Raw genomic sequence first — 57,671 nt, 5'->3', positions numbered from 1 at the left:
GAACCTTGGCGAGCGTCTGCGCCAGGCGTGCATGGGCTGGGAAGCGGCGGTGTTTACCGGCGCCCCGGACCTGGGCAAGCGCATGGGCATTCGTAGCCACAAACAGTACTCGTTCTGGAACGGCGCCTTGCCGTGCAAGCTGCTGCTGATCAAGGTCAACCCGGACCAGTTCGTCACCGGCGAGCGCCGCACCCCGGAACAGCGCCAGGCCGAACGTGAGCAGGCCGCCTACGACCAGGCCCCGACCGAGCCGCAAGAGCGCCAGTACAACAAGAACGGCAACCCGATCAAGCCCGCGCCGGCCCCGGCTCCGGTGGTTGAGCAGGCGCGCTTGAGCGAAGGCGGGCAGATGTTTGCCAACCGCCTGCAAAAGAACCTCAAACTGCTGGGCAAGTGGGCCAAGCGCGAGGGGGTCGATTGCTACCGCGTGTACGATGCCGATATGCCGGAATACTCCATGGCCATCGACCTGTACCACGACTGGGTGCACGTCCAGGAATACGTGGCGCCCAAATCCATCGACCCGGAGAAAGCCTCGGCGCGCATGTTCGATGCCCTGGCCGCGATTCCCCAGGCGTTGAACATCGACAAGAGCCGGGTGGTGGTCAAGCGCCGCGAGCGTCAGAGCGGCACCAAGCAGTACGAGCGCCAGAGCGCCCAGGGCAAGTTCACCGAGGTCAGCGAAGGCGGGGTGAAGCTGCTGGTCAACCTGACCGACTACCTGGACACCGGCCTGTTCCTCGACCACCGCCCGATGCGCATGCGCATCCAGAAAGAAGCCGCCGGCAAGCGCTTCCTCAACCTGTATTGCTACACCGCTACCGCCAGTGTGCACGCGGCCAAGGGCGGTGCGCGCAGCACCACCAGCGTCGATCTGTCGAAAACCTACCTGGACTGGGCACGGCGCAACCTGTCACTCAATGGCTTCTCCGACAAGAACCGCCTGGAGCAGGGGGATGTGATGGCATGGCTGGAAGCCAGCCGTGATGAGTTCGACCTGATCTTCATCGACCCGCCGACCTTCTCCAACTCCAAGCGCATGGAAGGTGTGTTCGACGTCCAGCGTGACCATGTGCAATTGCTCGACCTGGCCATGGCCCGCCTGGCACCGGGCGGGGTGCTTTACTTCTCCAACAACTTCCGCAAGTTCCAGTTGGAAGACAACCTGGGCGAGCGTTATGCCGTCGAGGACATCAGCGATAAAACCATCGACCCGGATTTTGCCCGTAACGCGAAAATCCACCGCGCCTGGAAAATCACCGCGCGTTGATCGGCCTTGAAGCCGCAGGCCTGGATTTTTCCGGGTTCGCGGCTTTTTTGCGCTGGTCAAAAGTGGACTCGATGGCTATAACTAACCTCTTAGCCAAAGTGGCGCCCCTGCACGCTGGTGTTGCGAGTTTTACCTATGCCGTTGCAAGCCGTCCGCCCGAAAATACTGGGATTTATCAGCGAACAGGCGTCGGCTTGGCTGGTGGCGTTGGTGGTTGTGCTGGTGGGTGTGGCGCTCACCGTCGTGCTGGCACTGGCCACGGCCGATCTGCATCGCCAGCAGGTCCGCCAGCGTTTTCAGCTATTGGTCAACGAACGCTATAGCCGCCTGGAAGAGCGTTTTGAAGACCAGGAACAGCGCCTGGGCAGCCTGCGTCGCTTTTTCGTCAACTCCCATGATGTGTCCCGCGAAGAGTTCGATGGGTTCGCCCAGCCGTTGCTGTTGCGCGCGCGCGCCTATGCCTGGGCGCCACGTATATTTCGCGATCAGCGCCAGGCGTTTGAACAACAGGTGTCACGTCAGCGCGGTACGCCTTTCGCCATTCGCGAGCTGAACGAGGCCGGGGCGCTGGTGCCGGCGGGGGAGCGTGACGAATATGTGCCGGTGATGTATAGCCAGACCCAAAGCCTGCTCGGCTCGCCCCTGGGGTTCGACCTGCTGGCCCAGCCACTGCGCCGCTCGACGATCGAGCGGGCGTACCGTTCCGGGACCATCGCCGTGTCCCAGCCCATGTCGCTGGTGGGGGTGGAGCCGGCGTATGCCATGGGGGTGTTGCTGGTAGCGCCCGTTATTCGACCGTTCACCGCGCAAATGCCCTACAACGAACCCTACGGTTTCGTCATGGCGGTGATCAGCATGCGCCAATTGATGGCCGATGGTTTGCCCAAGCCCGCGCGCGATAACCTGGTGATGCAGATTGTCGATACTTCCGATACCCAGCAGCGGGTGCTCTATGAGTCGGATAATGCCGTGGGCGATAGCAGCCTGGAGGCGATCCGCCGGCTGACCCTGGGCGATCATGTCTACGCCCTGAGCCTGCGCCCCAGCCAGGTCTTCACCCAGGCCAATCATTCCGCGTTCACCAGTATCCTGGTCATGGGCTGTTTGCTCAGCCTGTTGCTCAGCGCCTTGCTCTACGTACTGGTCAGCCAGCGTCAGCGGGCAGTGAGGCTGGTACAGCAGCGCACCAGGCAATTGCACCAGCGCGAGTATGAGTTGCGCGGTGCCCATGGTCAGTTGCGCAGTGTGCTGAATGCCGCGACCCAGGTGGCGATCATTGCCACGGACTTACGTGGCGTGATCAGCACCTTCAATGCGGGGGCCGAGCAAATGCTGGGGTACCAGGCTGACCAGGTGCTCGGTCACATGACCCTCGAAAGCCTACACCTGGCGCCCGAACTGGAAGCCCGTGCGGTGCAGTTGAGCCTGGCGCTGGGCAAACGGATTATGCCCGGCCAGGCGATGCTGGTGGAGGGCATCGACCGCCTGCATGAGGCCCGGGAGTGGACGTTGGTACGCAAGGACGGTAGCCAGTTGACCGTGAATATGCTGGCCACGGCCTTGCTTGACGATCATGGTTTGTGGGTCGGGCACCTGGCGATCTGCCTGGATGTCACCGAACAGAAACGCGCTTATGAGGCCCTGGCGGCGCGGGATCGCTTACTGAAAAAACTCAGTGCCCATGTACCGGGCGGGATCTTCCAGTTCACCCTCGAACCCAATGACAACTGGCGGTTTATCTACGCCAGCGACGGTATCCGCGATATCTACGAAATCGACCCGGGGTTGCTGCAACAGGATGCCAAGCAAGTCTTTGAGCGTATCCATCCCCAGGATGCTGAACGCATCCGCGCGTCCATCCGCCTGTCAGCGTTGCAATTGAGCCACTGGCGCGAAGAGTACCGGGTGCAACTGCCGGGGCGGGGCTTGCGTTGGATCCGTGGCGAGGCGACGCCGGAAGAGTTACCTGGCGGCGGTACGTTATGGCATGGCTATGTGTCGGATATCTCCGATCTCAAACGGGTGGAGGAAGAGCTGCGAGCACTGTCCATCACCGACTCGCTGACGGGGATCCATAATCGTCGCTACTTCCAGGACCGCTTGAAGGCCGAAATGAGCCGGGTCCGACGCACATCGGGGGCACTGGCGCTGATCATGCTGGATATCGATCACTTCAAGCGCATCAATGACCAGCATGGGCACGCGGTGGGGGATGGCGTGCTGCAGGAACTGTGTCGGCGTATCCGCCTGCGCGTGCGCCGCAGCGATGTGTTCTGTCGCCTGGGGGGCGAGGAGTTCATGGTGCTGTGTCCGAACACCGATGGCGTCCAGGCCTACAGCCTGGCGGTTGAATTGTGGGAAGTGCTGCGCAGTACGCCGATGGACGGCGTTGGGACGGTAACGGCCAGTTTCGGCGTGGCCAGTTGGCGGGTCGATGAGGGCGTGGATAGCTTGTTGCTGCGCGCGGACTCGGCGGTGTATGCGGCCAAGCAGGCGGGTCGGGATCGGGTCGAGGCGCAGCGGTTGCCTGCCTGAGCACTGTATGCCGAATGTGGGGGCAGGCTTGTGTGGGAGCGGGCTTGCCCGCGATGGCGGTGTATCAGGTGCCAAATGTGCTGACTGACCCACAGCTATCGCGGGCAAGCCCGCTCCCACACAAGCCCGCTCCCACATTGAGTCCGCATCTATAGGCCCGGTGCGGCCGCCGCCAGCTTCGGCTGGCGATACAGGTCCAGCAGCACCTGGTCCAGCACCGACGAGGCACCCCATGGCTTCGGATCGTTGAGGATCGCCACCACCGCCCAGGTATTGCCATTGTTGTCACGGCTGAAGCCGGCAATCGCGCGCACGGTGTTCAGGGTGCCGGTCTTGACGTGGGCTTCACCGCGCAGGGCCGTGGTTTTCAGGCGCTTGCGCATGGTGCCATCACTGCCGGCAATCGGCATCGAGCTGATGAACTCGGCCGCATACGGGCTTCTCCAGGCGGCCTGCAGCATGGTCGCCATTTCCCGGGCGCTTACCCGTTCGGCACGGGACAGGCCGGAACCGTTCTCCATCACCAGGTGCGGCGCGGTGATGCCCTTTTTCGCCAGCCACTGGCGTACCACGCGTTGCGCGGCCTTGGCATCGTCGCCGTCGGCATCGGTGCGGTATTGCGCGCCGAGGCTGAGGAACAGTTGCTGGGCCATGGTGTTGTTACTGTATTTGTTGATGTCGCGGATGATCTCGGCCAGGTCCGGGGAGAATGTCCGGGCCAGGACCTTGGCGGTTTTCGGCACCGGGGCCAGCACGTCGCGGCCCTGGATCGTGCCGCCCAACTCTTTCCAGATCGCACGCACGGCGCCTGCGGTGTAGGTGGCATGGTCGAGCAGCGACAGATACGTCTGCGAGCTGCAGCCATCGCCCAACTGGCCGCTGACGGTCACAGTGACACTGCCGTCGGCGGCGGTAACCGGGTTGTAGCGCACGTCCCCGGTGCACTGCTTGGCGTTGGTGGCCTTGACCTGATTGTCGATCTGAATGCTGGCAATCGGCGGTTCGACCGAGACCAACACCTTTCCTGAATCATTGCGGGTCACGAAGCGCAGGGCCTTGAGGTTGACCAGCAGGGCGTCCGGCTTGACCAGGAACGGCTTGTTGGCATCGTTGCCGTCGTCGTTGAATTCCGGTAATTGCGGCTGGATAAAGAAGCCACGGTCCAGCACCAGGTCGCCGGTGACTTGCTGTACGCCATTGGCGCGCAGGTCGCGCATCAGCAGCCAGAGTTTCTCCATGTTCAGCTTGGGATCGCCGCCGCCCTTGAGGTACAGGTTGCCCCGCAGGACGCCGCCACTGAGGGTGCCATCGGTATAGAACTCGGTTTTCCACTGATGGTTGGGGCCGAGCATTTCCAGGGCCGCGTAGGTGGTGACCAGCTTCATGGTCGACGCCGGGTTGACCGAGACGTCTGCATTGAACACCGTGGCGGTGCCGGGGCCATTGAGTGGGATCATCACCAGGGACAGCGCATTGTTTTGCAGTTTGGCTTTCTGCAGGGCTTCCTGGACTTTGGGGGGCAGGGTGGTATTGATCGGGGCGGCGGTGACAGAGAGGGCCAGGGGCAAAAGGAAACTGGCAAGTAATAATGGACGCAAGGATTTGATCATAAGAAGTAAGACCCTACTGCAGAGGAGGGTGAATGTGGCGGGGGCTATGTAAGAAAATCCCCCAGTGGTCATGAAAGTGTCGGCATTATGCCCAAGGTAGGGCGACTTGTGCTTCAACGATAGCTGCAAATGACGGATTTTTTTCGCGCTATGGTGCCACCCGTCTTGGATTGCCGGGCAATGATCGCCTTAAACTGGTAGAGTGCCGGCCGTTAATACTTAAGAGGATTGTTCCAATGGCGACTAACCGTTCCCGGCGTCTGCGCAAAAAACTGTGCGTTGATGAATTTCAAGTTTTGCTAATTAGCGAAAAATAGTTGGTTGGTTGTCAAAAATCCTTTCTCATCTGCGTCCGAATTCCTGCTCCTCTCATGCCGTATCCTCTGACGGCAATCACCAGCAAACCTCTCCCTTGCGCGATCCCTTGGCTTGACGCCACGAGATGGCCTTGAGATTTCTGTTCGCCCATAAAAAAACCACCTCGAAAGGTGGTCTTCGTAAGCCAGCAGTTATTCACTGCCGCTAAGCGCGATCACTTTGCAGCGTTGACCGGCTTTTCTGGGTACCAGGCGTCGAGCAGAGGGCTGACTTCAACCTTGGTCACTTCGCTACGGGCTTTGAGCCATGCTTCGACAGCTGCGCGTTGCTCTTCGGTAACCGAGCCGCGTTCTGCTTTGCAAACCAGGCCGAAATCTTCGCCGCCGACATAGTCCAGGCCATTGGCGTCCATGGCTTCGGTCAGGAAGTCATCGAGGAATGCATCGACTGCCTCATCATCCAGATCTTCCTTAAATTCCAGGTTCAGCTCAAAGCCCAATTCCTGAAACTCGTCCACACAAAGCTTTTTGCGAAGACGACGGGAGCGGTTAGTGGCCATCAAAAAATCCTCTAAGTAATTACGGCGCGCAGTCTATCAGCTAACCCGTTCAAATGCCTGCTTTGTCCGATCAGCCGAGGTGTCAAAGCGGCGTTCAGGCACGCAGACCTAGAGAACCTATGGCTTGGAGGGCCATTACCTCCCCAAGGCCCAGTCAATTTTGGTCACCGTTTTGCTTCGCCTCTCCAACGTCCACGGCAGCCGGGTTCTACATGTAGAAGCTGTAGCTGACCTGTGGCTTCTCTGAGCTGTCGATGTACTTCATGATGTCCCCGACCTTGTTGGCGCACTCCAGCGTGATCGGGAGGCGTCCATCGAGCTGAGTGTTATTCCAGTTCATCTTGGTCAGGCCGAGGATTTCCTTGCACAGGTCTTCCAGCGACGAATCGCTGTAGAACGCCTCGACCCGCAGGGGGCTTGGGATGTACATCCCCGGGTAGGTTTTGTAGAAATCCACGATCCCTTTCGTGTAGAGCACACCCTGAGTTTCCGAAAGGCTCAGCAGCGTCCCTCTGGTGGGCGGATAGTTCTTGTCACTGAACAGCCTAATGTCGGTTGATGTGATCGACACCAGGTCTTTCGTCCTGATGCCCTTGGCCTCCAGCACCTTGGAAAACCCGGCAACCTCGGTAGGCCGGAAGCGGCTGGACTTGTGGATCACAACGCGCGCGGGCTTTTGCATCAGCGCTTTTTCATATTCCGCCAGTGCGCTGTCTAGCAGCTCATAGGCCTGCGACTCATCCATATAAGGGCGTCTGTCGCGCTTATCCAGCGATACTGGTGCGCCTCGCAGAATGACGCCATGGCCGAACTCATCGAATACCTGAGCGAGGCTCGTGGAAACCGTCTCACCGTCACGGCTTTTATAGAATCCGATCCCGATATAACAGGTCTTGGGCTTGAATTTGTCCTCAACCAGGCGCCAAGGCACAGTCCTGTTGCCCTTGTAATACAGCGCGGTGCAGAAATTCCAGGCTTTGGTGGCTAGGTCTTGCTGATCGATCGAGGGTTTGACGGAAAGGATGGTCTTTTCTCGAACGAGCTGAAGAGGAAGACCTAGATGCATGCACCGCGCTTTCAGGAGCCGGCGGAAGTTGTGTTCCAGGTAGGCCTCTAGCGACTCGTTGTCTTTTTCCCCAGTGGCCTTCGTAAGTGAGTCAAAAATATCATTGGGCACTACGCAGACAATCACATCGATTGAGCGATTCTCGGATAGAAATCGGATCTGCTCATAGTACAATTCAACGCACTTGACTACTCGATCTTCCCGGGCAGTGATTTTCGAAATGTTATTTATTTCAGACTTCTGAAGCGTACGAGTGTACTGAGGGGAGGAAAGGATTTTCGTATAAAAACCGTGGTATTCGTCCACTCCGCCAAATCCCCTGAAGAGGTTAGGGAATTTTGTTTCCTCTTTGCCAACGATGCCACGCTTGCATTTGTCCAGCCATTCATCTAGTAAGTCGACGCCTTCACCCCGGCCAACGATGCCGATACGCAATTCGCTACGCCGTAGCTCATCACGTTTGTCGTATACACCTAAAGTTTCGATTCCAGTTCTTGGGCATATATGAGCGCCGCTTCCAAATTCCAGCATGGGCTCTTTGAGGATCTTAATCTTCATCGGCTAGTTCCTCTTCATAGTCGGCACCTACATATTCACCGTCTACTAGCTTTTCGTCACAAGTGAGCTCTAGTAACTCGCCAAAAAAACCGTAGCTTGCAGTATCAGTGCTAAGCGAGTCGTTCATCTCGATTGACTTGTTTCCATAATGACCGGGATAGTCAAAAGTCCCCGGCAAAGATACATTAGTCGACCGCAAGTAATAGGCCAGGAATCGAACTATGTTCCGTACGCTTTGGTTGAACTCAAGTCTTTTCTGCTTTGACAGTAAGTCCTCATGAAACCGGGACTTTCGACTTCCGTCATAGGTGTAGAGCCAGCTTGGAACTACCAGTGCAAACCACTGTTCGGCTACCTTAGTGAAGCTTAATTCGAAAGATAGATGAACGTGATGAGCGATACGCGTAGGCTCTTTTTTGGAAAGTATTTTTTCGTAAACCCGGCGGGTTGACTTCTTTTTACCTACCCAATCTTCTTTGCGACCTTCGTCGTCTGGATGAAAGGGCTTAAAAAAATAGAATTTATCCCGGCGATCGTACGCGACGTTGTGAGGTTTCAGAGTTTCTCGAACATAGCCAGTCAAAAGAAGCTTAAAAATATTGAGATTGTCGTCGATATCTGATTCTGAAAGATCTCGGGTCTCAAGTGCTTCGATGGTACCGATGTCGACTACGTGTCGTATGCCTGAGTTAGAAATGTCTTCGAATGTGAAAACTCGATTTTCAAAACATACCCAGTTATCGGTATCGGCTCCATTCAGCAGCAGGGCCATCTTGACAAGGCTCTGCTTGGAGCAATTATTTTTCTTAAAATTCAGGTGTTCACGGGCCTGTGCCAGCACTGATGCTTCGTTTATCTGCAACTCTGCAACGTATACCGTTTCAGGCGGGGTGACAGCGATTAAGTTTGAGGTCAGGGTGTGCGATTGGTGACCGTCGCTGGCGTTAAAGTCCAGGTAGGCATTGATGTCACCCAGAATCAGCTTGAAGTCGGTGAGTACCCGTTCCTGGGCGGGTAGCCGCAGCCCTGTTACCTTAGAGAGAATGTCACCAAGGTCAATGATGTGGGTCTTTGCTGAAAACTGAAAGCCGCCGTTGGTGATCTGGTCGATAGCGGCCTGACTATAGGAAGCTTGCTTGTTGGTCAGCATCAAAATGTACAGTTCATCGAACGTGTTGTAGAACTGCCTGCTGACGAAGTGGGTCAAGGTTTTCTTGATCTTATCCAGCGACGTGGTCGCCGTCACCTGAAACGCAACCCTATCGTGATCGTCGCCAAGGTCGATGCCTGGAAAATTCTTCTGCCTTCTGTTCAAGTTAATCAGGTTGGGAAGGTTGTAGGCTGCCTTCAGGATGGGAATCAGCGCATCCTCTAGGGACAGGTTGATATCGAGGCGGCCTTGCTTGGTCGAGAGGTCAACTTGGCTGATGATTCGGCTTACGACATCTCTTAACTCATTCTCAATCTCTAACTGTCTCACTGCTAGACACTTCCCTTCAAACCTAAGCGATAGTGGGGGTGCGACGAGAGCTGAGGACGCTGAGCCATCCCAGGCCGCAGAGGGTGGCATTGTACCACCATGGTTCACGCGTCGGATCAACCGGTTAGCCCGAGTGCCAGGAAGACGCCTGTAAAGCCCGTTGATCTTTCCCGCAACCTGCGGGGCTTTGAGAGGTGGAGAGGAGGGGAATATGTTGCCTGCCCGGCGACATGCTCGCCTACACGCGAATCATTGGTGCCAAGCTTCGATATGGGCTAGGCAGCGGTTCGTACATACGCCGGAGTGGTGTTGAGTTTTCGTGATGGTCGAATTCGACCGGTATCGCCTGGGGCGGTGGCGCCTTGACGATATTTTGATCCGAGCCGGTTACGTTGGCTTTGATTTTTGGCAATCTAAGGCGCTACTTCCCCCGCTTGACCTAAAGACGCCATGTTCCAGGGGAGGACTTATAAACAAGGATGCCCATAGATGCCCGCGTTGAAAGCCGAAGACTTCCGAGCCATGTCTCACAACCCTGGTGCTTCTGATCCAGAGTGGGTGACTCGGGCCGAAGACGCGATGAGGATGCTAGGGCAGCTGACCGCTCAAGATGAGGTCGTGCTTTATCTCAGTGGGCCGCAGGCTATCGTCCACAGCGTGCTAGCGCCCACCCGTAAGCTTACGCAAGCAAGAGTCAAAGGGCTCCAAAATGCTTCATTTCCGGAAGGGCAGGACACATGGAGTATTTGCCGGGAGATCAGCAGTGATGGTCGTGCAATCCGCCTAGAGCCTCCGCTGGGATCCTGGTCGAACGAGTTTCAAGGGGAGAAGCTGATCTTTCGCCGCGAGTTTAACGGGGTTGACCGGGACAGGGCCGCAATCGAACTCAGCCAGAAGCTGGTTCATAGCCTGGATTTGTACTTTGTGGCAGAGCGCAACAGCTACTGCAGGCTTGATGAGCACGGTGACATTGAAGACGTTATCCGCATCATTCAGCAGCCCCAGGGTAAAGATAATTTTCGTCTGGATTTGGTGACGATCCTGCGGGCTGAACTCGAAAAGTACATGGCAGTGACGAAGCAGAGCTTGGTGATGCGGTTCGATTTCACCAGGCTCGACACCGAGAATTTTTTAGGCTGGAACGGTGTGAAAACGCTGCACTCGGATAGCCCAGACCTCTACTACCATCACGGGCTCTGCCGCGTCGGTAGCTTCTGCAACGGCGTGATGGTGCTCCGGCCTAGTATCACGGTGGCGAGCCTGATTAAGCAGTGGGAAATGGAGGAAGACCGCGCTTCGCGCCGGTATGCAGACTTCAAAATCTACGATCGAAAAAACGGTCGGAATATAGAGACCTCTTGCGCCCCTGAGTGCCTGTCGAATTATTTCGAGGATAGCGAGCTCCCATGGGAGCTTTCGCCCGCGTTCTTTCGAGCGGAGGTGCTCCATTTGTACAAAGCCGACCCTGATAAGTATTCCCTAGAGGACAGGCATATCAGTTGCCGGGGCTCTTGGTACCTCAGGTCTTACGACCAGAACGAGGAGGGTCAGGTGCATGCCTACATCGGCGACTTGGCCAAGCTACCATTCACCGTTCAGCTCTACTGGCAGTCATTCAACGAATGGCCCAAAGGAGCTATATCGAAGCGCGCTCACCAAGCGGACATCAGGGGCTCTTGGGATCTGGATTACGAGGCAGTCGGCGCGTTGAAAAATGCGATCCGGGAACTGGATAGATCGGCCCCAGCATGGTGGAGTCCCAGAGGGGAGGAGCTTGAAGCAGCGGTTCATATCCCAGCCACGGATTCAACCAAGGAGTGGGCAGATGAAATCCTCGCGCTAGACCAGTATCTCGTGGAGGGTTTCCTAATTAAACCGTTGCGTGCGATAGCTGACGGCCTTGGTAAGCCAGTTCCCTCTAGCTGGGCATCACTGCGGGTGATCCAGGACATATTGTGCGGAGTGGGGAATTCCGAGACGCAAGCGAAGGCAATTGTGGTGCCCTTACAGAGGCTCCATGCTTTGAGGACAGAGGTCAGGGGGCATGCAACTGTGCAGAAAAAGCGTGCAGCGGAGTCGGAAGCCCGGACAAATCACGGATCCCTACGCAATCACTTCGTTTCTTTAGCCGGCGAGTGTGAGCGAGCTTTGGATACCATTCGGGTGGCATTGGGTGCGCTGTGACTTCTGTCTAGCTCTCTCTGGGCTCTCGGGGGCTGGTCAGGTCTCATGGCAAGTTCTATGCACGTTGGATAATGGCCAGACGCATGCGTTAGTTATAGGTCTGCATGGGTTACGATGCTCGGATGCCTGGCATGCCCAAGAAAAATTAGGACGCAAAAAAACCGGGCATGGATCAGCTAAGCCACAAGAACTTGGACAGACTTCACATCGGTTTCTGCCATCCGGACTTTACGTATCGGAATCTCGGCTCCTGAACCTTGGGGCCACCGAGATCTTCGCCCTCGATCCTGAATGACTTGGCCATGAGATCTCGTACTCCACCTAGGCGCTCCATGGCGGTGAGCTCCTTGGTTATGTCCTTCACGACGGTTGTGAAGGCTTTGGTCGAATTTGATTTCATGAACTCTGGTGTCGAGAGAGCGAAATCGCGGTCAGGTAGTGAAATCCCGAATAGGCTAGTGACTGAGCTTGCCGTTTTAATGAGAAAGCTGCCCTGAATGCCCTGAGTAGACCGCACACCGTAGCTACGTCTAAGGTCACCGCAAATCTTGTCGACGTCGTCCATGAGCTTCGTAATGCGCTTGTTGCCGCTCGCAATGCCCTGCTCGTCGAACGCGATGCGAATGGCTTTGAGCGTTTCACGCATGGTGACGAAGTGGCCTTCGTTGCGTAGCTGCCTGGCAGCCTCAATGGCATTGGAGACGCTACCAGAAGATTGAGTCAGCCACGCCGAGAACAATGGCAGATCCAGTGCGACAGTCTGGGTCGCTCCGTGCGATTGGATTTCTGAAATGCTTGTTCTTGTCTTGTCCGCGAGGTTAGCCAAGAGGCGGGCAGTGAAATCATGGCCAAAGGCGCCGACTTTTTTCATCCAGTGCATCTGATAAGCGTGCCTGATGGGGTGGATGAACGAGTCAGCCTTCAAGTGTTTGGCAGCAGTCGAGTAGTAAATAGATTTGTAGGCAAGCCAATTTAGGGAAGCGACGAACATCTCCAACTGCCTTGTAGGGCCACCGTAGTCGCCCCGGCTACTGTCTGAGAACTCTGACTTGTTGAACACGTGACCATCCGAGCTTACAAGCTTGACGTCCTTCGACCAGCGCCCGCGCGTTTCGCCTGCATCACTCAACTCTGCGAAGATAGCCGCACTCAAAGCGCTGTACTTGTTGTATTCGTCAGAGCCACGGTAGCCCAACATCCTCATGGTCAGGTAATACACGCTGGAGGCTTGATCCCAGGTGCACACCATGTTCATTTTCAACTGCTCCAAAAGGGCGCTGAAGTCGTCATCCACAAACTCTCCTCCCCGAATTTCTGGGCGGATCGATGCCGCTTCCTTTTGCGCGACCGCATCTACCTCCGCAAGACCAAATTCAGTAGGCGCCAAGAACCGAAGGTAAGGAAATTGCTGTTTCCGACTTTCTTTATGCTCAGGCTTGTAGTTGTCTATGCAAAGAAGATCATCGTAGAACAGGTTGCCTTGGAGAAAGTTCTCTAAAGCACATAGATCTCCGTTGATCGTATCGCTGGTCTTAACTGCTACCGCCCCGGTGGCGCGCTGGACGGCTGTGAGTGTGGCATTGTCGATCAGTGCGTACGTCATGGATTGGTAATCTTGTCTTGAGAAGGCCAGAAGAACATTCGTTGGGTCGGGAAGAGTAATTACGTAGCCACAGCCTTCACGGCTTTCTTTACGGAAAATTCCTGCTCGCTACCATCCCCGAACTTCACGACAAAGCCCTGTGTAGTGCCACCGTGGGCGCCAACCCCACGCGCTATATTGCGCGCGTAAAAGGCAACAGGATGTCCGGGGGTTGGCCAGTTGCTCGCTTTGCAATACCGGACGTACAGATCTTCGAGCAGATCGAATTCAGTGGAGCCTTGAATGTCTCCACCCTCAACGAGATTTTTGTCACGCATTGCATAAAAAAAGCGCTCCGCCTCCGTCTGGGATGAAAAAAGTTGACCTTTGATAACCAGTTGGTTTGGCATTGTCGTTTCGCTCAGTAGGGTTGGTCGGCAAACTCGTCAATCGTTGGAAGACCAGAATCTCAGCGCGCTTTACTGCACCGGTCGCGTCCATCGCCTTCAATCATTACATTTCTGCGACCGCCCACTGCATCAGGCCTTTCTCAAAGGTGGTGAGCTGAAGACTCTCCACCCGAGGAGAAAGCGACCGTAGTTTTGCCAGCAAGTCGTTCAGGTGCTCTGATGGCAAAATCAGGTGCTTGATCTGGGTTGAGACCTGAGTGGGAATTCCGTACTCGTCCAGTGCGGTGAGCAAGGGATCAAGGAACATGTTTTCCAGTTGCTCAGCGAAGAAGCTGAAATCTCCTGGCTCGTGCCCGTGTTTCTCCAGTACGTCGACCTGAATTTTGTGAATCGCCATGATGTCCCGAGGTAATTTGAAGCACACCATGTTCCGGATGAATTTCAGACGCAGGTTGATGGCTTCGCTCGCTGAGACGTCTTCCCGCCGGTTTTCAACCGCATCTCTGAGGTAGGCCGGCAAGTTTTTCTGGTTTCGAAGTTCGTTAATGTGCCACGCCAACTGCGAGCTGGATGAGATCAGGTAGTCCATTAGGTTCCTACCTTCCAAGCTGTAGACCAGCTCACACAGATAGTTCAACTGGTACGGCTCAGGGATGCCTTTCCAGCCTAACAATTCCTGGCTGTCAGCAAGGTCACGGATAATCGTCTGCGCTACCTCAACCTGCCGCTCGATAGGAATGTGGCGGTTTTCGATCAAGGTGGCGGGTGACAGCACTGGGTTCGCATACGCTTCCTGGAGACGCCCTCGTGAGATTTCCGTAAGGTATTCATTTTCCAGTTGCATCAACAGACCGATAGGTGAGGCCTCATCCTGGTGCCCGATCGGGTACTCGACCGTCAGTCCCTGCTCAATGGGCGGGGCTTCGAGCATGAACACCTTGCCGATGAAGTATTTGTTCATGCGGCCAGCGCGCCCGGAGATGTTTTTGTAAGTAAAGTAGTCGAGCGTCGACGTTTTAAGGCGACGGTCATAAATAATCACGTTCTCAGCCGACGTGTTCACGCCCTCGATCATCGTTGATGTGCAAATGATTCGCTTGATGACACCCTCGTTGAACAGCTTGACGATGTACTGCTGCAGCGCACGAGGCACCCCGCCATGGTGTATCCCGATGCCCAGGGCTATCGCCCTGGCAACGTTCCATTCCGGGTGGTAATGCTTGGAGATCCAGGCAGCGATTTCTTGCGTCTCCGGCACCGGGGCCAACCCGGCATCTTGGATCAAATACTCAGCGACTCTGTTTGCGCTTGCCGGCGCCTGACAGTAGATCAGGGTAGGGGACTCCAGCGTCCTGACCAGCTCCAGGAGCTTTTGTGTGCGCTGTTCAGAGCGCATGCCCAGATTGAAATTCTGGATATCGACCGCGACGGTGCTGTAGTCGGACGGGATGAAATGGTACTCGTAACCGTCCAACCCAGAGATCTTCTGAATGTGCGGCCCTAGCATGTAAAACTGTGCACCGGTCTTTGCGAGCTTGTGGAACGCCAAGCTTAGATCGACGGCGCGTGCGCTTCCATCCTTATCACTCGCCAAATCGATTTTGTAAAATTCGTCCAGGATGAAGAATCCCACATCTTCCAAGTCTGGGCGCTGGATGACCCGCTCCTGCGTCAGCAAGTACACGTTAGTGGCGTCTGGCACAGCTTCCTGGCTGGGATGCGTGATCAGGTTGAAGTCCCGGAAGCGCTTGACCAAGCGGCGTCGGGTTTCGTCGATTAACGCAATGGTGGGAACGATCACCACCACCTTTTTGAACCGTCGCTGGGCAAGTACCGCGTCAATGACCAGGCTCTTGCCGACACTGGTGGAGGCGCTCAGGACGACGTTTTGTCCCTGCATGATCAAGCTGAAGACGTGGGCCTGAAGGTGATGAAACACCATGCCAGGTTCCACACCCTCAACTCTGTGAGCCTCGTAAGCCAAGCGGTCAGATAGCGCCATGTTGTTCAGGTGAGGCGTGATGTAAGGAAAGAGCCCCACGGCTCGCACCATGTTGAGCAGGAGCGATTGCTCGACTGCGTCGAAAAGCGCGAACTTATCGAGCGCTCGGATCACCAGATCGCGTCCTTCCCACTCCGAGTTGCTTCTGTTGACGATGGCGTTGATGGCTAGCAGCACATCCACTGTCGAATCGCCTTCATCACTGAGGGTCGCCAGGCTGTTCTTGATCGTTTCGTATTTCATTGCCGCATCGTTCCTTGAGATCGCCGAATTCTGCTTGGCCAGTTCGGAAATACCCTCACCCTGTTGTGTTTTCAGCCGTACAGATCGTACACAGGCCTTAGCTCATACCTGCAGGTGTTCGAGTGTTTTGCAGCGGGCATTGAAAGCATTGGTCAGCTTGTCGATGCTTTCCATTGGCACGAGGAAGACCATGGCTTTCACTTGCTTGATGTTTTCTGGCAACTGCTTAGCGAAGGTGCTGAAGTGGGTCTCGATCTCTTTTCTGAGGTGGTTCACGTAATCCGCAAGCCAACCTGACGAGAGTGCGTGACTGTCGTAGGTCAACAGTATGGGAAAGCAGAGGACGTTCAACATGTCATCGACTGACGAGTTGCGGTGCAGGGCCTGATTGAAGGCGTCTGCTTTCGGTTGATGGTGAAGGGGTTCGCGCAGGTTGATAATGATCTCGCGTTCCGACGACAACACCGTCTCCGAAATGGTGGCGTCTAGGACGCAGCAGATCTGCGCCAACGTCGCATCCATGTTACCTGCCTGGATCAGGCGCGCGAGCCCGAGCCATAGCTGATCGTCCTGGCCAGGTATCTGAACGATATGAGCGTTGCCAAACTCGGAAAGCTTTCCTGCGGATTTGTAGAAGACCTTGCACGCGACAGGCTCGCTGTTTTGGCGGCTGCGCAGGATGGAGTGGAGGATCAGTTCAGCGATCAGCCTGTCGCGAGGCAGGTCGCTGTCGGCGAACGCATTGATGGATCGTGCCAGGATGGCTTCGGCATTGTGTGCGAGGATGTTCACGATCTCGCTCGCTTTGAGGGAAAATTCCGGGAGCCATTCGACTAGGTGCTTAGCAAAACCATCATGCCGCCACGCCTTCAGCGCATAGCGTACGTCAAAGCCGGAAAACGAGTGCAGCAGACCTTCTTCGGTGCTCGCATGAAACTCGACAAGGAAGGGATCAGGCCGCTTTTTGTAGGGTTTCGCTGTGGCCGTTGACTGGTCATCAGCTGCCTCTAATAGCTGCCTGAGGTGGGCCAGGGCCGGTTCCCGCAGAATGATCTTCGTCGATGCTGCCGTTTTGACGTTGGCTGTGGCAGCCTTGTCAGCCATCTCCAGGAATTCGTCGTAAATAGCCTGCATCTGGGTGTTGTTAGGACGGTTCCCGAAATCCTGAGCAAGCTTGGAAAGGGCCTTGATGTTGACAGCTTCCAGTGCCTCCACATCCCCGTAGACCTGCCAGACGCAGTTCTCCGCCCAATAGGAGAAATTCCGATTTTGTGGTGAGGTGAATGTCTTAAATTTCTTGAGCAGGGCCTTGCCTCGGGCTGTGGTGGTGTCAGGCAGATTCCTTTTATCCAGCTCCGTTTTAAAGCCGTCGAGAACCTTCGCTACGTCGCGCTTGGTCACAATGCGGAAGCGGGCAGGGCCAGGGCGCACATCGCAATTCAGCGATTTATGGAGCAAGGACGAGTTGGCTTTGGTGCCATCCAGCTTGGTCACCTCATCCACATTCCATTTGTGGTCAGCCTCTGTCGTCTTGACCTGGATGTACTCGTTGACGAGCTGCCCCGCGTACTGAAATACGGCCACGATATCGTCGGCGGTCTCGCACTCTACTTGGGAGTAACTGCTATCGCGCAGCATCTTGAAAATGAAGCTGACGGCTACATGGTCTTGATACTTGAAGCCTTGCCTCGCAGCGGGCCCACCTTTGTTGGATGGGCTAGTAATACGCACCATGACATCCCTGTATCGCGAGTAATTTCCAGAAATGGGCATCCGATTGATCAACCTACGTGACAAATACGGAGCCTACTGATAACGCAACGCTACCACTAATAGCAATTGGCCGGCTATCGGCAATATTGCGAAATCTGGCGATCGCCCGTACCGATTCAGCAGGAACCACTACGCTACATTGTTCGCCAGGAGGAGCGGGGCAGGATGCAAATTCGGTGATCTCTGGAGATCCCTATTGGACGCAAATCGAGGTCTGATGAAATCGACCTGTAAGCCAAGAAAAATGACTTGCTAGCCTAGATGGTTTACAGGTCATTTTTCTGGTTAACACCCTCTCCAGGCTGGGGTGTGGCAAGCCCAGAATCAAGGCGTCGTGATCAGCGAGTATCGCGCAAACAATGAACGATAGAATCCAATGAGCACCTCCTCGGCATTGGGCTGCTGAAGCTCCTGTACACCAAACCGGTAGACCTCATACCCCACCAGCCTCAGAGCCCTATCAGCTTCCATCATCTCAGCGTACAGCCTAGGGTTTGACCGCCCGTCTGTGTCGGAGTAGTGGTGTTTGCCATCAATCTCGATGACAACCCGAACCCCGCCCGGAAGCAGAAGAAGGAAGTCCATGCGTGACCTCAGCAAGGCCTCCTTGCCGCGTCGTGACACCGTCTGGGGATCCCAATGAAACCAGACCTCAGGCAGCAAAACGGGAAGTTCGGGGATTGCTGTCGTAAAGGCTTTGAAGAAGCTGGTGAAGGCGAGTGCTTGAGGGGGCGAAGACTTTGGTAGGCAACCCTTCAGGCGTTGATACAGGCGATTTTTGGCCTGGTCTTCATCTATGCCATAGGTCTGGGCATACCAAGCCTGCAGGTCGCGCCACAGGAGCCCGGAGCTCCCGATAGGACGGTCGTAGACCAACACTTCTTCAATCCCGGTCACGACCTCAATGTCGTTGTCCAAGGCGTTCCCCAGTCGCAGATCAGGCTTCGTGGTTGAGGCGAATATGAGGTTTTTGGGGGAGGACTGCTTGCTCGATCCTAAGTAGGCCAGGGTGGCTGTCAGAAACGCATCTTCTCCTACCCCCACGACAAGATGGACTCCACATGCTTTCAGCGTGTCGTTGACGATCTCGATGAATTTCCGCTGAGCAGGTTCGCTTGGCAATACCCGCGACGAAGCCAGATCTTCAACGAATCGGCCAAACCGCGCATGCGAGGATTGAAATGCACCGAGCTTGTCGAAGAGCGTCACCGCATTCCAATCGGAATGTTCGATGTAGTGACGGATAATTTCCTGGCGGAGTGTTGGAGTGGGTCGGAGTAAGTCCAGGAAGGAGATTGTGTCAATTCTCCAGTACTCGCTGAGCACCTGTTCAAACGCTGCCCTGTCAATGTATAGATCAATGGTGTTGAGCTTTTCCGCCAGCTCTCGACGGTAGCGGCCAGGGATCAATGGTGCTGTCCCATCATCCCACACAAGCTCTTGAAGCTGGTCTCGCTCATGAATCTCGAAGCTAAGTAGCTCTAGAGCTCTCTGAGCGGCAGCCACCATTTGAGTATCAGCAGCAATTTCTAAGGCTTTCTCAAGATGCCGCTTCTTGGAGTCGTATTCCGTGCAATCATCCAGACCAAGCCGGAAGAGCAATTCAGGGATCTGTGTGTCCGTGTAGTGATTTTTTTGATTGCCGAGGAGCTGGCTGAAAATTTCTCTCAGGCTGGTGAGGTTTCGCTGAGTTCGAGGCATGCGCTGGCGTTGACTCCGATGTTGTTGAGTTGATGCTACCACCGCCAAGCGGGGCATAGAGCAAGTCAGCATGTCACCTGCAGCGTTCTCATGGTCGGGAGGCCTAGTGGGTGGTCGGAGCGGGAATGATTATCCTACAAACTACGCTAAAGCTTAGTTTTGGGTCGGTAGTGGCCCGGAAATAAAAACTAAAATTTAGTTTATCTTTTAGAATGCATAGACCTATCGGCGACCTCATTGATAGAGTAGTTTATCGATTAAAACTGAAGAGTCGGGATTTCGAAAGTTCGAACGCGCTAAAATTAGCGAGAAGTTTGGCGCTGGCGAAGTGGGGTGGATGATAGTTGGCTATTCTCGCGGTAAACAGCGATAACTCAAAGGAAAACTGGTTCAGAATGGGCATTGAATTCAAAGAGGGCCTGCATCCTTCTGTAGGCGTGGCCCTTGTTACGTGCGCGTTAGCGTAGATTTTGGTAGCGAGAGATTAAATTACCACCTGCAGCTTTCGATAGCTTTGCTACGTTGCGCACATATGACTGACTTTTAGTCGCAATGTAGGCTGCGCCATTCTGCAAATATTCGACTCACGGTTTGCAGTATTGCGGAGAACTGATGTTGATCTATTTTTTCATTGGCGCCGTGCGCTATACGGTTCCGCTTGAACATGAAATCGAGCAGGAGGTCCAAGTCATTTACTGATATTTCTCCTTGCGAATACATATGTTTTAGGAGAGATGAGGGCGGAAGTCTTTCTACTGGAATTCTCTGGTCAATAGCTCGTTTCCGAAGGGCAGCTTCAAATATGCTCCAGATGTATAAGGTGGCGGGTTCAATGAGTCCTTCTCTGATTAGCGTGTCTACTTGTGACAGCTTGCTCTGAAGCTCTGCCCAAGTGGGTAAATCATACTCCGCAGTAGGAGCTTTTGAGGTATCAACGTCCTCAAGCGTTACAAGCAAAAACCTCCAGCCGTCATGCTTTGAGATTTCTTGAGCAATGGATTGGAACTTGTCAATCGAGATGCGCGACGCCCTTGTTTTGACTTCGATAATTAAATTTAGGTCGCCCTTTGTAACTAGCAGATCAGGTCTGTAGCCGCCTAGGTCAAAAGGGATTGCCTCCGCAGTTGGTTCTTTCACTACTAAAAAACCTTGTTGCGAGTAGTCATTGATCAGTGACTCTATCTTTTTTTCGTGTAAAATTTGGTTTGAAATATTCATAGATAGCTCCGAAGATCCTGTGCGTCACTAACCCTAACATAAACACATTCACTGCCCGCGATTACTCCGCTTTGAAGAAGTGGGGGCAGGCTTGTCACGTCAATAGGCTCTTGAAGAGAGCGGCGATGGCTGTCGACATCGGACACCAAGAAGTCATCTTCAAAAACAAGCCCGACGAGGGCATCTTGAATGGGCTTAATGATATTGTCTATATCGGCTGGGGAGTCGTCGCTTAGATAGACAATGGTAAATCGAAGGGAGGGTGAAGATACTGGTGGTTCCTCGCATCTCCAATGCTTGGCCGCTTCCCCTCGTACAAAAGCCTTCCATGCCTGGAGATTGGGCCTGTTTTTTGTTTGGTGGGACACTGGTCGTTGAGGAATTAGGAATTCAAAGGTTTGCATAGGCGCTTCGATATGGTGTCCAGTTATGGCAGATTTTTACTATAACTTAACATTGGTGGTAGGTGTTTAGTGTTTGATGGGCGATATATTTTTAGTGTAGTCCATAATCACGCATCATCCCATGTCCATTGAAATCCAGTATCGACATCATAGATGTACGGTCATTGTCAGGCCGCCTTGGCGCTCGCAATCTCCGCTTCGCCAGCCATTCCGAGATGGACAAGTATTGGTAGAAATATTCCGTGAAATGCATGTGGATCGTACCCATGTATTTACAGTCAGAAGCATTTGGGATTTTCCAAGCTGTCATTTTATTTAGAGAGTTGCTCAAAAACCCAGTTGATTTGGGGGCGATGGAAGATTATCCCGTCGTTTAGGGGAAAGTTTTCTGCCAGGCGTGGATCCGCAGTGAAATCCCATGCCCTAAGGGTTTCAGAGCACAGTACCCCAAATTCGGTTACAGAGCGCAGGGCTAAGAGCCAAGAAATTTCGTCGCGAGTGAAGCCTGCAAGTGGGAATTCACGAGCGGCATCTCGATGAATCGACCATTCAGCTTGAGCGGACACGAATAGCCACCCCCGCAGCGCATCTGGATCGGATTTGCTGACCACACTGGACATGTGATCAAAGGAGTTTTTTACTCGTAGGGCTAACCATCCAACGGATGCTAGCAGGTCGGCCTTCTGTTTTTTTAGCCGCGCCCGTTCGAGGTGATAAGGGATTAACCATGCCGCGATGATCGCAGCTATCGATCCCACCGCCTGCACCCAGGCTGGGGCATTTGGGCTGCTCCAGGGAACGTACAAGAGCAGGCCCCCGGCTAGCAGTAAAACAGGCGTAAGTAGATAAACCTTCAGGACGGCAGGGTTACTCGATTTGATCACAAACTCCCTTTGCAGCATCTAAACACCTACAGATAGTCATGCAGAGTGGCATGATGCCACTCGGACGCCCTTTCGGTGAAACACTTCTGAGTGTCATAAGCCCGCCCATGGTGAATTTGACGGTGCGCCTGAACTGTCGCCCCAATGACGGAACCAGCTTGATTGGACAGGGTGTCCAACTGGCGGGTACCCATTAGGGGCAAAAAGAGTTTCAAATGGGTACCGCCACCCCGGATGCGGAACGGTAGGCTTGGGACACGTTAACCAATAGGACTCACCGAGTGCACACACCTTCCGAAGCCGTACTCCAATGCGAAAGCCTTCTGCGCACCATGATGGAGGATCTTGAAGCCAGGCATATCTGGCCGAATGTGCGCGGTATCATTGCTGGCATGCTCAAGCGGCGCATCGAGCTTGCAGATGTATACGAAGACGTTCATGCCGCACTGGCCAAAACTCCCAGGGCCTTGTATGGATTCTGGGACGCTTTCGTTCACGCCGCTGATGGGTGGAATCCAGAAAAGAACCGAGCCGCCAGGCAAGCGCGTGATCAACTGGTTGGGATCAATACTCGGATCAGTGAGCTCGCTGACCAGATGGCAGCATTGCTCGACCGGCGCGATGAGCTTCATAACCATTCGGGGTTCAGCTCGGGTACGAAGTACCACATCATGGATATCGTGCACGAAGCGTCAGAGCACAATTATCAGTACGAGAGCTACGTGAAAGATGAGCTGGAGCGGCTGCAGAACCAGTACGACTTGAAGTACTGGCCGAAATTGGCTGAGGTCGTTCAGGCCATCGGTGACGATGCCGCAAGGGCAGAGGTTACCGCTTATGATGAGGTCACTGCGGTTGCGACGGAAAGCCGCAAATCCGGTCGTTCCGACTTCGTAAAAGCGCTTCTAGCCCACATTGACGACAACAAAGTGAGGGCTTGCGGTTTTATACCCAACAACTTTGCGCTCTCCGACAGCGCCTTGGCGTCACTCGTGAACTGCGGGTTGGACTTGAACGTAGATGAGCTCGTCGATGCAGATTTCATCAAGCGATTCCGTCAACGCCAAAGGCAGGCACAAAGGGCTTGATTGTAATGGAGTGAAGTCGTTAAGCGTCTCCGATCTCCTAGATACCTCCATTTAAGCCTGAATATGAAGCTTCGGAGGCGTCTAAGAAACCAGAGACCTTTAAGAGCCTACGAGCCTAATTACACAAAGCCATTGGGATCCTTCAGGAACTCTTCGGCGATGTGCAAAGCGCTAATGTGCTGTGCGTGGACGATGGGATTGTCGCATGAGCAATCGGTGATCTGTGATTCCCGTGTCCAAACTCCGCTGGCTTGCCTTCGATATGTCCAGCCCGTGGTGAAGCCGGCGCCGTTCAGTCGGAGTCCAGGGTGTTTGACCGTCAACTCACAAACCTCAAATAGGTCACGCCCACGGGGTATGACGCCGACACCTTTCTGGTAGAGCGTCAGATGATCGAGGGTTGGATGCTTGATCAACGTGTCGGCTTCGAATGCTACCGTGCCTTTCTCGTTAATTAGCTTCTCGATCGCAGGGAAGCGGAGGGGCTTGCTCGGGTCGGCTGACCCATAGAGCACCATGTCGGGGATCTCGACGACGATTCCACCGTGAGGGTTACCATCAATCGAATCCTGGTTATCCAGAATTTTTGCACCACGATAGAACGCGGTTTGCGCACCTGCGATTTTCACAAAGCTCGGATGGTATTCTGGGAGCTCCAGTGCTCGCTTGAATGCAGGCAGACCTTTCAGTGCTGCCTCGGACTTGATCTCCTCCCAAGGCAGGCCCAGCAATGATTTCAAGACCGGATCTTCAGCGGGGGAGGGGAAGAGGGCACTCGTGTCAGTCAAGCCGCGCGTGGCAGCGTATTCCTGGAGAATGTCGCTAGGAACGGTGATTTGGGCGAGAAAGCAATGTTGCGGTATTGGATTTTGCAGAGGGCCCAGAAGCCAGGCTGACTGAGCCACGGTGCGCGGTCTGTAACCTTCAACGGTCAACGTAGCCAGGTCAACTAGGCCTATCGGATTCGCGGCCTGCTTGCACAGGACATATAGATGGCCTGTGCCGATCACAGGCACATAAGTCGCCATCCGTTTCTTGACCATCACTGCCTGCTCGTCACAGTCCTCGCAAAGCTCCAGCCTGGACGCTTCGGTGTATCTGTGACTCGCGAACCACGCGGCTACGGCTGGATTTGAGGTGCAATCCACGTAGGACGAACGCCAGCCGTAATGCTGAAGGAGTGCCTGCTGATAGGCAAAATCAGTTCGGTGTCTGCCGATATATGCATCCAACACGCTTTGAGAATAGCGGCACCATTTGAGCATTTCGCTCGGTATGCATCGGTTCCTATCGAAGGACGTGACGACGGAGGGGGCTCCAATCTCTCCGTAATGGGAGGTCTGGCCACGAAACAAAACATTCTCACCAAAACCCTCAATGAGCCGGTTTAACTCTTCGACGCTGTTCGCTGCATATTCCTGCAAGCTGCATCCCTCGCGATTGCGTTGATATTCGTGCCCCCTGTGATCTGCAGCTTATCCCGGAATCAGCAGTAGGGACATCTCGGGGACGGATCTGCTAAGGGTTCAGATCGGCACGATGATCGACTGCGGGCAACACACCTTTTTTCTTCGCCGCCGTGGGCCATCAGCCACTCATCTGGCACTGACCGTCGAAGCGGCTGATTACATCGCGTGCCGAGCAGTTCACGAAGGCTAAATCGCGGCATATCTGCGGACTAGAGGCTTTTCGCCATCAATATAGTGATAACCTCAGGCTTTTCGCCATGAAGACGTGCCTTGATGTCTGGCACTCTCCAGTATGCAGGGAGCCCTTAGCTAGTGGATTCACCAAAGAACGACTCCAATTCTCCGTCGCTCCAGCCTCGCGCCTCGGCAGAGCGTAAAACCCCGCCACCTGATAGCCATGCGATGCGTGCGAAAGGCCGTTTGGTCAGTGGTATCACCAACTTCCTCTTGGACGCCGTGCGTTTTGAACAACGCTCCGCCTGGAAAGCTGGACATCAGATCGGTGTAGCGGAGGGATTCGAATCGGGTCGAGAACATGGGCTGCAGCTCGGACAGGCACAAGGTAGAACTGAGGGACATCTGCAGGGCAAGACAGAGGGCTTGAAAGAGGGCTTTGCTGAAGGCCATAGCGTAGGCCTCGAAGAAGGTAAGCTGATCGTCGAGTTGCGCCCAGGGTTTGGTGAAGAGCCCGGTGCGCCGGCCACGAAAGAACCTGCCCTGTTCAAGGATTGGAGATTTGCCATTACGCCGGAGATGGAAGCCCAGATCCGCCGGGACGTTGCGCATTATCTGCCTGGCCAACCTCCGTCAGATGACCAATGGAAGATGATTCTGTCGACGACCCCAACCACTGCGGTCGTTGCGGGGGCAGGGTCTGGTAAATCGACAACGATGGTGCTGAGGCTGATCGTTCTCTACCACTATTTGAAGATTGACTTGGCGAGTCTCACGGTCGTCACATTCACGAAGGAATCCAAGCTGGATTTCGCGAAGAAGGTGCGTGAAGTGTTTGACCTGTGGGGGTACGAGGTTAGCGAGAAGAAGTCGCTAGAAATCGTCCGCACGTTCCATTCGCGCATCCTCTCATTCGCTAAGAGCATTGAGGGCTTGGGCGAGGTAAAAGCGTTCGAGTTCTTGGACAAGGATCTCAGCGAAAGGGAGAAGGACGGGTCAGCGCTGAACATGAAGCTGGGCGAAATCCAGCTCGACCTGATGAAGGCCCTCTACCAAGATCTCTACGAAGGAGATGCAACCTTCCGTGGGTTGATCGGGCAGCTGTATCAGCGCTCGCTGCTCCTGGACGAGCTGGACAAGGAACATCCAGATGTCCAAGACCGCAAAGATTGGGCTTGGGCCATGGCGAAGAATGATGGAGCTTTGTGTTCGACGCTTGAAGGCCTCTGGAGCGCTGCCGGGCATTGGCCCATCGACGGCATTGTGCCGACGAACAAGAAAATCCGGTTACTTGGCAAAGACTTCCAGGTCAACGGGTACATCCCCGAGTACAAAACCTATGTGATCCTAGGGGTGGATGATTCAGAGCCGGACGAGCTCAAATTGGATATCCCCTACGGGTCGTATTTGCGCAAGCATGTTCGGGACAAACGGACGATTTTCCAGGCTTTCTGTAGCCGCCGAGTTATCTCCCTGAAAAGCTACGAGCAGGCGTCACAATCGGTCGACGCACTCTGTGGTCGCGCAATCGCATGTCCGGCATTTTTTTACAAGGTTCGAGGGGAAATTAGCTCTTCCCACATCATGGAGGCGTTCTACTCCACCGCTTCCTTTATTGAAAACCTGGGCCTGGATGCGGTCAGCGCGGTCAAAAAAATGAGCTTGTATCCCGATGATCCTGATGTCCCATTCTTCCATGCCTTGGGGATTTATTGGGCTGCATTCAATCAGCGGCTGCTGGAAATGAGTCCGCCCATCATGACGTTCAATAGCATGTTCGCGATGTTCAGCGAGCGAGGCTACAAGAATTTCCGGGCAGTGCCGGACAGCGTTCTGCGCCCCATGTCGACGCTACTTATCGACGAGTTTCAAGACGTGGGTGCAAACACCATCAGTTGGGTCAGGGCGACGTTCGGCGAGATTGAGCGGCGTGGTTTGAGCGTCAATACATTCGGTGCGCCTGCACATGCATCGCTGATGGCCGTCGGCGACGACTGGCAAAGCATATATGGGTGGCGAGGCAGCTCTCCGCGTTTCCTGATGGAGTTCGACAAGGAATTCAAATCTCCCGCCCACACTGAAGTGTTCATGCAAGAAAACCATCGTTCGCATCAAATGGTGGTGGACGCTGCTGAGTCGATCGTCAAGAAAACGCCAGGTTTTGAGAACAAACACGGTGTCGCGGTCAACAAATCTGTGATCGGCAACCAAGTCCCAGTGGCGGTAGGTGAGTTCGACGAAAAGCACCTTGTTGAAATGGTTGAGCATCATTACGAGGCCGGCCATACCATCCTGGTGCTTTTCCGCAAGCGCGCCACAGAAAAGGAAGCAGAGAAGGCCCTCTCGCAGGTTCTTCAGCGAGCGCGTGACGAAAAGCAGAAGAAAAGGATCAAGCTGTTGACCTATCACTCGTCGAAAGGCCTTCAAGCGGATGCCGTTTTTCTGCTCGGCGATTGCGAGGTCACGAATTCGTCACCCTCGAAGAATGACTTTTACGCCCAGGCTGGCATGGGCAGCCCAGGTGATCCGTGCGGTTACGATAGAGCTCAGCAGCACGAGGCGCTGCGGACGGCCTATGTTGCGATCACTCGGGCGGTAACCTTCTGCTACTGGTACATCACTTGGGATGAAAAGGTGCCGGCGTGGGAGAAAGCGAGTCGTCATATCGTTGTCGAGGAGCCTTTCTGGAAGGTCGTGGGTCACCGTGCGCTATCTCGTTCGGATGGGATCAAGCGCAAGGCAGCGACGGAGCGCTTATCTTGATTAATAACTTGGATCAAGGAATTCAAGTAGTCAGTCATGGGGGGGCTTCCCAATGCTAAAAAAGTATGATGTGCAGCCCAATTTGGATTCGACCTGCATGACCCTCAAAATTCAAAGCTATACTTTAGCGTGACTAATTCGTGAGCGAATTTGTGAAGAGAAATAAGTTTGCGTTCTTTGTAGTATTATCGATTCTAGTGACTTCGTTGTTAGTTCTGGCAATTCGCCAGGATGCGCCGCATTTTTTTCTGATTGGGGTGTTAATCACTACGTGTATGCTTGCGGTACTATCTTACTATTTTCAGTGGTTTAAGCTGGATGACAGGCAGCTATTCAATCAGCCGCTTTTTATTATCGCAACTTCTTATCCGGTTTATTTGTTCGTTTTATTTGGGGTCTGGTCATGGCAGGGTTACAGTCTGGATCTTTCCTCTCAAGGCTATGGTTTGTTCCTTGAAATCAGCAAGTTTCCGCTGATTATACTTGCGTCATCCGTACCTCTCGGGGCTATCGTGAATAACGTGCATCGCACGATTCAGACGGAAAAACAGATTGATGATGCAGGTCTAAAAAACCGGAATGACATATATTATGGCCATGTCAAGTTTATTTTAGATCAGTTTGATAAGATTAAAGGTAAGAAAATAGATCGCATTTATGAATTAGTGGAGCCAGGAAATGCCCTCGATGAAAACAGTGAGGCTACAACGAAGGAGTTTAACATAGAGGCTTGTATATTCATTGGGCAGCCCATGGATCTATATCGAAGGATATATAAATATTCGCGTCCTAAGACGGATTCCAGCTTCATGGTATGTCCCGACTTCCTGCGCGAACTGCACGATGAGTGGAGCAAGATTCATAACTTGTGCTTATATAGAAAGGAGTGGGGGCCGCAACATTATTTCAAAGCCCCTCAAGAATTGCGCATAAAGAATTTTAGCGACATTGATATAATTTACACAAGGATCTGCAAGCTTTTGTGTTTAGGCGGATTTCATTCTGATTACAGCTTAGTCTTGCAAGCCAAGAAATCAGGGTGGCAGTGGTATTCGACATTTGTTACTGGTGTCCATATGTATGAATCCCTTCAGTCACTAGCCGCTGTAACTGAGCTTATATTGGACAGGATTCGCGATGAAAACGTTGATCAGGCTTTTCCTTCAAATGAATCTGTGTTTAAGATAGGCTCTGGGTTTGTTACTGACTTAAGTATGTTTTTCGATACTATAGGTATAGGGTCGTATCAATCGCCAACACTTACGAGTCTTCATGGTCTGCACTTGATAGACGGCATAAAGGTCGAGCGTGATGAAAAAAGTGATTGACAGCCCTCAACGCTAATTTCTGCTACAGGCGAGATAATTCATATTTGTGAGGCCGATAATTCGTCGAATGGTCGGATGGCCCGGGCGTTGTCGAGCCACTCCTCAGGGTCTTCCAGTTTTTCTCTTACATAGACACCGTCGCCATTTAGGTAGCCAAATGCGAGATACCGCAGATTTTTCCGATGAATCATGTAGGCTGCGGTGACACGGACTTGGCATGCATATTCCGACCCGTTGAAGGCAGCGGCAAGCAATCCCATTCTGCTCAGTGTCAGCTGAGTTTGCTCTCGCACAAATTTGACGAATTGTTCCTGGGAATCTGCTAGCTCAGCTTTGAGCTCCTTTGGACGACCGTCTTCATGTTCAATCCCGTAGAGCCATACCGTTTCATCGGTTTCGACGAACATCACATTCTTGAATTCACGACATGATCCACCAGGCTCACAGGCCTTGATATCAGCGACCCAGAGTTCGTCATGCTGGGAGTCGGGGAAGCGGCCCGCAAGACGCGGGCTGGACGCTGCGTAAGTAGTGGCGGGAAGGGCGTTGCCCTGCATAGCTGCTCCAAGATACTCGACCTTCAGTCTGGCTTTGAGTGTAGCTAGCGTTGGGAAAAGTCGGATCTTGCCGAACAGCTTCGGTCATTGAGAAAACTATTAAGACTCAATGCCAATGCCGCTGAACCGTGCTCCTGGGCAGTTCCAGTTGCTTGGCCACGTCAACCTGTTTAAGCCCTTGGCTTTTCAGCTCCTGGACTTGGGCGCGGATAGCGGCTGCCTTTACGCTCGTGGGATGCGCACTGCCCAGGTCATCAGCCGACACCGGGGGAATTTCATCAGCCAAACCGATTTTTTCCAGCTCGCTGATCGCTTGCTCCAGTACGGCCCTTGGCGTCACCTGGGAATCGCAAGCCATGGCAGCTGCAATCAAGGCTGACGGTGACAGATCAAGCGCTTGAGCGAGATCGCTTGCGGCCTTCAGTGTCGGAGTCGTTTTACCGCTCTCAAGCTGACTGACATGTGATCCAGTCACAGCGCCAGTCAAATCCTTCTGTTTCAGTCCTTTAACGGTGCGTATCAGCCGCAGCGCTGCTGCAAAGCCTTCCTGGATCGGCATGGCGGGAGCCCAAAAACCTACGGTATGCCGCGTTTGCCCAAAACCATACAAATCTATATATTTAATCGACTGGGCTATTCGCCATCATGACTGGGATCTCGCCGCTCTCGGTGGCGGGGGCAGCCACAGAAGCGCCGTGCATCCTGGGGCCTCTGGTGCTTTGAAACACCAGTTAGTGGTTATTGAGTCGATTGATAATTGTCCTACGGAATGGGCACAAGGAACCTGAGATGTCGGAGCTGAAAAAAGTCACTGTTACGGTCAAGAACTTTGAGTTTCACTCGTCGCAGGACTGCGCACGACTCTATAAAAAAATTCGTGTGTTAGATGAGTCAGGAAAGATTCTCTACTACAAAAATCTAATCATCCCTAAATACTTAGAGAGGCGCGGTGCATTTGCCTCTGACGTTCCCAGAACATGGTTTGTGAAAAATATCCATAAGTCTGCCGTAGTATTGGTCGCTTTTGAGACCGCCAACGGAACGATTGAATACGACCTGGATGAAATTCGTCAGTTATCTCGATCAGGCTTCTGGGCTGGGGTGATGATCGGCGTCGCGTCGATCCCTGCGGGCATTGTCATCTCGTTTGCAACGTTTGGGGCCGGGTTGCTGCTGATCCCGTTTGGCTTGTACCAGGCTTACAAACAAGTCTTCCGGATCCCAGCGATTCTTAGTCGCAAGCGGCTGCTCCAAGATTTTTCCGAGCTAGGGATTACTGTGGGCGAAGGGTGGTCACGTTAGATGCAGAGGGAACCCTATGCCTCTAACCCCATGACTACCTCGGATATTTCTCGTTTCTGCTCCATCCTGGAGTCGTGCAGGCTCAGAGCGCCAGCAGTTCCAGTTGCGGTGCGATATGGGTCTTCCAGGAACGCAGGAGCGGCAGACGGACGAGGTAGTACATCAGCCAGCACGCATAGATGACCCACTGTTCGTTGCGCTGGTTCAGGCAGTGGTGCTCCCGTACGCGAACACCTTCCAAGCTGTAGGATTAGCATGCATGGCGGCTTGCCATCCACGCAATACATCCTTATCTTGTGGTTTTTCATTTTGCCATTACTACATATGGTGTTTGACGCGCGCCGAAACTCTTACGTTTCGTTTACTCCAAGCGTTCGACGTCACACTTTAGTCGACGGCCATGCGGCCCGGGAAAAGGATAAAAGGGACTTCTATGCGGTTGATCAATTTCCACACCGAACATCCCGCAAGCAAGGACGTGTTCCCAGGCGGCAGCCACGATAAGGTGGCGAGCGCAATTCATGGTCATTTGTTGAGCTCCACGCCCTCGAAAGTCGTAGGGCTGGATGGTGAGTTCGGCTCTGGCAAGAGCTCGATCTTGAACATGCTGAAGGCGAAGCTGACCGCCGGCGATCCCGATTTTCGGGTGTGGTTTTTTGACTGTGAGCAAAATTACCAAGGGTCTACGAAGAGCAATTTCATTGAGCTGTTTACCGATGAGGTGCTTCAAGAAGTACATCACGTCAGCAAGGCAGCTGCGGCCCTAAGGGCTTCACGTGACAGGGCGCTGGGCCGTCTTTTCGAGTACACCAAAAAAACCAATAGCCGGGTCAGCGCCTGGGCATTGGGCGTGATCGCCAGCCTTTTCTTTGCGGCCACGTCATTTCGCGAGATATTCGCGCTTACAAGAGGTGCCCGTTCGGGTGTCTCCACTCCGGCGCCTGAAGGGACTTGGCTCCCGGATTTTTTGCAGGGCACCTCCTCGGGCTTGATTGCCGTTCATGCCATCTCCCTGCTCAGCCCGATTCTGATCCTTGGCATTGCCAAACTTTGGCACTGGAACACCAAAGTAGGAGAGGAGAACTGGAGCCTGCTCAGCCTGTTCAAAGGATCAAGTGACGATCGCATAGAGGAGAAGATTGAGGTTGGCAAGGAGGTCACGCCTCTGGATCTGAAGCGGACGTTGCTTGAGCAGCTGAAAGTGGTGGAGAGCAAGCGTTTCGTCATCATCCTGGACAACCTGGATCGTTTGCCCAAAGATAGCCTGCGTTCGGTTTGGAGCGACCTGGAGATCTTCATCGCGGTTGCTGCCGAGGCGAAGAACCTGACCGTCATCGTCCCATTCTGTTCGACGAAGGTTGCGGAATATTTAAAGGCAGATGGCGATCGTCGGTACGACAGTAAAGACTTCATTGCCAAGAAATTTCCTGTGGTATTTCGTTCGCCCCCTGTCATCACCTCCGGCTGGAAGGATGGGTTCCGCCAGTTGTGGAATCATACGTTCCCTGGTGAGGGGGGGATCATCATCGAGCAGGGCGCTCAACTGTTGCAGCGCCATAGTCCGATGGCGAACAACCTTGTAACCCCACGGCTGCAGAAGAAGTTCATCAACGACATAGCCACGACCGCTCTGGTTGTGGGAGATGACATAAGTCTGCTGGCGATCGCTGGACATCTGTTGCTCTGCAAATACGCGGAGTTTTCGCTGGTAGAGCTATTGCGCTTGGATGGCTTTACAACTGCCTATCTGGCGGATCTGGAGAAAGCCCAGACTGCCCAAATCGAACTCGTCAAAGATACCCAAGCGCTGCTGAGTGCGGCCCTAGGCGACTCAATGGAGACCGGTTGGCAGATTCAGTTCCTGCAGATTCACTATCTGACATCGGGTGACATTGCGATCGCTGAGTTGCTTGACACCCCATTGGTAGAGGCATTCGCGAGCAACGATCATGAGGGGCTTGCGAGACTCACTCCGCTGTTCGGCTTCTCAGACGCGATGAAGCGACTCATCGCTAAGCGACCCGTGCTGGCATCCTTGCTTCCAACTATCTACCAAGCGCATCAAGAAGTTCGAGGGGAGTGGATTGCGTCGCTGATGGATGTGATCAACTCCGCCCAGCTTGAGCTCTTCAGCAAGACGCACCCAGGGTCTGAAAAGTTTTATGAGGCCGTTCGCTACTGCAAAATCCATGGATTGAATGGGCGGCTGCTCGAAGAACACGGCGGTCGGTTAAAGGCCGATCTAATAAGCGTGCTGAATTCCAGCTTTGATCAAGATCAGTTGGAGCCGGCATGGGAGCTCATGCAGGAGTACGACCTCTACCTTCTAGCTCAAGGTTTGGAGTTCGAAGAGGTCGTTGTGAAGCGGGCGGAGCACCTAATGCACCTGCTTCCCGATATGTCCCATCTCCAAGTTATCAATGCTAAAGCGTTCAGCTTCCCGAGCTCAGGTCTGCCTGACGCACACTTGCAACTGGTTAGTTGCCCAGACCATCCGCTTGATCGAGTTCCATTGCCCACCGAGGCAGTTGTCCCAGCACTCGAATGGCTGTACGCAGATCGCAGCTTAGGTACAGGTCTGACCGGTGGGCTCTCTGCTACCGATGCAGCAGCGCTGGCAACATTCGTCGGTGCTTCCGGTGAAGTAGAGAATGCAGTAGTGGGCTTGGGATTGGCCGCGACTGTCGATCAGGTCATCTCCACCACTATCACCACGTTGCTGACCAACAACGCCAGCCCTCTCATCAAGGCTGTGGCAGCTATCACCTACATACGTCAAGCGGATGCTGAGGCCTTGGCGAAGCTAGGTGATTTGGAGGGAGTCATTGAGTCTTCTGTCTTCCGTGCGCTCGCAAACGCAACGCTCAAAACCGGTGCGCTATTCGAACTGCTGCCTGATGAAGACGTCGGTGATTCGATTAGCAGTTTCCTGGCCTATCTCATACAAGAGCGGCGTATCGGCGCGCTGCAGTACGGTTGGATCGTGGCCAACTTCAGTTTGCTGACAAAGGCGCTTGCGCCCTTTGGTGTATCCGACAGTGATATCGCAACTTGGTTGACCAGGTGGGATACGTACGTCGAAAAAGGCTGCCAAGAAATTCTCAAAGCGGACGCCTCTTTGATCGGCGTCGTGATGCATTCGGATGAGACGATACTACCTGTCACGCGTGAGGGAGTACTGAGGCTGATCACCAGTGAGGAACGCACGCGTGATGAATGGGTTCAGATCATCTCCGTGGGGGCAAAGCAGCACCTGGTGCTCATAGACGCTATCGTGGAGAAGCGCCTTCCCATACCGACGGTTGCTGCAGTCATTGATGCTCTGATTGAGGTACTCGGTTCACTCGCCAATGGTTCGATGTCATCCCCGTGGGGGGCGAAACAGTACGCCATTGTGGACGCGCTATTGAAGGCACTCGACGCTCAGCAACGAGATGTGATTGGCATTCGACTGAGGTCACTGCTCTTTGCTGAGTCCGTCGATCCTGATGATTTCGTAGTACCGCTGGCCAGGTACGGCCACCTGATTCCTAACGTCCAGCCTGCGAATCCTCAAGAAGTGCAGCGGATCGTCCTGTTCCTGGCTTACCTCAGCCGTGATCCTGACGGACTTCCGGCGCTGGCCAAATTTTTTGATGCCAAGGCCGAGCAGATCGCCGCTTTCAAATACTCATCTGAACTCCGGAGCACGATGGGCGAGGCGGTGGCCAAGCTGTCCATGGTCACTCCGGCCTTGTACAAAAAGTTTGCCGAGACGAAAGGGTTCAAACGCCTGATTCAGTCTCTCAAAAGAGGCGCTCGCGACACGGAATCTGAACAGGAGACGTGATGGGCCATATCGCGAGTCGCCTCTTAAGAGGTGGCTCACGGCGCATGCCCGGGCCTAGGTTTCAGTCGTCCAATGGATTTAGAGGTAAGTGAGGTGCTGGATCTGATGGACGAACTGAGCAGGGGGTTCTGTGCCTAGTAAGTGTCATCACTTAATCCAATAGCGATCGACAGTGGTTCGCCCGATACCAAGCTGGCGGACAATCTGCATTTTCGCCCAGCCTTCAGCCTGGAGCTTCTGCACCGCCGCACGGGTCTCTTCCGCCCGTTTGCCCCTGACCCCCGCAGTCGCCGAGTCCTGGGGTTCGTTATGAAGCTGGCCGGCCACCTGTAGGTCATCAAGCTGGGCATCCCATTTGACCTTGTAAGCGTCCAGCGTCTGCTTAGAAAGCCTGGCCTCGGTTGCGAACAACACGATGCTGGGGGAAACACCCAGCACCCCGCACAGCGCGTTAAGCCTACCCAGTGTGAGCGCCTGTTTCCCTTGCTCCACTTTGCTCAGGTGATCGAGGCTGAGCGCTTCGGCACAGTCTTCCCGGGCGAGGTTCGCCGAGACGCGTACCTCTCGCAAGACCTGCCCAAGCGCTTTCAAATAATCCATCTTCCGGCTCGCTGCCAAAGAGAGGATATAGCCATCTTTTGACGCGCCGCATCCTGTGCATATACCATTATCTAGTGGTGCGTCATGGCGGCGCTCAATATATAGGTAAATGCTAGAAATGCGACTACTGGTGATGTCCGATCTCCACTTGGAGTTTCGTTCGCTGCGCCTTCCCGATCCTGACCTCTATGACGTCGTCATTCTGGCCGGCGATGTGCACAGCAAAGCGCGGAGCACTCGTTGGGCAAGCGAGCACTTTGATAAGCCCGTGGTCATCGTGGCAGGCAATCACGAGCTTTATGGGTCGTCGTGGGATAAAGCTTTCGGGCGGCTGCATTCGGACGCCAAGCCAAACGTCCACTTTTTGGAGCGCAGAAGCATCGAGCTCGATGGAGTGAGATTCCTGGGATGCGCGTCCTGGACAGACTTTGAGGCCTCCGGGAACCCCTCGCTCGCGATGCTCGACGCCCGGATGATGATGAATGATTACAAGCATATTCGGCTGGAGCCCCGGTACAGCAGGATCTCGCCTGAATTCATCCGAAAGCAGGCGCAGGAGTCACGCCAGTGGCTGTACGACGAACTTTCCAGGCCCTATGAGGGAAAGACTGTGGTCGTGACCCACCACCCTCCGTTGATGTGTTTCGTACCCGCGTCGGAGCGACATCCCCACTTGAGCGCCGCCTACGGTAATCAGTGGCCAGAATTCCTGGACTTGGACATCGATCTGTGGGTGTTTGGCCACACACATTGGGCTGTCGACGAGTCGCTCCGAGGAGTGCGATTCGTTTCCAACCCGCGCGGCTACCCGCAGGAAGAAACCGAATTCAACCCCGAATTTGTAGTTGAGTTATGAAAGAAAAATCGATCTGTACAGAAGGCTCGGTATATTTCCCCCCGGCGTTGCTCAATGCGGTGTTGGTAAATTTTGACGGGCGCATCGACGGCTATCTGCTTGACGCCCGGGCGCGTGACGCGGGTTATCGAGCTGCAATTTTTTTTGATGCGTCGAGCCGCTACGGCAATGGCGATGTGGTGCACACAGGGAAAATTCTGAAGATCAGCGAACGCCATGGTTATCACCTACTGACGACGGTCGAAGGTCAGCGCTACGTCGTTGTCAGTTACCTGATGCTGTTGGTCGATGACTCTGGTGAGGGCGAGCAGTTTGAGGTGGTGTCGCTGATCCATAGAGGCGCACAAGATTCGACAGGAGAGGGCGGAGATGGTCACTGATCCGTACGAGTACTTGGGACGCCCGAGCCTGGTGATGACCGGTTTTGATACCACGTTGGAGGTGAGCATTCAGGACGCCCAAGCTCGATTCCCTAACCGGGCACACTGCGTCGTATCTGAATGGATCTGGGTAGATTTTCAGGGTTCGCCGCTCTTGGTTGAGGGCTTGGCATTGCAGGGCGTTACTCCGAGCGTCTTGGTCGCCGTAAACGTGCTCCACGACAGCCAGGATCGCTTCCGAGCGGGCCGGGGGATACGCACCTCACTTCTTGTGCGGTATGAAAGGCCTGGGTACTTCGTGACTCGAAACACGGTGTACGTGATGCTGGGCACTGGCAGACGCGCCCGGCTTCCCTACCGGGGTGAATATCTCATCTAGAGCTCGCCTTGTAGGGTTCAGGTGGATATCTTCAGTCGCCACCTGCAAGTAGGAGTTGGATTCCAAGCTTCTGGGCAGTGTCGTACAAAGGTATCCAGAGGCGACAAAAGATTCAAAATGGCGACGAGTTTGACACCCCACCTCTTGAAAATTTTGAAGCGAGACGGAGCTCTTATATTTGAGAGCAAAGAAAAAGCTACCGTGCTGATGCCACCGATGATGACAATGCCAGGCTCGGTGCTAAGGCCACGCTTTTCGCTTTTGATCTTCGAGTTTTTCAGGCCTCAATTGCCTTGCCGATAGGCGAGGCGAGGGCTGGTAAGGGAGATCGTCTCTTAGGCCGCAGGCCACTGCTTTTGCTTTTGACTTCAAAAAAACAAACTGACCAACAAAAAAATTTTGAGTAGGGTAGCTGCGCCTGAATGGGCACCTGTGTCAGACAACACCGTTATGGATGAGGTCGTCCCGCGTTTTGACCCACTGAATCTCAGGCGGGCTACCGGTTTAAGGCATATTGGCGGCCATTCTGGATCGCTCCCGCTCAACCAGCGTTATTGGCAGCGACCAGGGCTTGCATGAGGGTGTCCAGCGCATCCGCTAGACGTTGATCTTCTCGAACGTCACCGCTATCTGGCTTGTGGCTTTGGCAGTGGTGAATAAGGGCGTCTAAGTCGTTTTGGTTGAGGTCAAATTCAATGTGCATTCCAGGGGCGCTTCCTGCTGAGTGCTCGGGCTGCCTATTACAGGCAGTAAGTGGCTGGGCGATGTTGTGAGGTAGTCGTTGGACAGTGATGTCGAGAGACTGGTATGGGAAAAGGCCTCAGAGGCTTACGGTGATTCTCTGGGCTCAATTTTGAATGAGGCCCTTGCAGGCTACAACCATTCTCCTGGGTTTGACGAACTGACTAGGCTGTACCCCAGCACCGTTGGGGACGGTGCATTGGCGATTCTGACCCAGGCATTGAGCCGCCGCTGGCCTAACGATTACGTGGAGAGATCCAGGTTGTACGTTGAACTCCGTTCTCATCTTCGCTCATACCTAAGATGGTATTTGCTTCGCAGGATCGTGCATGAACGGCGGGGTATACCAGTCTTGAGGGATGCTTTAAGGCATTCATCAAGACAGAAAGTAAACGTCGTTTTGGATGGAGCATTGGTATCGGTGAGTAACTTGTTCATCACCAGGTTGCTCACGCTTTGATCAGGCAATGCCCCATATGCATCAGTTCAGTGCCCCAGTGATCCCCAGCTACTCTGGAAACTTGGCCCATCCGATATGGGAGGTTGGGTTGGTCGACTGATTTGAATCGTAACCGGGATCGGGAAATCCACACCGACCATCGCTACCTCGCCTTGCTTCAGGTTCGGCAGAAATGCTGCAGCGGAGCGATCAATCTCACCGCAGGCTCGTTCAACGACTTCACGGTCACGGTCGTTCGTGAGCCGGTGGACGAGCAGGGTACCCATCTGACTGAGCACGCCTTCGGTTATGTCGCGAGGTCGCTGGGTCGCCAGGCAAATGTTCAGCCCGTATTTTCGACCCTCCTTCGCGATCAGTTCAAAGGCATCCAGATTCTCTAGGTCATCCTCGTTTCCGACGGTTTTGCCCAGGAAATTATGGGCCTCGTCGAGGATGGTGATTAGCGGCCTTGTCCTGAAAACCTCATCCCGGGCTCGCTGCAGTAGAAGTCTGCCGATAACGTTGGCCACAACCTCACGGGCGTTGAACTCGTATCCTATTGAGCTCAAACAGACCCTGAACAGTTTCTTGTCGCTGCGAATGAAACTATCCAGTTGGTCTACGAAACTGGGAAGGCCGGCTCCGGGACTGAACACGCAGCCCAGCGACGGCGATTCCATCACGCCGAGGATGCGGGTCATCAGGGATGAGCAGTGTGAGATCTCGTTACTTGCACCCCCAAAACGCTCCGAGTCGTTGAAAGCGGTCGGGTAGCAACACTCCTGCACCAACTGAGATACCAGCTTGCGAGGGTTAAATGGCGTTGTTGGATTTCCTACAAGGCTTGCATTGTTGCCTCTGTTCATGGCCTCGCGATAGACCTCTTTCGGTTGGTCTACCTTCCAGACGATGTGCTTCGGGAACAGATCAGGTGCGAGATGTACGAGTCGGAGGCTTTTGATCGCCTCCCTCAGCTTAGGGCCTTGGGTTTTGCCCGATGGCTGGAAAAGGGCTATGAAGTCGGATTCGGTGAAGCTCGTCGGCGGAATCGCGACTTCTACTGAGCCTCCAGCTAGGTGGAGAGGGCTGCCAAGGTGGCAATGAACAGTGTCATCGCCAACGAGCGATCGGTATTCGCCCGTGGCATCGATCAGCACTACTTTGGCTGAGAAGCGGCGACACTCCTCGATCAGCTTGGATGTCGTCCAGCTCTTGCCTCCGCCTGTGGAGCCCAGGATTGCGCAGTGCCGTCCGAAAATTTTTTCGGGAGTGACGGCAATTGGAAATCCCCCATCTCCGGCAACGTGACCAAGGTTCAACGCTACCTCAGGTGGCGCACCGTCCACCCCCGTTGAGGTCAACAAAGGGATCTGGGAAATAAACTCTCCAGGGGCGGAATAGACCCGATCGCCAAGCCGTGGGTATGAGCTCACTCCCGCTGTGACTCGCAGTGATTGCGGGTTTACTGAACCCAATAGGCGTATGAAGCCGATCGCATCGATTTGGCTGCTGCCTGCAAAGTCCTGTGAGATTTCAGAGCGATCCCTGTCAGGCAGTGTCACCTCGGTTATGCGCCCGAGCAGCACGGCTTGCTGGCCTTCAATTAGCACGAGCTCACCGACCTCACCTTTACCGTAACGGTTATGGCCCAAATACTGGCCGCTTACGTTGCCGGCATGCGCCAGGTTCGTCTTTACCAGGTGGGCGCTCACACTCGATACCACACCAATTTTGAGATTGCTGGCCAGAATTCCGTCGAGATCACTCATGTGTTTTGGCTCCCCAAGCGTCTGACGGCATTCGCCAACTGCTCTGCGGGAGAGGCTGTTCTCAGGTGCGGAATGTGGCTGACCAGATCGCTGAACGAGCCACTGATGAAGTGGATGTCCAGGCCACGCTTGGCGAGGTCATGGAATCTGCCCCAATAGTCGCTTGAGCCATGATGCCCCCGATTATGCAGGTGCGTGATGCATTGGAAATCGCAGAGTATGAGTTTCAGGCTCGGGTTGGATTGAATCGCTGAAAAGATGGGTTCGGAGAGATGATCATCATTGAAGCCGAAGCCGGCCACGATGAGGCAACTGTTGGGCTGACGCAGAAACTCCAGGTAGCGCGACAGAAGCTCCAGGTGAGGCTGCAGGAATGCCTGCTGGTATTTGCCTTTGGCAGGGTAGATGAGACACGCGTTCGTAGGGGTAGGCGCAGTGTGCTCGTAGATGTCCTTTTCATCTCTGCTCCAGCTCACTGATCCATGTAACTTCAGTAGTTGGAACACCCCTTCGGCAAACTCATGACCTTCCGCCTCCCGCCTGACGATGTCGTAGCTAAAATGCTTTCCATCGAACCGCCGCCTCCGGGTGTAGGAGAAACCATCGATGGCCATCATGCCGAGGTCAGAGGCTGCAGTCTCGAAGCACATGTCATAGTTTGTGGTGAAGACCTTCAGGCGAGGGTCTCGGACTCGTCGTCTCGCCAGCTTCTGCAGCAACTGCCTGTATGCAGAAATATCGGCGCTTGGAGCTCGCAGGAATGCTGAGCATGCATCCAAGATGACTGCTTTGACCTCGCTGACGAATCCTTCGACGGTCGCGTCCTTGTTGAAGGCGAGATAGGAGTCGCATTGAGAAAGGAAATGCTCGATGTTTGGATTGATGGTTTCTTTGTATCGCACCGCATCCATCACGCGCCCTGCGGCTTCAGTGGGATCCCCTGAGCCGGGTGTGCACATGGAGCGCTTCCACAAATCCCACATGCTTGGCCCACCTGGTGCACCAAGCGAAGTCCCACTTCCAGCCAAAAAGCCAAGATTGGGAACTTGCAGTGCCGCAGCGAGCATGTCCGAAAGTGCTGTACGGTTGGAAACGATCCTTGCTGGATCAGGTGGTGGTACGCCCTTGAGGACGATGTAGGCTTCTTCATTCAAAGGCGCCCAATCAGAAGCCCCTGGTGCCAGGTAGGCCTGAAGGCCCTTACGGTTGGCATCTAGCTCCACAGGTTTATCAGCAGGGGGGGTGGCTACGGCATCCACCGAAGGGGGTGTGGCCGGCAGGGCATTTTCGTTGGACATCAACACTATCCTTGAAGGTGTGGGCGTAACCCGAGGGCATGCTATGGGCCCAATCGAGTGCGCGTGATGTAACCTGTGGGCGACGCAGTGTTGGCATAATGACATCGGCGCTACAACGCCGAAAGGGTAGTATGTTTCGCCTTTATCTAATCCCTCTTGAGGTCGAGCATTTTCTCTTGAATGGCAACTGGACTCGACAGCCCTAAACCTCCTACCTGGCGTTCTCATTGGAGGACGTCATAGAACAAGATGGTATAGGTGCATACATCGTGTACTGTAAAAAAGCGAGATAGACCATGATGGGCTCGCTTCGCTGAAGTTGAGTCAGGCCCTTTTGGATAGGGATTTAGGAGGTGAGATGGCCTGGAAAATCGAGCAGTGGATGCGGGATGTGTTCCCTGGTGCAGATAGAATTTACGAAGAATATCGAGTACTGCCGAGACGTGAGCTTGCTATTACTGCCGGCGCGGTTCTCGATCTCGCACTAGTCGAAATTCTATCCATGACGCTGACAGGGCCAGAGCAGGAAATACATTCGTTTCTAGGAATTAACGGCGATGGCCGTGCACCGTGTGGCTCGTTTGGTGCCAGGATCCAGCTCGCGTTGCTCCTGTCGATAATCTCTGAAAAGGATGCCGCGATCCTCAGAGCGATCAAGAACATTCGAAATCAGCTCGCCCATCAGGTTAATGCAGATTTTGACTGTTCATCGGTTCTATCTCTGCTTAATAAGCTCCATGACAATTTCCAGGAGCTAGCGGAGAGCTTGATGGCGCCAGGGAGTCTTTCAAGCGCGTCCCGTTCAGCATATGCAATCAAGCCTTTTTTAGCCACGGAAGCTGAGGCCGGAGCTGGATTGTTGCTTGTCATTTTTTGCATCTACCAGGCATACCTGCATCGCATTTATGAGCGGTTGTCTGCCGATAAACAGGGCTGATTTCCTGAATGCGGTAACGTCCGTTACGGATTTAACGCTGCCGGCCGTACATGGATGCTTTCGCTTCTGGCCGATAGGTGCCGGCCCCTCATCTTTCGGCGCAGGTTAGGCTGGATTTACGCGGCTGATGAATCAGTTGCACGGATGGGGAGCGAGGGTAATGGAACGACACGTAATCAGTCTAGAGCGTCACAATATCGATGAGCTAGACGTCGTCGAGCGGCTCGCGGCAGCTATCGGGAGAGAAGCTTTTGAGTTAGATGTAGCCCAACTGATTAAGCTGCACAACGTTGATCCTGAGGCCGCAATACAGTCGGTTCCTCGCCTGGTGAGCCCAAGCTTGATCGGCATGAGCGATATCCCTTTTGCAGTGCTGCAGAATGCGTCAAATTCGCTTGTAGAGCGTGAGCCCAAGTTGCTGGAACACCCTAGTTATAGCTGCCGTGATACTCAGGTCACCGCGCTACCTTGGACGTTGTGGCTAGCCCTGGTCAGGCATGCGCGCGATTTTTTTGATCCGGCTGCATTCGATGCCGAGTTTCTGGTCGCGAGGCTGAAGGAGGGCCTTCCGAGTCGCGAGGCCTTCGATGCACTTATCGCTTACAAACGAGGTAGGTGATCCTGTCTCGATCGTTATTACCATTACACGGCAGCCAGACCTGGGCGGGGGAGAATTGATGGAGAAGGTTGATCATGCATTACGAGAGGCCGCTTTCCGAGCATTTGGCAATGAGGCGCGGGCCATGCGGTGGTTGACCACCCCCGTACGAACATTGGGTGGGAAGAGCCCGGCTGATGCAGACCTCAAAGAGGCGTTGGATCTGCTCGCACGAGCGGTTCATGGCTTTTCCGCCTAGCGGTGCTATCTACCAGAAGCTCCTATGCGGATGCGCGTGTTCGCCACTACTGTCTCCCACGGCCCTGAGAGCTTTGACTGAGGCTCTGCTCGATTCACAGACTGCTTCCTTACCGCCCTTGACGTTCTCGTTGTGAGGCACTGCTTCACGGGCAAACGGCCTGCTGAAACGAGCCGTCGTGGGCGGGCAGTCTTGAGCAGGCAGTAGCTCACAGACGTGCCAGCGGTGCGATTATCAGCCTCCATCCTGCAAGATATTGGTGACGGACGAGCTTGTAAAGCAGGGCCTGTAAACCCAATTTTTGATCTGTAAGCCTCTGCGCTTTACAGCTCAAAAAATAGGTTTACAAGCTTGGTAGGCCGCCTCAAAAAAGCGGCCCGCCTGGGGCGCGCACGATCTCCGATGATCGCTTTGGGCGGGGCGAAAGGGAGACCGCATTAGCCACCCGCTCTATTCGCCTCCGCCTTGCGTCGCATTTCCAAGATGGGGTGATTCTCTGCTACCTTCATCGCCAGATGCATGGGGCCAGGCAGGCGAAGGTGGCCATCCCAGAGTGGTGCGTTGCGACAGAGCAATCCCACCTGTTCGGCGACCACCGTAGTGCTGGCGAACGTCCCCGATGCCTGCGCTATTAATTTGCTATTAAACCGTGCAATGCCCTAGCGCGCTTTGCCACTCGGGGGCGGTGATGACTCCCGGGGAAGGGTACCAGGATGGCGAACAACAACTGCGCCTGATGCCAGGCGCAGGTCGGGCAGGGCTTGGCTATCGATAGATGGCCGCGAGCGTTGATGCAGGCTGGCTACAGTTGCGACCATGGCTTGAAGTCTATGGATTCGCTGGGCACACCGAAATCGATGAGACACGCTGCTTTGCTCGTGTTCTCGTTGAGCGACCTGACCGCCACTGTCCAACGCGGGCTAGCCTGCAAGGCTTCAACGAGCGCCAGGAAATACGCCTCATCCACCTTGGAAAGGGAATGGCCGAGGACGACGACCTGAGTGATCGATTTCAGTCCTTCGAAGTAGGGCTTTTGCTGCTCGATGATCTTGGCACTCGGTTTGAAAGTCTTCTCAAAATAGTCATCGAGAATGCCCATCGCCTCCGCAAACCGGGTATCAGTGTTCTCATCCACCCCGTCTTGGAGCAACGAGCGATCAGCAGATGCCCGTGCGTGACCAAGCACCAGATCAGAGCTTTCGTCTTCGCCCTCACCATGGATGTGCAGAATGTTCTCTGGAGCAATGTCGTACAGCTTCGTCAGCGTGCTGGTGTAGTTGAATGTCAGGTAGGCCGCATCCTTGTCCAGGGACGTCAGCAGTTGGGGAACCTGGTCGCGGTCAGGCATCGGGATGGATCTGATCCAGTCCGCGAAGTGTTGCTGCAACCCAGCCGACAAACCGGTCGCCACCTTCTCCACTTCGTACTGAAAGTCGTGATGGCCGGCGTCGCTCCAATCCTCAGCCGAGTAGGAAACTAGGAAGCCCTCCAGTTCAGTGACAATGTTCTCGGTGTCCAAGTCGGCAAGCGAAAGCTCAAGCTCTGCCCAGTCTTCGTCGATGGCGATGTAGCTTTCGACCCAATCGAAAACCTCCCGATCCGTCGCTTCCAGGTAGTTCTTGAATCGCCAGTACTGGGTGGGAAGGCCATGGTGAAGATCAAAGCCGTTGCCAATGATGTAGAGGGTCTTATTGGTCATGAGGGTTCCTGATGCAGGTGCACGCTGGCTTGGGTAGAGTCGTCTGTCCGTGAGAGATCACTGATCGATTTTGGAAACTTGGGCCTTCAGAACTAGGTTCAAGGTCAATCTGCGCTTGGTCAGGGTTTTGAAGCGTCCCTCCCTTGGCGCTTTTTCGGGTGCGGTACTGGAGTGCTTCCACATGCCCAAGACCACGATCTCATCGTCCTTCTCAATGCCTTTGAGCCAAGCCGGATCCTTGGCCCAAATGCTCACTTCAAGGCCGATGCCATTTTCCGAGTCGTCGGGGTCGACCCGGAATTTGTTCATTTGCAAATTGATGACGTTCTTGGACTTGTCACCCCTGATTTCAGTCCTGACGCTGCTCACGGCGCCTTGAATCGCGATGGGGTGTTGAACGGTGTTGTGCGACACTGCGTAATACGCCTCTGCGTGGCGCTCAGTCTCGAAATAGAACTGATTCCAGGCGACCTTCACATTGCCTTCAAACACCAGCTCCAGGTGTTGCTCGATGTCCTGATCATTGTCACAGAGCGCGCGAAGCTTCAGGGCTCGCTTGGCGGAATTGATGTAGGCGGGAAGAAGGTTTGGGTTGTGGGTGTAAGTCCGACCCGCTGTAGCCCGGGTGCCTCCATCGTCAGCGACGTTACGGCCACCTGCTTCCAAGGCCTCTTTGATCATCACCAGCCGCATGCGGTATCGATTGTGCTGGATGCTTTCGATCAGATCCTCTGACGTGCTCGCAATTTCCTCAATTTCCTCGTCAACCCCGAAGCGACAGTTCACGGCGTGGGCACCGTTGGGATACAGACGGAAATAGCCTTGGACGAACACGGGTTTGTCATACATCTCCCGTGTGTACGGGGGATTGTGAGTGACTGGCGTACCGCAGTTGCATTGCAGAGGCTCGGCGCCGGTGCCCTTGGTGTAAGTATCTGCTTCCCAACGATCACCGTTCTGGTCGAAAGCGTGATCCATCTTGATGCCCATACAACTCCCTCATGTCAAAGTTTGATCAAATCCAACACCCTATCGAGCATGAAGCCCGATTGGCCGTCCTGGTACGAGGCCGGGGATTTCTTAGTTGCGACGTGGCGACGATGTGACAACGACTTGGTGCCAGGCGATACGGCTGAGCTTTGGTGCCACGGGCGGCTCTAGCAAGGCTGTCTGGCTATGAGCCACCAGTGTACTGACCGGGGAGGGGGCTGCAAACCTACTCAGCTACAGCCACTGTTCATCTCCGCTCAGCTCGTGTCGGCGGCGTATGGTGAGGCGGTGAGGGCTGTATCGCGTATAGATCGGGGCTCGCCGGTTACGGTGGCGCTTCATCGAAACGAAAGCCATGGATGGAGCAGAAACAGGTGCCGGCATGAACCGACCGGAAGGGGTAGACGGCAAAGGCATCCACTCGTTTCAGCCGACGCTCCTATCCGAGGTCACTTTCGCTGAGAGCACCTCCGACGGCGTGGTCATTCACGCGTTGTTCCGGGGTAGTCGGACGAACAAGCCTGCTCAGGATATCATCAGGAGAAGCCGACGCCCGCGCCGAAGGGGCGACAGTCTGCCCAGGCGACGTTGGATGACATGGCTGCCGCGACCAGGGGACTGATTACCCATCCTGAGCGAAAAATTGACCCCACTAACGGCCTCACTAACGAGACTTGGCCGAATATTATGCTCAGGCCTCACCCTTGCTTCTTCCGCACCTGAAAGACGGCCTTATCGCTCTGGTCAGGGCGCCCGTGGGAATCACCGGCGAGCTGCTTATCCGGAAGATCATCGACCACCTAGCCATCCCGAACATCCCAAAGGCGCCGGAGGCCGAAGCAGGCAAAGCGGGAATGCATCAACGACGTCGAAGTCTTGATCGGTGCCGTGCAGATGAGCACCATCGAACTGCATTCATGGAGCGACACGACCGACCAAAGTAAGCAGTCAGATGGGCCGAGGCGCTAGCAAAGCCAGGCATCTTGATTCTCACGGCCATTGCCCAAAAGGATTCAGAAACCTTGGAGTGCAAGCATTTCATATTCGGGGGCACTCCATGTTGGCCTCCTGACTGAGACTATGCAGCTTGGAGGTCACGATCCATAGCAGCATCCAGCTGTTCATCACGTTCAATGTATTGCTCTTTTGTGAGCTTGCCCTTTTTGAAATCATCACGGAGCCGCTTCCTGCGCCTTTCATAGCTTTCATATGTCCTGGCGGCCTCGACAGTATGAATGATCTGCTGATACTTGGATTTTTGCCTGAATGCGGCATCCACGTAGTCCAGCAAGCTCTCCAGTGTGGCGTGTCCACTCTTAGCCATCGCACGCTCAGCGAGCATCTTGTTGGTCATCAACGTCTGCCTGAACGAATCTGGACTCAGCGCCTGAGTTGCCGCAATGAGCTGGGCCACAATGTTGGTGCAGAAGGAGTGTCGGAACAAATGTGCACACGCTTGCTCATCGATGCCTGCTGACCTGCGAATGTTAGAAAACTCCGTCGTAATGCTGTCGATGCCTAAAGGATGACCTCCGCGCTCAGTGACGAATAAGTACCCATGGTCGGGGATACCTTTGAGTTTCTTCATGATTTGACGTCTGGGGCCGCGAATGTAATCCATGAGCTCATCGATTAGGGGAGGGCTCAGCTCAAGTTCTCGGGTGATCCCCATGCCTCCGCGTTTTAGCGTATTGACAATGAGGGTTGGCGATTTCATTTTGCTGGCGGCAATGACTTCGGCCACCATGATGGGCTGGGTTTCAGCCCTTCGAGTTCCCATTTCTTCGAATAGGGAGATCATCAGGTGCCGGCGAGTACTCAGAAAATTAGACGATGAGTGAGCATCAATCGCATCCCTCAATTTCGCGATGGTCGCCTCACCGATCGGCTTGCGAGTCTTCTTCGCAGAAGGCGTCCTGAAAGCCCTGTGATGCACGCTCGAGCGTTTGAAGGCTTTACCATTCCGGTAATAAATGGAGTCCACCATGACAATAGAAATGGTGCCATTGATCCCTACGAAGTTATGCAGGCCATTCATTTCAGCGACATGAGCAAGAAAGTGAAGGCACCGTCTGCCAATGCCAGTAATGGTGCGCTCATTCCTTTTTAGCTGTGAAGGCTTGTCAAGCTTCGTCTCTTGGCGAAGTCCATCGATGAAGTCGCAAAAGTCGTCATCCGACAGGGCGATGAAGCTTAGCTTGTTGTAGTAGCAGAAGCGGATCAGGTGGCTGATCTGCCCGGCGTACTGCCCAAATGATCCGCCTTTGGTGCCATGCCTCGATGGGCCATGCCCGCCCCTGCCAGACTGCATTCTGAGCTTGATCATATAAGCGTTAGCTTGCAGGCAAGGTGAGCCGTCAGGCCAGGACATGAACGGCATCATGCTGCCATCAAGCGTATGCAGCTCGCCGTGAGTTAGATAATCGTAGAGCCGCAGCTTCGGAATGGGAGTGAAAAGCTGGCCCGACTCGGGATATTCAACGGTTCGTTTTGTCATTTGGCACCAGCTTCAGATGTTTTTCCATTGAGAGGATGGAGGTGTCGTCAAATGGGGCGGGGTTCATCCCAAGAATTTTGATGATCCGATTGATCGCGTCATTGATTCGCTTCTGCCGTAACCCAGTGTTCGCGGTGTCCGCGATGGTGATGAGATCTCTACGGTTAACCTCCAAAGCCTGTACCAGCACCATGTTGACTGCGTGGAGTGAGGAGACTGAGGCTTTGAGGTCTTCGATCTGACTCTCAATGGCGCTTCGCGAACGCTTTTTGGGCTCGGGCGGCTCCTCGCTGAACTTGGCAATGGCGGCCTGGGCATGAGTTCGTAGTTTGTCCAAATAGGTGAAGTCGCGATCAGGGCCATTACCCGCCAGCTTCTTCTTGAGCGTATTCAGGCTGATTGGCTGGATTTTCACTTGTTCGTCCCGGATCCAGAACTCCATCTCTAGCGCGCACAGGTAGCCCTGACTCTTGAGGGCGTGAAGCACCTGTTCGTTCTCGGCATAGCTGCCAGGCTCGCGCCTTATCTCATGCAAGAGCTTAAAGATTCCGTCAATGGATTGTTCGATCTGCTCGCGTTTGGTCAGTGTGCTCATTGATCCCGATATTCTCAGCTGACGATGAAGAGGACTTTCATGGCTTTGCCATTTTCATCGTTGTAGAAGTGCGGCTCGATCCGTGCTTTACCCTCTTCCAGCATGGCTTCGAGATACGACTCGATCTCCTGCTCATCGACCAACTTGAAGGAGGTGGTACCAAATTTGGCAGCCAGCAAGTCCTTTAGGTTTTGGTAATTTTCCAGGCGATCTTTTTTTGCTTGATCAGCGAAGTACCGGGCGCCAGCTCCCCGAATGTCTGAAGGTTCCAGGCACTCGGTCAGGTAATGCCATACGTGTTCGATGTCCCGGTGCCCGAGCATCCAGCGTAGCGTGTCAAGTTCGCCGAAGCTGTTGGTGTAGAAGAACATGATGGCGAAGAAGCGCCGCAGCTGATGCTGACGGACGTAGTAACGCTGGCCAGCATCATTCAGATCGCTTTCGAAGTAGTCGCAAGCAAAATCCAGGTGCCGGTTGTAGAGGTGCGTTGAACACTCTTGCAAGCCTGCATAACCCAACGAAGAGGGGGTGGCATACAGGTCACCCAGGTCATCGATGATGCCTGGCAGCTTAAGCAGCTTCTGGAAACGACGAAGCTCCTCAATCATTTCAACCGCGATGGCATCGATAGGGCGAGACTCACGCTGCCGTAAGCCGAGCGCTTGGCGGGTTGATTTTGCCACGCCGAAGATAAGCCAAGATTTACTACTGTCGAGGCACCCACGCGCTTTGAGCGTCACCAGCTCGTCGACCCTCCGTGCCATGAGCATACCGACGGCCATTTGGATGCTGCCCAGGTACACGTACACCAGCTCAATCAAGCCGTGGTTTGCACGCAAATCCTTGAAGTATTTTTCACGGCTGCCTTTACGCGGGAGTCTGTTTTTCGTTCTGCGGTTGCTTGAAAGACCCAGTTTTTTGACGCCGAGGCTAACAAGCTCCGGGCCGATGACATTCATAAATTCAGCTTCTGGGAGCTGGGTCATCGACAGACCTTTTGCCTTGCAATAGGCAGCGACCCTCACGAAGCCGTTCAGGATCATCCTGCCCTTCTCGACATGAAACTCCATGCTTCGGCGGAACAGCTTGAGTAGGTTGGCCGACGGAACGCTTCTGAAGCGTTTGGACTCGTTCACATCGGGAACATACTCTTTGATGGTCTCGATATCGGATGGGGAGGGTAGCCCCAATGCCCCCAGGGCAGCACTGCCGATCAGGGTGTAGCGGTAGTAGAAATAGATGGTGTCCTGCAGCCTCTCGGACTCGCCTGTCGTGACCTTTACCCCTGGAAACTCGCGGCGGTAGCTCCTCTCATTGGGATAAAAACTGAGTGCGTGAAGCGCAGACTTCTGGGTTTGACAGCCTCGTAGCGTATCAATGTAGATCAGCTCCGACAGTTGTTTTGTGCTTATCCGGAACCCATGGTTCCCATTGCCGTAATACACATCCGCTTTCATCAGTGCAGCGCGTACCCTCGGAATCTCCGATGCTGCGATATCGAGCGGGAAATCCTCTAGCTCGTCGTCGCTGACCTCCAGCATGCTGGGGTATTTCTTGAAAAGTGCCTGTTCTTCCGAAGGAGTGAGCTTGCCGAGCTCTGAAGTGCTAAATGCCGTTACTCGATCTTTCCAGGCATACACGGAGTCCTCGGATCTGGCCTCTTTGGCTAGGTGATTCAGCATACCCTTCAAATGGTCGCCGTTGAGATATCCCAAGCCAAACTCCACCAATCCATAGCTCTCGGCATGGATCAACAGATAGTCGATGAGCTTTAATGTGTAAGTGACCCTCATGTGCTTGCTGCTAGGAGCCAGCATCGCAAACTCTTCATTCATGCCATTGCCGCCGATGATGAGGAGATGCTTAAGCGAGCGCAGCAGCACGTGGTTCTTTGCGTCGGTCAGCAAGCTTCCATCCCAGAGCTGAACACCCCAGTCGAGATAGAAGGGCACCTTCTGCTGGGTCTGCATTTTCCAGGCATTTTCACTGAAATCGTTAAGCAACCACGGGGCGGTGGTATGCGCCGAGTCATTTTGTTGGCCAAACGTCTCCAAGAAGTCATACTTGGAGGCCTTAAGCTTGCGCATAGATCAGCGCCTCCATTTTCTTCGCATCCACCATTTCAAGTGCGGTAGCCAGGTATTTCTTCAGCGGCCCCTTTTTCCCGGTCGTGATTTCCGTTTTGATCTTCTCCGCAAAGGATGCCCAGTATTCGGCTTTGCCACACACACGGGCCCTGTTGGTGGCTGCCTTTACTGCGGCCTCCAGTGACAACAGGGAGGCCAGGAAAGGAACGCCAATCGAAAGCACCGCTTCGCTGCTATCGACTTCTTCGCGTTGCGCTTTGCGTTCGGGGTCGGACGCCTCAGACGGGATCTCCTTGATGCGGTGATTTTCCAGGAAGGCGTCCAATTCATCGATGCTGGTGAATTTGGTTACTCTAAGCAGATGAGGGCTCTCTTCCATTGCTACGCAGACAAGGGCCTTCTGGAAGATCCGGATCCAGCGAGCTTTGATGAACGCCAGAATGGCGTCAGGTAGGTAGTGGCTGAGCAGATCCGGGTAATAGTGCTCATGACCTAAGGCATCGGACATCTTTTCTGAGCTCTTGCTCTGAATGAAAATTTCCACGGCCCTGGAAGGTCTGATTTTCGTCAGACGAACCCTCTTGATGAACTCGACGAGCTCGTCATCAGGAAGATCACTGTGCGGCCTGAACTCCCTGAGCAAGCGTTCGCGCAGGGTGCGGTTGTTGATGAACGAGTTGTCGTTCCAATGAGTCGTTTTTGCTACCTGGAAGGGCTTAAGGGCCTTCCCGGATGTAATGAATAGGTAGCGCCAATCGTCGTTTTTCTCCGCCTTCAGCGTGCGGCGGCCCAAACTGGTGATCGCGATGATGTCTTTTACGATGGCAAACGACTGGTCGTTGAGGTCAATGATCTGCTCTCGTACTTCTGGCTGTTTGCGGTCTTTATATCCTCTGAGCTGCCGTTTCTCCTCGTCGAATCCGACCAACTGACCATCTTGGTTATACAGTTCGAAACTCTTCAAGAACTCAGTTGTGATTTCGGGGTGCTCAAGCACCAGCAGGCACTGGAACGGAAATAAGCTTCCCGCCACCGCAAATCCTAACGCGTTGGCAAGTTCCGGTGCGCCGTAGTTATAACCGGTCGCGTTATTATATGTCTTGCAGAGAAATGCGGTGGGCACGTTTGAATTAACGTCTTCCAGAGTCGCGCAGATATCAGCCACGCTATAGGTTTTGTAGAGCCCCTTGCCTTCGTATTCTTTAATCGGAGCGCCATTTTTCGCTTGCTCGGATCGCCACTCATACCGAGATTTGAGATCAGCCGCCTGTGCCGTCGCCCAGTTGCGAACCGTAGCGACATCTTTTTTGATGTGAAAAAAGAGAATTTCGACGGCTTCGGCATCAGTCACGTGCAAAGGGATGTTCGTGAGCAACTTCTCTTGAACGAGCGTGCCCTCTTCGTCTTCGACGACTTTAGTCTCTGATCCATGCTTAGTATCGGGCGGCGGGCGGCGAATTGGAGAGCTGATGCTTGCCCAGATGGTCGGCTTGCAGAGGCATTGTTCTACAGAGTTGAGGAATCGGTTCCAGTTCTTGATCTGAGACTGAGCGTCCAGCTCGGCTTCCTTGGCATCAGTAAAATAGGAAATGGAGAATTCCTGCATGAAATGCTTAAGACCCGCCTCCGTTTTGAGCCGGCGTAGCGGCCAGGAGCGGTGGTGCTTGGCAAGGTAGTCAAACATGACGTTCCATTCACTACGGAATCTGCCTGTACGATTCCGAAAATACTGCAGCAGCTCGTCGTAAACGTCCTGTACAAAAGTCCGGCCATAGGGGACGACTAGCTGGGCAAGACGCAGATATACAGCTGCCTGTCGTGGCTGTTGGATGTCCCAACCTTTCCAGTACCACTCGTGAAATTTGCTCGTGCGTGCTCGGATTGCAGTGCAGACCGCTGGGTCTGGTTTGAAATTCCGGAAGTCCCAGTCCAATGGGTGGTGGTCTGGGTATTTTGCTCTGGCTTCATTCAGCACCTTGTACAAGGTGCGACAAAATTTGATGGGCTCTTTATCCGGCAGGACGATGAGTGCCTCTCCAGCCATTGCGGTAGTGAAGCCTTCGAGGATTTCCTGGATCTCGGGGCAGCGGAGCGTGTCCATTGTGACGCGATGGCCCATCACGTCACAGTAGGCTTCCAGCGCCATCAGTTGAGGTCTGATGACGAAGCTTTTGAGATTGAGCGACTGACGTAACGACTCGGCAGATTGGAGGATCAGGTCTCCAACCTCGCCATCAATGGCGGTGAGGGGGTGTTGGCGGATGGCTGAGGTGTTTTTGATAATTGTCATTTTTTCTAGAGGTAGTAATGTGGTCTGTAAGCCACATTCTGTGGGCCTTTAGAGAATAATGACATGGCCTGCTAAGTAGTCAAAGCAAAGAGCTGGGTTTCGAACTGAACCTGGATTTCAAAGAAGGTTTGGACGACGAAGCGGTTGACGCTTTCCTCGACGCCTTCCTGACCGAAGCAATGGATGGCAACGGCCTGGACTACGTGGGCGGCGACGACTTCGGTCTGGTCTGCAAAGCCACTCGTGGTTCGGTGACCGCTGAGCAGCGTGCAGCCGTTGAAGCGTGGCTCAAGGCTCGCCCAGAGCTGACCCGCGTTGAAGTCAGCGAATTGCTGGACGCCTGGCACCCAGAAAAGCCGATCAACCCGGCTGTCTGATGTCATGAAGAAGCGACCCGCCCGGGTCGCTTTTTCGTTTCAGGGTAATAATCAGGCCTTGCGCCAGTTCAGAATCGCCAGCGTCAACACCCCCGCGACAATCCCCCAGAATGCCGAGCCGATGGAAAACAGCGTCAACCCCGACGCCGTGACCATAAAGGTGATCAGCGCTGCTTCCCGTTCCCTGGGCTCATTCATGGCGATACTCAAGCCATTGATGATCGAGCCAAACAACGCCAAGGCGGCAATCGACAGCACCAGTTCCTTGGGCAATGCGGCGAACAACGCCGCCAAGGTCGCGCCAAATACCCCGGCAACCCCGTAGAAAATCCCACACCACATCGCTGCGGTGTAACGCTTGTTACGGTCTTCATGGGCATGGGGCCCGGTGCAGATGGCCGCGCTGATCGCTGCCAGGTTGATGCCGTGGGAGCCGAACGGCGCCAGCACCAGCGAAGCCAGGCCGGTGGCGGTGATCAGCGGCGAGGCGGGCACGTCGTAGCCGTCGGCGCGCAAGACCGCAACCCCCGGCATGTTTTGCGAGGTCATTGCCACCACAAACAGCGGAATACCGATGCTGATGGTCGCGGCCAGGGAGAAGTGCGGCGTGGTCCACACCGGCGTCGCCACTTCCAGGCTGAACCCGCTGAAGTCCAGGAGCCCCATCAGCCCGGACAAGGCCGTGCCGATCAGCAGCGCGGCCAGCACAGCATACCGGGGCGACAGGCGCTTGATGATCAGGTAGGTAAAGAACATGCCCAGTACCAGGGCCGTGCGGTGCTGTGCGGCGACGAAAATCTCGCTGCCGATCTTGAACAGGATCCCGGCCAGCAGTGCGGCTGCCAGCGAGGCGGGGATCTTCTTGACCAGTTTTTCAAAGCTGCCGGTGAGGCCGCAGAGGGTGACCAGTACGGCGCAGGTGATGTAGGCGCCGATGGCCTCGCCGTAGCTGACCCCACCCAGGCTGGTAATCAACAACGCCGCGCCGGGGGTCGACCAGGCGATGGTGATGGGCGTGCGGTAGCGCAGGGACAGGCCGATGCTGCACACTGCCATGCCGATGGAGATCGCCCAGATCCACGAGGAAATTTGCCCGGTGGTCAGGCCCGCAGACTGGCCGGCCTGGTACATCAGCACCAGGGAGCTGGTGTATCCGGTCATCATGGCGATAAAGCCGGCGACGATGGCCGAGGGCGAAGTGTCGGCCAGTGGGCGCAGTGGCGCCTGGGTCGCGTCGGTCATGGTGCGGTATTCCTTGTACCTGGGAAATCGGGGAAGCAAGCCTAAACTCAAACGTAACTGACTATTGCAATACAGCCGGCTGCGCAAACAGCCGTACAGTGTGTTGGCGCAATGGGTTGTGTACAATGTGCACTGTTTTTACGCGATACTTGCCAGCGACCCGCTGTACGCTTATTGCAGTCAACGTCAATTCGCCGCCGTTCTCCCGACCCGAGTGCCCATGAACGAACAGTTGCAGCCCCTCAAGAAACAGCCGCGAGCCGGTAAGGCCGGTCGCAGTGGAACCCAGGACGATATCGTCTACGCGCATATCTTTGAGGCCATCCTCGAACAACGCCTGGCGCCCGGCACCAAATTGAGTGAAGAAGCACTGGGCGAGATCTTTGGCGTCAGCCGCACCATCATCCGTCGCGCCTTGTCGCGCCTGGCCCATGAAGGCGTGGTGTTGTTGCGCCCCAATCGGGGTGCGGTGGTGGCCAGCCCCAGTGTCGAGGAAGCCCGCCAGGTTTTCCTGGCCCGGCGCCTGGTCGAGCGGGCGATCACCGAGTTGGCAGTGCAGCATGCCTCGGCCGAAGAACTGGCCCAATTACGCCAGATGGTCAACGACGAGCGCGACAGTTTCTCCCGTGGCGATCGCGGCGCGGGTATCCGGCTGTCCGGCGAGTTCCACCTCAAACTGGCCGAGGCGGCAAAAAATGCCCCGCTGATCAGCTTCCAGCGCAGCCTGGTATCCCAGACTTCGCTGATCATCGCCCAGTATGAAAGCGGCAACCGCTCACACTGTTCCTACGACGAGCACACCCAGTTGATCGACGCCATCGAAGCCCGGGATGCGGCATTGGCGGTGAACCTGATGATGCATCACATGGATCACATCGACAGCAAGCTCAACCTCGATGAGGAAAGCGCATCGGATGATTTGCATGCGGTGTTCTCGCATTTGCTGCAGACCAAGAAGCCGGGCCGCTCCTCGATCAAGCTGTAAACCCGATCAAACGGTGGGAGCTGGCTTGCCTGCATCGCAGGCAAGCCAGCTCCTACATTGGTTTGGGGTGCCCTTCAAAATCAGCGCTGATGCACCAGTTGGCCCGCTGCATACGTCTGCATCACCGCCCGATCATCCCCCAGCGTCATCAATACAAACAACGTCTCGGCAATGTGCTTGGCCTGCTTCAGGCGATAGCTGAGCAGCGGCGTGGCGTTGTAGTCCAGGACCAGGAAGTCGGCGTCGGTGCCCGGCTGCAGGGTGCCGATCTTGTCTTCCAGGCGCAGCGCCCTGGCACCGCCCAGAGTCGCCAGGTACAGGGACTTGAACGGGCTCAGGCGTGCGCCCTGCAATTGCATGACCTTGTAGGCTTCGTTCAGCGTTTGCAGCAGCGAGAAACTGGTGCCACCGCCCACGTCCGTGCCCAGGCCCACATTGAGCTGGTGCTTCTCGGCCATCGGCAGGTTGAACAGGCCGCTGCCGAGGAAGAAGTTCGAGGTTGGGCAGAACGCCACGGCCGAACCGGCTTCGGCCAGCCGCGCGCACTCGTCGTCGCACAGGTGCACGCCATGGGCGAATACCGAACGTTCACCCAGCAGTTTGTAATGGTCGTACACATCCAGGTAGCCGCTGCGCTCCGGGAACAGTTCCTTGACCCATTGCACTTCCTGCAGGTTTTCGCTGATGTGCGTCTGCATGTACAGGTCCGGGTATTCCCCCAGCAATTGCCCGGCGAGGGTCAACTGTTCCGGGGTGCTGGTGGGGGCGAAGCGCGGCGTGACGGCGTAGTGCAAACGGCCCTTGCCGTGCCAGCGCTCGATCAGCGCCTTGCTCTCCTGGTAGCCGGACTCGGCGGTGTCGGTCAGGTAGTCCGGCGCATTGCGGTCCATCATCACCTTGCCGGCGATCATGCGCAGGTCGAGCTTCTCGGCGGCTTCAAAGAATGAGTTGACCGATTGCGGGTGCACGCTGCCGAACACCAGGGCGGTGGTGGTGCCGTTGCGCAGCAGTTCCTTGATAAAGATATCCGCCACTTCTTCGGCGTGGGCCTGGTCGGCGAACTGGCTTTCGCAAGGGAAGGTGTAGGTGTTGAGCCAATCCAGCAACTGTTCGCCGTAGGCACCGACCATGCCGGTTTGCGGCAGGTGGATATGGGTGTCGATCAGGCCGGGGGTGATCAGCGCATCTTGGTAATGGGTGACTTGGATGTCGGCCGCCAGCGTCGGCAGCAAGTCGCTGGCATGCCCCAGGGCGCTGATCTGGCCGTTATCGATGACCAACAGGCCGTCTTCAAAATACTCGTAGGAGGCTTCGATCCCAACGATGGCGGGGTCGGCGAGGCTGTGCAGGATGGCGGCACGGTAGGCTTTGCGAGTCAAAGGCATGGTCGTCTCAATGGGTAGCTTGGCTGCGGCGCGAGGCCGGCAGCAGTTTGGCAATGGGTTCGGCGCTCGCGGTGTGCTGGCCGAAGTTGGCGTTATAGGTGGCGATGATCTCGCCGGCGATGGAAATGGCGATTTCCACCGGCAGCTTGCCCTTCACCTCGGTGAGGCCCATGGGGCAGCGCATGCGTTGCAGCTGCACCGGGTCAAAGCCGCGCTCACGCAGGCGGTGTTCAAATTTGACGCGCTTGGTCTGCGAGCCGATCAGGCCGAAGTAGGCAAAGTCATTGCGCTTGAGTAGGGCGGCGGTGAGTTCCAGGTCCAGCGCGTGATTGTGGGTCATGACGATGCAGTAACTGCCCACCGGCAGGTCGGCAATTTCATCGACCGGCTCTTCGCTAACGATTTTACGCACGCCCTGGGGGATATGCTCCGGGAATTCCTGTTCCCGCGAATCGATCCAGCGCACCCGACACGGCAGGCTGGCCAGCAGTGGCACCAGCGCGCGGCCGACATGGCCGGCGCCGAATACGGCAATCTGCGCCTGTACCTGGCCCATGGGCTCGAACAGCAGCACGGTCACGCCGCCGCAGCACTGGCCGAGGCTGGCGCCGAGGCTGAAGCGCTCCAGATGGGTGTTGTGCTGACCGCTGGCGAGCATATCGCGGGCGATCTGCATGGCCTTGTATTCCAGGTGGCCGCCGCCGATGGTGTCGAAGGTCCGGGCGGCGCTGATCACCATCTTGGAACCGGCGTTGCGCGGCGTGGAGCCGAGCTCTTCGATGATGGTCACCAGCACGCAGGGTTCTCCCTGGTGTTGCAGGTCGGCGAGGGCGCTGATCCAGTTGTTCATGTCTACCTCAACATTTCTGTTGTCAGTTCGGCCGTCATCGCGGGCAAGCCCTAATGCCAGTCAGTTAAGCCTTTTTGTAGGAGCGAGCTTGCTCGCGAAGAACTTGAGAGC

General features: G+C 54.8%; 46 protein-coding genes and 1 pseudogene (1 of these 47 running past the window's edge). 18 read left to right on the top strand and 29 right to left on the bottom strand.

The annotated features are described in order from the left end of the window. Both rlmKL and AC07W7_RS22405 read left to right on the top strand, forming a co-directional pair. Positions 1-1,270: the 3' portion of a bifunctional 23S rRNA (guanine(2069)-N(7))-methyltransferase RlmK/23S rRNA (guanine(2445)-N(2))-methyltransferase RlmL gene (gene rlmKL, locus AC07W7_RS22410; protein WP_236309173.1), read on the top strand. Its footprint begins 1,001 nt before the window's first position; 1,270 of the gene's 2,271 nt are visible here — the last part of the coding sequence; its start codon lies off the left edge, out of view; its stop codon occupies positions 1,268-1,270. A gap of 135 nt (positions 1,271-1,405) precedes the next feature. Further along, positions 1,406-3,805: a sensor domain-containing diguanylate cyclase gene (locus AC07W7_RS22405; protein WP_076961211.1), complete on the top strand. Its 2,400-nt coding sequence runs from the start codon at positions 1,406-1,408 to the stop codon at positions 3,803-3,805. A gap of 149 nt (positions 3,806-3,954) precedes the next feature. On the opposite strand, the gene dacB is transcribed toward AC07W7_RS22405, so the two are convergent. Beyond that, a complete protein-coding gene (gene dacB, locus AC07W7_RS22400) occupies positions 3,955-5,415 on the bottom strand; it encodes a D-alanyl-D-alanine carboxypeptidase/D-alanyl-D-alanine endopeptidase (RefSeq protein ID WP_076961212.1) in 1,461 nt (486 codons plus the stop codon). Positions 5,416-5,651: 236 nt separating this feature from the next. On the opposite strand from dacB, the pseudogene AC07W7_RS22395 reads away from it, so the two are divergent. After that, positions 5,652-5,714, top strand: a pseudogene (locus AC07W7_RS22395) (hypothetical protein); the annotation flags it as partial. 233 nt (positions 5,715-5,947) lie between these two features. Here the strand turns inward: AC07W7_RS22395 and AC07W7_RS22390 are convergent. The 3 genes from AC07W7_RS22390 to AC07W7_RS22380 form a co-directional block, all read right to left on the bottom strand. Continuing rightward, positions 5,948-6,292, bottom strand: a complete 345-nt coding sequence (locus AC07W7_RS22390) for a YggL 50S ribosome-binding family protein (RefSeq protein ID WP_254283240.1) — start codon at positions 6,290-6,292, stop codon at positions 5,948-5,950. A gap of 208 nt (positions 6,293-6,500) precedes the next feature. Continuing rightward, complete coding sequence (locus AC07W7_RS22385) at positions 6,501-7,916, bottom strand: argonaute/piwi family protein (protein WP_495040160.1); 1,416 nt, start codon at positions 7,914-7,916, stop codon at positions 6,501-6,503. After that, entirely contained in the window at positions 7,906-9,396 is a 1,491-nt protein-coding gene (locus AC07W7_RS22380; protein ID WP_495040159.1) for an SMEK domain-containing protein, read from the bottom strand. The genes AC07W7_RS22385 and AC07W7_RS22380 overlap by 11 nt, the downstream gene beginning before the upstream one ends. A gap of 489 nt (positions 9,397-9,885) precedes the next feature. Here AC07W7_RS22380 and AC07W7_RS22375 point away from each other — a divergent pair, with 489 nt between their 5' ends. Then, positions 9,886-11,580 carry a hypothetical protein gene (locus tag AC07W7_RS22375; RefSeq protein ID WP_495040158.1) on the top strand — a complete coding sequence of 565 codons (1,695 nt, stop codon included), beginning with the start codon at positions 9,886-9,888 and terminating at the stop codon, positions 11,578-11,580. 202 nt (positions 11,581-11,782) lie between these two features. Here the strand turns inward: AC07W7_RS22375 and AC07W7_RS22370 are convergent, their stop codons facing one another. From AC07W7_RS22370 to AC07W7_RS22335, 8 genes are all read right to left on the bottom strand, one after another. After that, positions 11,783-13,183: a hypothetical protein gene (locus AC07W7_RS22370; protein WP_495040157.1), complete on the bottom strand. Its 1,401-nt coding sequence runs from the start codon at positions 13,181-13,183 to the stop codon at positions 11,783-11,785. A 59-nt stretch (positions 13,184-13,242) separates the two neighbouring features. Then, positions 13,243-13,572: a hypothetical protein gene (locus AC07W7_RS22365; protein WP_495040156.1), complete on the bottom strand. Its 330-nt coding sequence runs from the start codon at positions 13,570-13,572 to the stop codon at positions 13,243-13,245. A 103-nt stretch (positions 13,573-13,675) separates the two neighbouring features. After that, on the bottom strand, positions 13,676-15,817 hold the full coding sequence (locus tag AC07W7_RS22360; protein ID WP_495040155.1) for a DEAD/DEAH box helicase: 2,142 nt from the start codon (positions 15,815-15,817) through the stop codon (positions 13,676-13,678). A gap of 102 nt (positions 15,818-15,919) precedes the next feature. Next, the gene (locus tag AC07W7_RS22355; RefSeq protein ID WP_495040154.1) at positions 15,920-17,551 is read right to left on the bottom strand and encodes a HamA C-terminal domain-containing protein; all 1,632 of its coding nucleotides are present in this window, start codon (positions 17,549-17,551) and stop codon (positions 15,920-15,922) included. A 363-nt stretch (positions 17,552-17,914) separates the two neighbouring features. Further along, complete coding sequence (locus tag AC07W7_RS22350) at positions 17,915-19,291, bottom strand: AbiJ-related protein (RefSeq protein WP_495040153.1); 1,377 nt, start codon at positions 19,289-19,291, stop codon at positions 17,915-17,917. Between the two features lie 543 nt (positions 19,292-19,834). Further along, positions 19,835-20,509: a hypothetical protein gene (locus AC07W7_RS22345; protein WP_495040152.1), complete on the bottom strand. Its 675-nt coding sequence runs from the start codon at positions 20,507-20,509 to the stop codon at positions 19,835-19,837. Further along, positions 20,506-20,913 carry a RusA family crossover junction endodeoxyribonuclease gene (locus AC07W7_RS22340; RefSeq protein WP_495040151.1) on the bottom strand — a complete coding sequence of 136 codons (408 nt, stop codon included), beginning with the start codon at positions 20,911-20,913 and terminating at the stop codon, positions 20,506-20,508. Before AC07W7_RS22340 ends, AC07W7_RS22345 begins: the two co-directional genes overlap by 4 nt. A 311-nt stretch (positions 20,914-21,224) precedes the next feature. Then, on the bottom strand, positions 21,225-21,815 hold the full coding sequence (locus tag AC07W7_RS22335; protein ID WP_495040150.1) for a hypothetical protein: 591 nt from the start codon (positions 21,813-21,815) through the stop codon (positions 21,225-21,227). Positions 21,816-22,078: 263 nt separating this feature from the next. On the opposite strand from AC07W7_RS22335, the gene AC07W7_RS22330 reads away from it, so the two are divergent. Then, on the top strand, positions 22,079-22,885 hold the full coding sequence (locus tag AC07W7_RS22330; RefSeq protein WP_495040149.1) for a hypothetical protein: 807 nt from the start codon (positions 22,079-22,081) through the stop codon (positions 22,883-22,885). Positions 22,886-23,004: 119 nt separating this feature from the next. On the opposite strand, the gene AC07W7_RS22325 is transcribed toward AC07W7_RS22330, so the two are convergent. Continuing rightward, positions 23,005-24,309, bottom strand: coding sequence for an FRG domain-containing protein (locus AC07W7_RS22325; protein ID WP_495040148.1), 1,305 nt, complete (start codon positions 24,307-24,309; stop codon positions 23,005-23,007). Positions 24,310-24,666: 357 nt separating this feature from the next. Between AC07W7_RS22325 and AC07W7_RS22320 the strand changes: the two genes are divergently transcribed. Further along, entirely contained in the window at positions 24,667-27,291 is a 2,625-nt protein-coding gene (locus AC07W7_RS22320; RefSeq protein WP_495040147.1) for a UvrD-helicase domain-containing protein, read from the top strand. A gap of 140 nt (positions 27,292-27,431) precedes the next feature. Then, the gene (locus AC07W7_RS22315) at positions 27,432-28,619 is read left to right on the top strand and encodes a hypothetical protein (RefSeq protein WP_495040146.1); all 1,188 of its coding nucleotides are present in this window, start codon (positions 27,432-27,434) and stop codon (positions 28,617-28,619) included. 38 nt (positions 28,620-28,657) lie between these two features. Here the strand turns inward: AC07W7_RS22315 and AC07W7_RS22310 are convergent, their stop codons facing one another. Next, positions 28,658-29,176, bottom strand: a complete 519-nt coding sequence (locus tag AC07W7_RS22310; RefSeq protein ID WP_495040145.1) for a hypothetical protein — start codon at positions 29,174-29,176, stop codon at positions 28,658-28,660. Positions 29,177-29,282: 106 nt separating this feature from the next. After that, positions 29,283-29,735 (bottom strand): helix-turn-helix domain-containing protein, encoded by a 453-nt coding sequence (locus tag AC07W7_RS22305; RefSeq protein WP_495040144.1) that lies wholly within the window; start codon positions 29,733-29,735, stop codon positions 29,283-29,285. 230 nt (positions 29,736-29,965) lie between these two features. Between AC07W7_RS22305 and AC07W7_RS22300 the strand changes: the two genes are divergently transcribed. Then, positions 29,966-30,478: a hypothetical protein gene (locus tag AC07W7_RS22300; RefSeq protein WP_495040143.1), complete on the top strand. Its 513-nt coding sequence runs from the start codon at positions 29,966-29,968 to the stop codon at positions 30,476-30,478. 82 nt (positions 30,479-30,560) lie between these two features. Here AC07W7_RS22300 and AC07W7_RS22295 read toward each other — a convergent pair whose 3' ends face one another. Beyond that, positions 30,561-30,719 carry a hypothetical protein gene (locus tag AC07W7_RS22295; protein ID WP_495040142.1) on the bottom strand — a complete coding sequence of 53 codons (159 nt, stop codon included), beginning with the start codon at positions 30,717-30,719 and terminating at the stop codon, positions 30,561-30,563. Positions 30,720-30,911: 192 nt separating this feature from the next. Between AC07W7_RS22295 and AC07W7_RS22290 the strand changes: the two genes are divergently transcribed. Next, positions 30,912-34,307, top strand: a complete 3,396-nt coding sequence (locus tag AC07W7_RS22290; RefSeq protein ID WP_495040141.1) for a P-loop NTPase fold protein — start codon at positions 30,912-30,914, stop codon at positions 34,305-34,307. A 147-nt stretch (positions 34,308-34,454) separates the two neighbouring features. On the opposite strand, the gene AC07W7_RS22285 is transcribed toward AC07W7_RS22290, so the two are convergent. Next, positions 34,455-34,907: a helix-turn-helix domain-containing protein gene (locus AC07W7_RS22285; protein ID WP_495040140.1), complete on the bottom strand. Its 453-nt coding sequence runs from the start codon at positions 34,905-34,907 to the stop codon at positions 34,455-34,457. A gap of 109 nt (positions 34,908-35,016) precedes the next feature. Here AC07W7_RS22285 and AC07W7_RS22280 point away from each other — a divergent pair, with 109 nt between their 5' ends. The 3 genes from AC07W7_RS22280 to AC07W7_RS22270 are packed head-to-tail and all read left to right on the top strand — an operon-like array spanning position 35,017 to position 36,522. Next, positions 35,017-35,763 (top strand): metallophosphoesterase, encoded by a 747-nt coding sequence (locus AC07W7_RS22280; RefSeq protein WP_495040139.1) that lies wholly within the window; start codon positions 35,017-35,019, stop codon positions 35,761-35,763. Further along, positions 35,760-36,143: a hypothetical protein gene (locus AC07W7_RS22275; RefSeq protein WP_495040138.1), complete on the top strand. Its 384-nt coding sequence runs from the start codon at positions 35,760-35,762 to the stop codon at positions 36,141-36,143. Before AC07W7_RS22280 ends, AC07W7_RS22275 begins: the two co-directional genes overlap by 4 nt. Continuing rightward, complete coding sequence (locus AC07W7_RS22270; RefSeq protein WP_495040137.1) at positions 36,133-36,522, top strand: DUF6957 family protein; 390 nt, start codon at positions 36,133-36,135, stop codon at positions 36,520-36,522. Before AC07W7_RS22275 ends, AC07W7_RS22270 begins: the two co-directional genes overlap by 11 nt. 541 nt (positions 36,523-37,063) lie before the next feature. On the opposite strand, the gene AC07W7_RS22265 is transcribed toward AC07W7_RS22270, so the two are convergent. From AC07W7_RS22265 to AC07W7_RS22255, 3 genes are all read right to left on the bottom strand, one after another. Continuing rightward, the gene (locus tag AC07W7_RS22265) at positions 37,064-37,225 is read right to left on the bottom strand and encodes a hypothetical protein (RefSeq protein WP_495040136.1); all 162 of its coding nucleotides are present in this window, start codon (positions 37,223-37,225) and stop codon (positions 37,064-37,066) included. Between the two features lie 524 nt (positions 37,226-37,749). Next, entirely contained in the window at positions 37,750-39,471 is a 1,722-nt protein-coding gene (locus AC07W7_RS22260) for an ATP-binding protein (protein ID WP_495040135.1), read from the bottom strand. Further along, positions 39,468-40,769 (bottom strand): SIR2 family protein, encoded by a 1,302-nt coding sequence (locus AC07W7_RS22255; RefSeq protein WP_495040134.1) that lies wholly within the window; start codon positions 40,767-40,769, stop codon positions 39,468-39,470. The genes AC07W7_RS22260 and AC07W7_RS22255 overlap by 4 nt, the downstream gene beginning before the upstream one ends. 358 nt (positions 40,770-41,127) lie before the next feature. Here AC07W7_RS22255 and AC07W7_RS22250 point away from each other — a divergent pair, with 358 nt between their 5' ends. From AC07W7_RS22250 to AC07W7_RS22240, 3 genes are all read left to right on the top strand, one after another. Next, positions 41,128-41,706, top strand: a complete 579-nt coding sequence (locus AC07W7_RS22250; RefSeq protein ID WP_495040133.1) for a hypothetical protein — start codon at positions 41,128-41,130, stop codon at positions 41,704-41,706. 160 nt (positions 41,707-41,866) lie between these two features. Then, complete coding sequence (locus AC07W7_RS22245) at positions 41,867-42,325, top strand: hypothetical protein (RefSeq protein ID WP_495040132.1); 459 nt, start codon at positions 41,867-41,869, stop codon at positions 42,323-42,325. Further along, positions 42,294-42,563: an MbcA/ParS/Xre antitoxin family protein gene (locus AC07W7_RS22240; RefSeq protein ID WP_495040131.1), complete on the top strand. Its 270-nt coding sequence runs from the start codon at positions 42,294-42,296 to the stop codon at positions 42,561-42,563. The genes AC07W7_RS22245 and AC07W7_RS22240 overlap by 32 nt, the downstream gene beginning before the upstream one ends. A gap of 802 nt (positions 42,564-43,365) precedes the next feature. On the opposite strand, the gene AC07W7_RS22235 is transcribed toward AC07W7_RS22240, so the two are convergent. After that, positions 43,366-44,262, bottom strand: coding sequence for a bacteriophage abortive infection AbiH family protein (locus AC07W7_RS22235; protein ID WP_495040130.1), 897 nt, complete (start codon positions 44,260-44,262; stop codon positions 43,366-43,368). A 57-nt stretch (positions 44,263-44,319) separates the two neighbouring features. After that, on the bottom strand, positions 44,320-45,252 hold the full coding sequence (locus AC07W7_RS22230) for a hypothetical protein (RefSeq protein ID WP_495040129.1): 933 nt from the start codon (positions 45,250-45,252) through the stop codon (positions 44,320-44,322). Positions 45,253-45,926: 674 nt separating this feature from the next. Between AC07W7_RS22230 and AC07W7_RS22225 the strand changes: the two genes are divergently transcribed. Further along, positions 45,927-46,196, top strand: coding sequence for a hypothetical protein (locus AC07W7_RS22225; RefSeq protein WP_495040128.1), 270 nt, complete (start codon positions 45,927-45,929; stop codon positions 46,194-46,196). 134 nt (positions 46,197-46,330) lie between these two features. On the opposite strand, the gene AC07W7_RS22220 is transcribed toward AC07W7_RS22225, so the two are convergent. From AC07W7_RS22220 to AC07W7_RS22205, 4 genes are read right to left on the bottom strand one after another with little or no spacing between them, the layout of a single operon-like run. Next, on the bottom strand, positions 46,331-47,749 hold the full coding sequence (locus AC07W7_RS22220; protein WP_495040127.1) for a tyrosine-type recombinase/integrase: 1,419 nt from the start codon (positions 47,747-47,749) through the stop codon (positions 46,331-46,333). Further along, the gene (locus AC07W7_RS22215) at positions 47,730-48,344 is read right to left on the bottom strand and encodes a hypothetical protein (protein ID WP_495040126.1); all 615 of its coding nucleotides are present in this window, start codon (positions 48,342-48,344) and stop codon (positions 47,730-47,732) included. Before AC07W7_RS22215 ends, AC07W7_RS22220 begins: the two co-directional genes overlap by 20 nt. A gap of 14 nt (positions 48,345-48,358) precedes the next feature. Next, positions 48,359-50,431 (bottom strand): integrase, encoded by a 2,073-nt coding sequence (locus tag AC07W7_RS22210; RefSeq protein WP_495040125.1) that lies wholly within the window; start codon positions 50,429-50,431, stop codon positions 48,359-48,361. Further along, a complete protein-coding gene (locus tag AC07W7_RS22205) occupies positions 50,418-52,721 on the bottom strand; it encodes a hypothetical protein (protein WP_495040124.1) in 2,304 nt (767 codons plus the stop codon). Before AC07W7_RS22205 ends, AC07W7_RS22210 begins: the two co-directional genes overlap by 14 nt. 68 nt (positions 52,722-52,789) lie before the next feature. Here AC07W7_RS22205 and AC07W7_RS22200 point away from each other — a divergent pair, with 68 nt between their 5' ends. Continuing rightward, positions 52,790-53,098 (top strand): YggL 50S ribosome-binding family protein, encoded by a 309-nt coding sequence (locus AC07W7_RS22200; protein WP_495040162.1) that lies wholly within the window; start codon positions 52,790-52,792, stop codon positions 53,096-53,098. 51 nt (positions 53,099-53,149) lie between these two features. On the opposite strand, the gene AC07W7_RS22195 is transcribed toward AC07W7_RS22200, so the two are convergent. Beyond that, positions 53,150-54,340 (bottom strand): benzoate/H(+) symporter BenE family transporter, encoded by a 1,191-nt coding sequence (locus tag AC07W7_RS22195; protein ID WP_495040123.1) that lies wholly within the window; start codon positions 54,338-54,340, stop codon positions 53,150-53,152. A 220-nt stretch (positions 54,341-54,560) separates the two neighbouring features. Between AC07W7_RS22195 and AC07W7_RS22190 the strand changes: the two genes are divergently transcribed. Continuing rightward, entirely contained in the window at positions 54,561-55,325 is a 765-nt protein-coding gene (locus tag AC07W7_RS22190; protein ID WP_076961352.1) for a GntR family transcriptional regulator, read from the top strand. A gap of 80 nt (positions 55,326-55,405) precedes the next feature. On the opposite strand, the gene guaD is transcribed toward AC07W7_RS22190, so the two are convergent. Next, positions 55,406-56,710, bottom strand: a complete 1,305-nt coding sequence (gene guaD / locus AC07W7_RS22185) for a guanine deaminase (RefSeq protein WP_099170745.1) — start codon at positions 56,708-56,710, stop codon at positions 55,406-55,408. A 7-nt stretch (positions 56,711-56,717) separates the two neighbouring features. After that, positions 56,718-57,560, bottom strand: a complete 843-nt coding sequence (gene xdhC / locus AC07W7_RS22180; RefSeq protein ID WP_099170746.1) for a xanthine dehydrogenase accessory protein XdhC — start codon at positions 57,558-57,560, stop codon at positions 56,718-56,720. Positions 57,561-57,671 lie beyond the last annotated feature (111 nt).

Source organism: Pseudomonas sp. GW821-FHT01D09, from assembly GCF_059422465.1.
The sequence above is the reverse complement of the archived record's forward strand: the minus strand, read 5'-3'. Positions and strand labels throughout refer to the sequence as shown.

What these genes read in the sequence shown, in the direction of transcription:
- xdhC (WP_099170746.1), bottom strand. Translation starts at nt 57,560, where the DNA reads ATGAACAACTGGATCAGCGCCCTCGCCGACCTGCAACACCAGGGAGAA.
- AC07W7_RS22255 (WP_495040134.1), bottom strand. Translation starts at nt 40,769, where the DNA reads ATGTCCAACGAAAATGCCCTGCCGGCCACACCCCCTTCGGTGGATGCC.
- AC07W7_RS22385 (WP_495040160.1), bottom strand. Translation starts at nt 7,916, where the DNA reads ATGAAGATTAAGATCCTCAAAGAGCCCATGCTGGAATTTGGAAGCGGC.
- AC07W7_RS22305 (WP_495040144.1), bottom strand. Translation starts at nt 29,735, where the DNA reads ATGCCGATCCAGGAAGGCTTTGCAGCAGCGCTGCGGCTGATACGCACC.
- AC07W7_RS22405 (WP_076961211.1), top strand. Translation starts at nt 1,406, where the DNA reads ATGCCGTTGCAAGCCGTCCGCCCGAAAATACTGGGATTTATCAGCGAA.
- AC07W7_RS22205 (WP_495040124.1), bottom strand. Translation starts at nt 52,721, where the DNA reads ATGACAATTATCAAAAACACCTCAGCCATCCGCCAACACCCCCTCACC.
- AC07W7_RS22190 (WP_076961352.1), top strand. Translation starts at nt 54,561, where the DNA reads ATGAACGAACAGTTGCAGCCCCTCAAGAAACAGCCGCGAGCCGGTAAG.
- AC07W7_RS22280 (WP_495040139.1), top strand. Translation starts at nt 35,017, where the DNA reads ATGCTAGAAATGCGACTACTGGTGATGTCCGATCTCCACTTGGAGTTT.
- AC07W7_RS22285 (WP_495040140.1), bottom strand. Translation starts at nt 34,907, where the DNA reads ATGGATTATTTGAAAGCGCTTGGGCAGGTCTTGCGAGAGGTACGCGTC.
- AC07W7_RS22235 (WP_495040130.1), bottom strand. Translation starts at nt 44,262, where the DNA reads ATGACCAATAAGACCCTCTACATCATTGGCAACGGCTTTGATCTTCAC.
- AC07W7_RS22215 (WP_495040126.1), bottom strand. Translation starts at nt 48,344, where the DNA reads ATGAGCACACTGACCAAACGCGAGCAGATCGAACAATCCATTGACGGA.
- AC07W7_RS22270 (WP_495040137.1), top strand. Translation starts at nt 36,133, where the DNA reads ATGGTCACTGATCCGTACGAGTACTTGGGACGCCCGAGCCTGGTGATG.
- AC07W7_RS22360 (WP_495040155.1), bottom strand. Translation starts at nt 15,817, where the DNA reads ATGAAATACGAAACGATCAAGAACAGCCTGGCGACCCTCAGTGATGAA.
- AC07W7_RS22240 (WP_495040131.1), top strand. Translation starts at nt 42,294, where the DNA reads ATGCACTTATCGCTTACAAACGAGGTAGGTGATCCTGTCTCGATCGTT.
- AC07W7_RS22220 (WP_495040127.1), bottom strand. Translation starts at nt 47,749, where the DNA reads ATGACAAAACGAACCGTTGAATATCCCGAGTCGGGCCAGCTTTTCACT.
- AC07W7_RS22195 (WP_495040123.1), bottom strand. Translation starts at nt 54,340, where the DNA reads ATGACCGACGCGACCCAGGCGCCACTGCGCCCACTGGCCGACACTTCG.
- AC07W7_RS22390 (WP_254283240.1), bottom strand. Translation starts at nt 6,292, where the DNA reads ATGGCCACTAACCGCTCCCGTCGTCTTCGCAAAAAGCTTTGTGTGGAC.
- AC07W7_RS22345 (WP_495040152.1), bottom strand. Translation starts at nt 20,509, where the DNA reads ATGAATATTTCAAACCAAATTTTACACGAAAAAAAGATAGAGTCACTG.
- AC07W7_RS22370 (WP_495040157.1), bottom strand. Translation starts at nt 13,183, where the DNA reads ATGACGTACGCACTGATCGACAATGCCACACTCACAGCCGTCCAGCGC.
- AC07W7_RS22375 (WP_495040158.1), top strand. Translation starts at nt 9,886, where the DNA reads ATGCCCGCGTTGAAAGCCGAAGACTTCCGAGCCATGTCTCACAACCCT.
- AC07W7_RS22340 (WP_495040151.1), bottom strand. Translation starts at nt 20,913, where the DNA reads ATGCAAACCTTTGAATTCCTAATTCCTCAACGACCAGTGTCCCACCAA.
- AC07W7_RS22355 (WP_495040154.1), bottom strand. Translation starts at nt 17,551, where the DNA reads ATGGTGCGTATTACTAGCCCATCCAACAAAGGTGGGCCCGCTGCGAGG.
- AC07W7_RS22245 (WP_495040132.1), top strand. Translation starts at nt 41,867, where the DNA reads ATGGAACGACACGTAATCAGTCTAGAGCGTCACAATATCGATGAGCTA.
- AC07W7_RS22250 (WP_495040133.1), top strand. Translation starts at nt 41,128, where the DNA reads ATGGCCTGGAAAATCGAGCAGTGGATGCGGGATGTGTTCCCTGGTGCA.
- AC07W7_RS22275 (WP_495040138.1), top strand. Translation starts at nt 35,760, where the DNA reads ATGAAAGAAAAATCGATCTGTACAGAAGGCTCGGTATATTTCCCCCCG.
- AC07W7_RS22300 (WP_495040143.1), top strand. Translation starts at nt 29,966, where the DNA reads ATGTCGGAGCTGAAAAAAGTCACTGTTACGGTCAAGAACTTTGAGTTT.
- AC07W7_RS22335 (WP_495040150.1), bottom strand. Translation starts at nt 21,815, where the DNA reads ATGCTGCAAAGGGAGTTTGTGATCAAATCGAGTAACCCTGCCGTCCTG.
- AC07W7_RS22365 (WP_495040156.1), bottom strand. Translation starts at nt 13,572, where the DNA reads ATGCCAAACCAACTGGTTATCAAAGGTCAACTTTTTTCATCCCAGACG.
- AC07W7_RS22265 (WP_495040136.1), bottom strand. Translation starts at nt 37,225, where the DNA reads ATGCACATTGAATTTGACCTCAACCAAAACGACTTAGACGCCCTTATT.
- AC07W7_RS22210 (WP_495040125.1), bottom strand. Translation starts at nt 50,431, where the DNA reads ATGCGCAAGCTTAAGGCCTCCAAGTATGACTTCTTGGAGACGTTTGGC.
- AC07W7_RS22230 (WP_495040129.1), bottom strand. Translation starts at nt 45,252, where the DNA reads ATGGGCATCAAGATGGATCACGCTTTCGACCAGAACGGTGATCGTTGG.
- AC07W7_RS22350 (WP_495040153.1), bottom strand. Translation starts at nt 19,291, where the DNA reads ATGCCTCGAACTCAGCGAAACCTCACCAGCCTGAGAGAAATTTTCAGC.
- AC07W7_RS22290 (WP_495040141.1), top strand. Translation starts at nt 30,912, where the DNA reads ATGCGGTTGATCAATTTCCACACCGAACATCCCGCAAGCAAGGACGTG.
- AC07W7_RS22310 (WP_495040145.1), bottom strand. Translation starts at nt 29,176, where the DNA reads ATGCAGGGCAACGCCCTTCCCGCCACTACTTACGCAGCGTCCAGCCCG.
- AC07W7_RS22260 (WP_495040135.1), bottom strand. Translation starts at nt 39,471, where the DNA reads ATGAGTGATCTCGACGGAATTCTGGCCAGCAATCTCAAAATTGGTGTG.
- guaD (WP_099170745.1), bottom strand. Translation starts at nt 56,710, where the DNA reads ATGCCTTTGACTCGCAAAGCCTACCGTGCCGCCATCCTGCACAGCCTC.
- dacB (WP_076961212.1), bottom strand. Translation starts at nt 5,415, where the DNA reads ATGATCAAATCCTTGCGTCCATTATTACTTGCCAGTTTCCTTTTGCCC.